This is a genomic window from Streptomyces sp. NPDC048275, from assembly GCF_040652275.1.
In the GTDB taxonomy this organism is placed as follows: domain Bacteria; phylum Actinomycetota; class Actinomycetes; order Streptomycetales; family Streptomycetaceae; genus Streptomyces.
Genome location: NZ_JBEZLR010000066.1, coordinates 1 through 55,490, shown reverse-complemented (window position 1 = coordinate 55,490; position 55,490 = coordinate 1). Strand labels below are relative to the sequence as shown.

Sequence of the window (55,490 nt, the reverse complement as noted above, 5' to 3'; positions counted from 1 at the left end):
GGTACGGGGCCTGTACCAGTCCGCGTACTCCGAGCGGAACGACGCCCTGTGGGTCACCGCCGCCGTGGGCCGCCCGCCGGTCACCACCTCCAGGCGGCTGAAGGTCGACCCGGACACCCTCGCCGTGGAGGCGGCCTACACCCCGCCGGTCACCGACGCGGCCACCGGCGCGGTCGAGGCGGTGTAGGGGATCGCCGTCGACGACGAGCACAACACCGTCTGGACGACGAACACCCGCAACAACACCGTCGCCGATTACAGCCAGAAGACCGGCGAGCACCTCGCCACGCTGCCGGACGTGGCCCACGCCCGCGAGATCGTCGTGGACGAGAAGCACAACACGGTGTGGGCGAGCGCCTTCGGCTCGAGCACCCTCGTCGCGCACGACTCCAAGACCCTCACGGAGAAGAAGCGCGTCACCGTCGAGGGCAGCAGCCCGACGGGCCTGGCCGTGAACGAGCGGACCGGCACGGTCTACGCCGCCGACCTGGGCGGCGACCAGATCATCGAGGTCACCCGCACGTCCAAGACCCCGCGGCTCATCCCGGCCGGCGACGGCCCGATCTCGATCGCGCTGTCCAAGAACGGCCGCACCGCCTACACCGCCGACCAGACCTCCGGCACCCTCTCCGTCGTCGACCTGGGCAAGGGAGTCGTCACCAAGTCCGTGGCGACCGGCGCGGGCGCCCTGTCCGTCGCCGCCGACAAGCGTTCGGGCAACGTCCTGGTCGCCAATCGCACAGCCGCCGACGTCACGGTCGTCGACCCGCGCGCGGGCACCGTCACGGAGACCCTCGCCACCGGCACCAACCCCAACCACATCGAGGTGGCCGACGGCACCGCGTACGTGGTCGACAAGTCCGGCTCCGGCCCCGCGGCCGAGGACCAGGTGACCCGCATCCGCATCGCCCGCTGAGGCAGCGAGTCCCTCGCCCCTTCGGATCGTTCCGCCCCGCCTCGTCCGCGTGGTGGGGCGGAATCCGTTTGACGCCCGGCGACGCGTCCGGGTTTGCTGCTCCGGTGTCCACCCTTGATTTCAAGATGCCGGACGACGAGGCCGGTCTCGAGGACTGGCGGTACGTCCACAACGTGATCGTCCCTCCCGCCGCCCTGTCTCTCGACGAGGTCCGAGAACGCGCCGGGCGCTACCTTCTCGAGGTCGCCCACCTCGGCGACGTCCTGGTCGGCTGTACGACCGTGCGACCGCCCGAGGAGGGCACCTCCACAGCCACGGTGATCGCCCGAGTGCTGCCCGAGCACCGTGGTCAGGGGTTCGGCGGGGAACTCTACGAGCGCGGGCTGAAGCAGGCACGAGCGCTGGGCGCCGATGTGATCGAGACGGTCGTCCTGGCGTCCAACGAGGACGGGCTCCGATTCGCCCTGCGACGCGGTTTCGTCGAAACGGAGCGCTACCTGCTGCCGGGCGACAGCGTCCACTGGATCGACCTGCGGCTGGCCTGATCCCGACGCGACCGCATCACCGCTCGCGGTCGAGGAACGCCATCACCGTTTCCGTGAACCGTCGGGGGTCGTCGAGCCACGGAAAGTGACCGGCCTCCGGCTGAACGCTCAGCTCGGCCCGGGGGAACAACTCCGCGACGGCGGCAGCGACACGCGGCAGCGGACCGCTGTCCACCGCGCCGGCTAGCAGCAGGACCCGCGCCTCCAGCGTGGCGACGACGGCACGGGCCACGGCGGGTTCGAAGGCGCCGAAGGACGCGTACAGGTCCGCGGCCCGCTCATTGGTCTGTTCGACCTCTGTCGCGGCATGCGCCTGCGCGGCCGTGTCCCAACGGCCGTAGAAGAACGCCGCGAAGCCATCCCAGTCGGCGTCGGCCACCGAGCCCGCCCAGACCCGTTCATAGGCGCCGAACGCGGCCTCGAACCACGGCTCGGCCGTGCGCGAGGCGGCCGCCTCCCGGCGGTGCTCCTCGGTGAAGTCGATCCCGAGGGCCCGCGCACGCGCCGTGACCAGCGTGAGGGTACGGATGCGCCGTGGGTGCCGGGCAGCGTAGAGCAGGGCGAGATCGCCGCCGGCCGAGTGGGCGAGGAGATCGACGCGTTCCAGCCCGAGGTGCGCGCGGAGGGCCTCGACATCGTCGACCTGCCGGTCGCAGCGGTACGTCGCCGGGTCGGCCGGGACGGCAGAGTCGCCGGTTCCCCGCAGATCGAGTTGGAGCAGTCGGCGGTGCCGCGACAGTCCGCCGAGATCTCCGAGGTAGGCGGAGGCACGCATGGGGCCACCGGGCAGACAGACCAACGGTTCGCCCTCTCCCACGACGTGATAGGCGAGCTCGGTCCCGTCGAGAGCGGTGAAGCCAGGCATGGCGTCATCCTGGCGACCGCGTGACGCTCTCGACAAGCGGTTTTGCGCACGCGGGGGCGGCCGGGCCGTTGCCTCCGGTTCGCCCGGCGTACGCCTCCGATTGCTTCCATCAGCGGATGGACCACATCAGGCGACTGACCGAGCGGCGCTGGGGCACAGCGGGCCGGCTGGTGATCGCGTGGCTGGTCACGCTGCCCGCCGCCACACTCGGCGAGGTCGCCGCGGTGAGTGCCGGAGTTACTGTCGAAGTAATCGCATGTATCTGATCGTGCCCCAGTTCCACTGACACGAGTGTCACGGGAGAAGGCGGAAGAAGGGGTGGGCCGGATGACGGAACTGCTGACAGGTATGCGGGTCGACTACAGCGACCAGGACGAGCCCGTGCTGCTCCGGCCGGACGGCAGCCCGGTGGAGACCTGGCGGGAGAACTACCCGTATGCGCAGCGCATGGAGCGCAAGGAATACGAGTGGCACAAGCGGCTCCAGCAGATCGAACTGCTGAAGCTGCAGAGCTGGATCAAGGAGAGCGGGCGGCGCCTGGTCATCGTCTTCGAAGGGCGGGACGCGGCCGGCAAGGGCGGCACGATCAAACGGTTCACCGAGCACCTCAATCCGCGCGGCGCGCGGGTGGTGGCCCTGGAGAAGCCGACCGAGCGCGAGCGCGGGCAGTGGTACTTCCAGCGGTATGTCGAGCATCTGCCGACCGCCGGCGAGATCGTGATGTTCGACCGTTCCTGGTACAACCGCGCGGGCGTCGAGCGAGTGATGGGCTTCTGCTCGGACGACGAGTACCTGCGCTTCATTCGGCAGGCACCCGCCTTCGAGCGGATGCTCGTCGACGACGGAGTGGACCTGATCAAGTTCTGGTTCTCGGTGTCGCAGGGCGAGCAGCGCACCCGTTTCACCATCCGCCAGGTCGATCCCGTACGACAGTGGAAGCTGAGCCCCATGGACCTGGCCTCGCTGGACCGCTGGGACGACTACACCGCCGCCAAGGTCGCCATGTTCCGCGAGACGGACACCACGCAGGCGCCTTGGACCGTGGTGAAGAGCAACGACAAGAAGCGGGCCCGCGTCGAGGCCATGCGCAGCGTCCTGGCCCGCTTCGACTACGCCGACAAGGACGACGAGGTCGTCGGGAGCCCCGACCCGAGCATCGTGGGCGCGGCGGCGACCCTGCTGGAGGCGGGCGAGGACGACACGGCCCCCTGAGCGTCAGTCGTGCGCGGGCCGGTCCGTGAGGCGGTGGTCCGCCAGGCTGAGCGCCTCGTCCACGACCCGGCGCAGATGGCCGTCGCCGAGGGAGTAGATCACGCGGCGGCCCTCCTTGCGGGTCGTCACCAGGCCGGCCAGCCGGAGCCTCGCCAGATGCTGGCTGACGGCGGGCCGGGCCGCGCCGCACTCCTCGGTGAGCGTCGAGACATCGGCCTCTCCCCCGCTCAGGGTGTGCAGCAGGGCGAGGCGCGTGCGGTCACCGAGCAGGGCGAGGAGTTCGGCGGCGAGCGCGAACTGCTCCTCGCGGGGGGTACGCGGGTGCGCATCGCGCGCAGGTGACAGGTGCATGCGTGCGCTCATACGCACATAATGGCGTCATGGACGCCGACGCGTCCACTCCCGCACCCGGAAGGGGACTGATGTGAGCGAGCACCAGCACCGTCACGAGCACTCTCACGGGCACGCCCATCACCCCCCTCACCGCCACCCGCGCCCCCTCGTGAGTCGCCTGCGCCACCTCCCCGCCCCCCACTCCCACGAAACCGCCGACCAGCTCGACTCCGCGCTGGAGTCGTCGGCCCGCGGTATGCGCGCCCTGTGGATCTCCCTCGTCGTGCTCGGCGCGACGGCCCTGGCACAGGCGGTCGTCGTCGTGCTCTCCGGGTCGGTCGCGCTGCTCGGCGACACGGTGCACAACGCGGCCGACGCCCTCACCGCCGTACCGCTCGCCATCGCCTTCGTACTGGGTCGCCGCGCGGCGACCCGGCGCTTCACCTACGGCTACGGCCGGGCGGAGGACCTCGCCGGCATCGTGATCGTGCTGACGATCGCCGCGTCCGGGGCCTTCGCGGCCTGGACGGCGGTGGAGCGGCTGATCGACCCGCGTCCGATGCGACACATCCCGGTCGTCGCCGCGGCGGCGCTCATCGGATTCCTCGGCAACGAGTGGGTCGCCCGTCACCGCATCCGGGTCGGCCGCGAGATCGGCTCCGCCGCGCTCGTCGCGGACGGCCTGCACGCGCGCACCGACGGATTCACCTCACTGGCCGTGCTGGTGAGCGCGGGCGGAGCCGCGCTCGGGTGGCAACTCGCTGACCCACTCGTGGGGTTGGCGATCACGACCGCGATCCTGCTGGTGCTGCGCGACGCCGCCCGCGAGGTGTTCCGGCGCGTGATGGACGCCGTCGACCCGGAGTTGGTGGACCTGGCCGAGCGGGCGCTGCGGGCGGTGCCGGGCGTGCGCGGGGTGGGTGAGCTGCGGCTGCGCTGGATCGGGCACCGGCTGCGCGCCGAGGTGGCGGTCGTGGTCGACGGCGAGGCGAGCGTGCGGCAGGCCCACCACATCGCCGTCGAGGCCGAACATGCCCTGCTGCACGCCGTACCGAAGCTCACCGCGGCCCTGGTGCACGCCGACCCGGCCCCGGCGCCGGGCGAGACGGACCCGCACCTGGCACTGGCCCATCACGCACTGCCGTGAGCCGTCAGGCGACGCCCAGGCCCTCCAGCACCACCGCGTTCGGCAGCTCAGCGAAGGCCTTCCCCGGCACCAGCAGCTTCCCGCGCCGCCGACCGCTGCCCACCAGCACATACGGCAGGTCGACGACAGCCGAGTCCACCAACACCGGCCAGTCGCCGGGCAGTCCGATGGGCGTGATGCCGCCGTACTCCATGCCGGTCTCGCCGGTCGCCGTGTCCATCGCCGCGAACGAGGCCTTGCGGGCGCCGAGTTGGCGGCGCACGACGCCGTTGACGTCGACCCGGGTGGTGGACAGGACGACGCATGCGGCGAGCGTGGTCTCACCGCCGCGCTTGCCCGCGACGACCACGCAGTTGGCGGACCGCTCGAGCAGTTCCTGGCCGTAGTGCTCGACGAAGACCGCGGTGTCGGCCCACTCGGGCTCCGTGTCGACGTGGACGATCTGGTCGGCGGGGACGGTGCCGTGCCAGTGACGTACGGCGTCCGCGACCGGACGGACGAGCTCGTCCAGGCAGTCGGGGGCGGGCGTGGCGTGGTCGAAGTGTCCGATGGGTGCGCGCATGACTGCACGCTAGGGCCTGTCCGGCGGATCAGGTCGCAGGGAAGCAACGGCGCCTGATAATCGCCGGTGCGCGGGGCCTGGTGCGTGCAGTTGCAAGGCGGAGGAGGGCGTCGACGCGATGGGGGTCCCCCCGCTCGAGCGAAGCCGAGAGTGGGGGAGTCGGCAACCGACGACAACGCCGCAGGTGGGCGTGCCAGGCCCCGCGTCTGCGGCATGATCCGCCGGACAGGCCCTAACAGCCGTGCCGCCGCGCCCGGCCCGGGGTCTCAGTGCACGGGCGGGACGGACACCGTCATGATCATTTCCACCGGTACGTCGCCGTCATTGCCGTACGTGTGGGCGGTGTTGGCCTCGAAGGAGGCGCTCGCGCCCGCCGGTACGCGGTACTCCACGCCGTCGACGGTGAGGGTCAGTTCGCCCGCCGCGACATGGACGAGTTCGACCGTGCCGACGGGGTGCGGGTCCGAGGCGCTGCCCTCGCCGGGCATGAGCCGCCAGTCCCACATCTCCAGCGGCCCCGGCGCCTCGGTGCCCGCCAGCAGCCGGTTGTAGCTGCCCGCGTCCGTGTGCCACAGCCGCACCGCCTGCTCGGCCGGGACGATGCGGACCTTGGGGCCCTGCTCGTAGTCGAGGAGGGTCGTGATGCTGACGCCGAGCGCGTCGCCGATCTTGACGACGGTGCCGAGGCTGGGGTTGGTCCTGGCCTGCTCGATCTGGATGAGCATGCCGCGACTGACGGCGGCGCGGGCCGCGAGCGCGTCCAGGGTGAAGCCGCGCTCGGTGCGCCAGCGCTTGACGTTGCGAGCCAAGGACTGGGTCAGCAGGTCGAGATCCGACACGTTCCGTCCAATATTCTGAATGACAGAGTTCAATAAAGTGAACTATGGTGTGGTGCACCCGATTGTTCACCGAACTGTACTGCGAGGCGCGTCATGACAGCACTCTTCGCCCTGGCCACGAGCCTCCTGTGGGGCCTGGCCGACTTCGGCGGAGGGCTGCTGGCCCGACGGACCCCCGCTCTCACGGTGGTCGTCGCCTCGCAGACGATCGCGGCGACCGTCCTCGGCCTGATCGTGGTCGCCACCGGCGGCTGGAGCGAGGCCGGTCCGCAGCTGTGGTTCGCGGTGGCCGCGGGCCTGGTCGGCCCGGTCGCGATGCTCGCCTTCTACAAGGCGCTGGCCCTCGGCCCGATGGGTGTCGTCTCGCCGCTCGGCTCCATGGGCGTGGCCGTCCCGGTCGCGGTGGGACTCGTCCTGGGCGAGCGTCCGGGGCTGTTGCAGTTCGCGGGCATCGCGGTCGCCGTCGTCGGCGTCCTGCTCGCAGCGGGTCCGCAGTTCAAGGGCGCCCCCGTGCAGCGCCAGGCCGTCCTGCTCACCCTGGTCGCCGCGTTCGGCTTCGGTGCGGTGATGTCGCTGATCGCGGAGGCCTCGACGAACCTCACCGGCCTGTTCCTCGCACTCTTCGTGCAGCGCGTGACCAATGTGGCGGCGGGCGGAGCGGCCCTCTACGTCTCGGTGAAGCGCGGCGCGCCGGCCCTTCCCCCGGAGGGCTTCCCGTGGAATTCCCTCCCCGCGCTCGCCTTCGTCGGCCTCGCCGATGTCGGGGCCAACGGCACGTACTCCATCGCCGCCCAGCACGGCCCGGTCACCGTGGCCGCCGTCCTCGCCTCGCTCTACCCCGTGGTCACGGCCGCGGCCGCGCGCGGGATCCTCGGCGAACGGCTGCGCGGAGTCCAGGCGGCGGGCGCGGGCCTGGCGCTCCTCGGCACGGTACTGCTGGCCACGGGCTGAGCGCCCGGTCCTGCGGCCGGCTCAGGACTCGGTGCGTACGTCCCCGGGTTTCGCCCGTACATCGCCGGAGGCGACCTCGGCGTCAAGGTCCAGCTCCGCGAGCCGGGCCGCGGACTCCTCGTCCAGCTCCGACAGCGCCAGCAACTGCTCCGATGTCACCCCGTCCGGAATCGGTACCGGTGCCGGCGTCCGCAGCGGCGGCTGCCAGCCGTCCACCGCGTCCCAGCGCCGCACGACCCGCGCCGGAGCGCCCGCCACCACCGAGTGGTCCGGCACCACACCACGTACCGCCGCACCCGCCGCCACCACGACGTTCCGCCCGATCCGCGCCCCCGGCAGGATCACCGCCCCGGTCCCGATCCAGCAGCCCGGCCCGATCTCCACCGGCTCCATCCGCGGCCACTGCTTCCCGATGGGCACGTGCGGATCGTCGTACGAGTGGTTGGTGGAGGTCACGTACACATACGGGCCGAAGTAGCAGTCGCTGCCGATGGTGACCGTCGTGTCGGCGATGACATGGCTGCCGCGGCCGAGCACGACACCGTCGCCTATGCGCAGGATCGGATCGGAGCCGAGATCGAGGTCGGGCATCAAACCGGCCGTCAGGGTGACCTGTTCGCCGACGATGCAGTGGGCGCCGAGGTGGATCCAGGGTTCGCCGAAGACGGTGCCGAGCGGGAAGGCGAGTCGGGTACCTGTTCCCATCGCGCCGAAGCGGAGCCGCCCCGGCCGCTCCGCGGTGACGGAACCCGTGCGCTGCACCCAGGCCCAGCCCGCGTGGACGGCGCGCTGCGCGAGGCGGCGACGCCATGACGAGAACACGTTCCTGCTCCTGGGCACCCGCTCACGGTACTCAGGGTGACGGGGGCCCAGCAGAGATCCCGGCTGTGATCTTCACCCCACCGGGGCCGGAGGCGATGACATACGGTGCCGCTGTAGCGACGACGACGAGGAGACGGCGATGACGCAGCAGGCGCTGATCAAGGGGATCGGCGGCAAGGATCCGCAGCTGGACGCGGACGCGTTCACGGCACCCACGTCCGTGGTCATCGGGGACGTCACCCTGCACGCGGGCGCCAGCGTCTGGTACGGCGCGGTACTGCGGGCCGACGGCGGCCCGATCGTCATCGGCGCGAACAGCAACATCCAGGACAACTGCACCCTCCACGTCGACCCCGGCTTCCCCGTCACCGTCGGCGAGCGCGTCTCGGTCGGGCACAACGCCGTCGTGCACGGCGCGACCGTCGAGGACGACTGCCTGATCGGGATGGGCGCCACAGTCCTCAACGGGGCCGTGATCGGCGCCGGTTCGCTGGTGGCGGCCCAGGCACTGGTACCGCAGGGGATGCGGGTGCCCCCGGGCTCGCTCGTCGCGGGCGTCCCCGCCAAGATCAAGCGGCAGCTGACGGACGAGGAACGCGAGGGCATCTCACTGAACGGCGTCCATTACGTGAACCTGGCGAAAGCACACAGCGCGCTGTAACGGGCGGGGGGAAACGCGCCCCTTCAGGGGCGCGGGGCCCTGACAAGTGCGGCTCCGACGCGTGGGCGCGACCAGCCAGCCACGGCCCGCAGTCACCGACCGGCCGAAACCTACTCCGCGACCGCCACAGGCTCCGGCTCCGGCTCCTCCGCCAACTGCCTCGCCTTACGCCGGACGACCAGCATCGACGCCAGCCCGATGAGGACCGCGACAACCAGACCCAGCCACGAGAACCGCTTGAGCCAGGACTCGGCGACGACACCGACGTAGTAGATGACCGCGGTGGTGCCGCCGGCCCAGACGATGCCACCGAGGACGTTGGCGATCAGGAACTTCCAGTACGGCATCTTCAGCACACCCGCGAGCGGGCCCGCGAAGATCCGCAGCAGGGCGACGAAGCGGCCGAAGAACACGGCCCACATGCCCCACTTGTGGAAGGACCGCTCGGCCGTCGCGATATGGCCCTCGCTGAAGTGCTTGGGGAACTTCTCGCCGAGCCAGGCGAGCAGCGGCCGTCCGCCCTTGCGGCCGATGGCGTACCCGATGGAGTCACCGACGATCGCGCCGACGCTGGCACACGTCCCGAGGATGACCGGGTTGATGCCTTCGTGCTGGGAGGACAGCAGCGCCGCCGAGACAAGGATGATCTCGCCGGGCAGCGGGATGCCCAGACTCTCCAGGCCGATGACCAGGCCCACCAGCGCGTAGATGCTGACCGCGGGCACCGTCTCGAGCCACTCCTGGACGTGCAACGGCGGTTCCTCCCGAATCACGTACTTCCCGGCGTGCGCCCGGAGCGGCGCACGCCGGGGAAGCCTACCGGTCAGCGCGGCACGGCCGAGTCCCACAGATCACATCGGTGCTCCTGGTGCACGGTGGTGCTGAGCGTGTTCCCGCCCTGGGACGCGGTCCGCAGCGAGAGCACCGGACCGGTGCGGTCGGGCATCCCGGGCTGCCCGGCCGCCCGCGGCACCCCACCCCGGATGAAGGATCCCCAGTACTGGATCATCTGCCGCGACAGCGTCCGCTGCTCCGCGTTCAGCGGGGTCGTGAGACCGAAGTGCTTGAAGAGGTACTGCACCTCGTTCACGTGCGTCGCCCCGAAGTCGAAGCTCGTGCCCAGGTTGCGCAGGGAGGCGAAGGGCGGCGAGGTGCGGTCGGCGAACTCGTACGAGTAGACCGGACCGCGGGACGCGAGCACCCCGCCGAGCCGGAGCGCCGGGCACGCCATCAGATAGTCGCCGAAGGCGGTGCCGTACGCGAGGGTCGGCGAGGGGTAGTCCGCCGACGGGTAGCGCTGGAGCACCCGCTCCCCCAGGTCGGCACCCCAGACGGCCTTCACGACCGACGGATACCGCTCGGCCGTGAGCGGTGTGCCGGTGCTGTCGAACTGGGCGAAGGCGAACATCCGCCCCTCGTCCTGATTCGCCCCGTTCAGCACGGGAACGCGGGCAGCGGCCCCCTTCGCGTACGCCTCGAAGGGCTGCACCGGCAGGAAGGCGCCGCCGACGACCGGCCCCCAGTCGAAGCCTGCCTGCGCCGCGAGGATCTCCTCGGCGGACTTGCCCCGCAGACACGCCGTCGACAGTTCGGCGCAGCCCACCTTCTTCGCGAAGGCCGCGCCGGCCGCTACGGCTGTCGGGCGGGTGCGTGCCGCACAGTTCCCGTACGCACCGCTCTCGACAATTCCCGCCCGGTAGAGGCCCTTTGCGGTCGGTGAGGCCATCTGGGTGCAGACCGAACGGCCGCCCGCCGACTCGCCCGCGATGGTGACCCGGCCAGGATCGCCGCCGAAGCGGGCGATGTTGGCGCGCACCCAGCGCAGCGCGGCCTGCTGGTCGAGCATCCCGAAGTTGCCCGAGACGCCGTCGCGCGCCTCACCGTCGAGTCCGGCCGTGGCGAGGAACCCCATGGCGCCGAGGCGGTAGTTGACGGTTACGACGACCGCGCCGGTCTGCCGGGCGAAGGTGTCGGGCACGACGTCCTCGCCCGCGCCCGCGGTGAGCCCGCCACCGTGCAGCCAGACCATCACCGGTCGACGTCCGACGCCTTCGGGGACGTACACATTGAGGTCGAGGCAGTCCTCGGTGTGGCTGGGCCGGTCGTAGCCGGGGTCCCAACTGGCCGTCTGTACACAACGGTTACCGAAGTCCTGTGCGGTGCGCACGCCTTGCCAGGGCCGCACGGGCTGCGGGCTCTTCCAGCGGAGGCCACCTACGGGGGGCTGCGCGTACGGGATGCCGAGGAACTGCCATCCCTCGGTGGTGGTTTCGCCGCGGACCCAGCCCGTGTCCGTGCGTACGAGTGCGGAGTGCTGCGCGGTGGCGGACTCGGCCGGTGCGGGGGCGGGGGCGACGAGGACGGCGGCGAGGGCGGTGATCCCGATGATCACGCGGCGTATCACGCGCTCACCTCCGCCGTCGTCCGCAGGCGCAGATCCCGCACCGACGCCCCGACCCAGACCGCGCGGCGGCCGGTGCCGAGCACCCAGCCGTGCCGCTTCACGTCCCAGGAGGAGAGGGTGCGCTTCGTGACGAGCACGGTGACCCGGCACCGCTCCCCCGCCCGCAGCGCGAGCCGCCGGTATCCGGCCAGCACGCGTACGGCCTGGTCGAGCCGGAGATCCGGCGACGGCCCCACATACACCTGCGCCACTTCGATGCCTGCGCGCCGCCCGGTGTTGTGCACGGTGAAGCTGACCTCCCGCCCCCGGACGCTCAGATCCTCGTACGCGAACGACGTGTACGAGAGCCCGTGTCCGAAGGGGAACAGCGGGCGCACGCCTTCCGCGTCGTACCAGCGGTACCCGGCGTGGATCCCCTCCGAGTACTCCTCGGTGCCGTCCACGCCCGGGTAGCGGCGTGGATCGCCGGCGACCGGATGGTGGGCGTCGTCTACGGGGAAGGACTGGGTGAGCCGGCCGCCGGGATCGCAGTCGCCGAACAGGACGGCGGCGGTGGCGGCCGCGCCCTGCTGGCCCGGGTAGTACATCTGGAGCACGGCGGCCGTGCTGTCCAGCCAGGGCATCGACGTCGACGACGAGGTGTTGAGGACGACGGTCGTACGGGGGTTGGCCGCGGTCACGGCTTCGATCAGCTGCTCTTGGTGGCCGGGCAGCGCGAGGGTGCCGCGGTCCAGGCCCTCAGTCGCGTCCTCGTAGGCGAACAGGACGACGCTGTGTGCGGCGCGTGCCACCTCGACCGCCTCGGCGACGTCCTGCGCCCGGGTCGCGCCGGTGATACGCCGCAGCCGGAACAGCTGTCCCGCGGTGCCGCCCCGCGCGGTGATGGAGACCTGGTGCTCGCCCTTGGTGAGGTTCAGCTCCTTGCGGCGTACGGCGAGTCCGTCGGGCGCGGCCGAGACCAGGCCGCCGCTGAAGTACTCGCCGTATCCGGGCAGCGCCGGGAAGAGGTCGACGCCGTCGAGGAGCACCTTGGGCCGGGTGCCGGAGTAGTGGATGACGAGGGTCCAGGTGTCGGCGTCGGCGACCGTGAGCGTCCCCTCGTACGTCCACGTCTGGCCGGCGGCGACGTTCTGGGCCTCGGTGTCGATGCCCGTGGTCAGGGCCCCGCCGGGAATGGCCTTTCCGAAGAGGTCCTCGCCGAGCGCGTACGACACCTGGGCGCCGCGTCCCGCACGGGACCTGATGGCGTCGAGCGGGCTGTCGGCGGCGTCGGGGACGACGTGGGCGCTGCCACCGCCGCTGACGAACGGCAGGGAGCCGGTGGGGCCGACGACGGCGATACGGCGGGCGGCGGCGCCGGTCAGAGGCAGCGCGCGGCGCTCGTTGCGCAGCAGGGTCGCGCCGGCCTTGGCCACCTCCAGCGCGACGGCCGCGCCCGCCTTCGCGTCGCGGTCGGGGCGCGCCGGGACGCTGCCGTCGAGCAGCCCGAAGCGGTCCATCACCGCGAGGATGCGGCGCACGGCACGGTCGACGTAGGTCTCGGCGACGCTGCCGCTCTGCACCGCCTTCTTCAGGGCGGCGCCGAAGTACGTGCCGTCGGGCATCTCCATGTCGAGGCCCGCGGTGAGCGCGGCCTTGGTGCTGTGGGCGGCGAACCAGTCGGTCATCACCAAGCCGCCGAAGCCCCATCGGTCGCGCAGGATGTCGGTCAAAAGCGGCTTGTTCTCGCAGGCGAAGGTGCCGTTGACCTTGTTGTACGCGCCCATGACCGCGCCGGTGCCGGCGGCGACGGCCGCCTCGAAGCCGCGCAGTTCGACCTCGTGCATGGTCTGCTCGTCGGCCCGCACGTCGACGGACATGCGGTCCTGCTCCTGGTTGTTCAGCGCGAAGTGCTTGACGGTCGCGATGAGGCCCTCGCCCTGGATGCCGCGGATCTCGGCCGCGACGAGGTCAGCGGCGAGCAACGGGTCCTCGCTGAAGGTCTCGAAGTTGCGGCCCGCGTACGGGGTGCGGATGAGGTTGACCATCGGGGAGAGCAGCACGTCCTGGCCGAGGGCGCGGCCCTCGCGGCCGATGACCTGGCCGTAGCGGCGGGCGAGTGAGGGGTCGAAGGCGAACGCGAGCAGGACGGGGGCGGGCAGGGCCGTGGCGTGCCGGGTGACACGGACGCCGGCCGGGCCGTCGGCGAGGCGGAGCGGGGGGATGCCGAGGCGCGGGACTCCGGGCACGTATCCGGCCTGGCCGAGCGACGCGGGGTCGGTGGCACCGTGCAGCAGGGAGATCTTCTCGTCGAGGGTGAGTTTCCTGATCAAACCCTCTACGCGAGGGCCGGCGCCGGATCTGGACTCCGCCTGGGCGAGCGGCGCGGAACCGCCGGTGACCGCCGCGGCGACCGCGATGGCGCCACCCAGCAGACGCAGGGCCGATCGCCGGGACAAGCTGTGGGACATGAGCCGTCACTCCTTCGGTGCGCGGGCACATCGTTGTGAACCGCAGGCACTCGTGCCGACGACAGCCGTGTTCGCCCCTTGAACGCACGGTGTGCGGACCAGGCGTGACAAACCGTCAGAGAGCACGGGTACGGCGGGAAAGCTATGACCGCTGGTGACTCGTGTCAATGAATTGAACAGAAACGGCTGACGCCCCGACAACAACCGAAGGGAAACTCAGAAACGCGAGGGCGGGAGCGGGGGGCGGAGACGGGAGCGGGGGACGGGGGCGGAGGCGGAGGAAACCGTCACGCCGCCGCGGGACCGGCCGCCACCACGAGTTCCGCGTTGCGGTCCCTCGCGGCGCCCGCCCAGCCCTCCTGAACACCGGCGGCCATGCCCTCGGCCAGACCGGGAGCGTTGTACGCCAGTTCCCGGTACAGCGAGGCGAGACCCACCGCCGAAAGGTCGCCGAAATCCGGGGCGGTGCGGTGCGGTGCGGCGGATTCGACGAGGGTGGTGAACAGGGACAGCGTCCCGTCCTCGTTGTCGGTCAGTTCGATCAGGCGGGCGTGGTGCGGATAGTCCACGTGGGACGCGGTGTTGACCTCCCAGAAGGAGCGGCTGGGCGTCGCGTGCGGGTGCGGTGTGATCCGGTTGACGTGGCTGTGGCCATTGATCCAGGCGACCACGTTCGGGAACCGGCTGAGCAGGGCGATGACCTCCGCGCCGTCGTGCCGTGGTTCGTCGGTGCGGGCGGCGTCGGGGCGGCGGGTCATGCTCGGGCTGTGATGGTGGCTGAAAACCACGATGTGGGCGTCGTCGGCGCCGGGATTGCGGACGAGACGGCCGTTCGCGTCGTAGGACCGGGAACTGTGCGCGGCCAGGGTCCGTTCCAGCCAGCGGAGTTGGTCGGTGCCGAGGGAACCCTCGTAGTGGCCGCTGCGATAGGTGGTGTCGATGCTGATGCCGAGGACGCCTTCGGCCACCCGGAAGGTGTAGTACATCCGCTCGCCGTCCAGATTGTCCTGCGTATACCCGTGGCCGACCGGACCGGCACCCCTATGGGCAGGGTCGAGGTGCGCGGCCAGATAGTCGCGCGGGGTGATGAGCCGGCGCCGCTCGTCGGCGGTCACCGTCCGCGTCGATGCCCGGTGCCGGCGCAGGATCGCCTCGAGCACCTCGCTCTTGGGGTCGTCGCCCGTGTCCAGCGCCTTGGCGTAGGCGGCCGCGTCCGCGTCGGGGACGGACAGCAGCTTGCGGGAGCCGACGGCGAACTCGTTCAGCGCGGGAGACAGACAGCCCCCGGGCAGATCGTCGTGGTTGCCGACCGTGGAGTACCAGGGGATGCGCAGCCCCGGGCTGGTCACCGGCCGTATGGCGGCGTCGAGGAAGCCGGGGATCAGGGGCAGCCCGCGCCGCTTGTCCAGGTCGCGCAGAGCCGCGTCGCCCGGGTGCCAGTAGAGCGGAAGGCCGGAGTTCTGTACGCCTTCGTACGCCGTCGGGTCCCCGGTGTCGGGCGTGATCCGGCCACCGCTCATCACCGTCAGGAACCACTCCAGTTCGATCGCGGAGTTGTTGTCGACGTTGTCGCCCGTCGTCATCACGAACGCGGGGCGCAGGCCCGTGTACGGACCGCCGCCGAGCGCGTTCACCTGCTCCACGAGTGCGACCGCACCCGCCACCGTCAGCGCCTCCTGCGGCCGCCACGCGGTGGCACGGCGCGACCGCAGGAACTCCGTGCGCAGCGGGTTCTGCACGTCGGCGAGATGAAGATCGGTGAACTGCACGAAGCACGCGAGCGCGGTACGCCGGTCCTGTCGCCCGGCACCGGGAGCGGCGAGCTCTCCCCGTACGGCCAGGGGCCAGCCGGGACCTGAGACCAGCCGCCGGTAGCCGCCGACGCGTATGTCACCGCCGAGGCGGGCCGTGGTCTCCAGGGTGGTCGTCGCATACGGCGCGGACCGCCGGGCGGCGCGGGCTGGCTGCGGGGCGACGCCCGGTGCGGCGGAGGCGGCGGAGGGGTGGCTGCGCTGCCTGGGGATGAGCGCTGCCTCGGGTCCGGCCGCCCTCGACACCGCACCCGCCGCCGCTCCCGTTCCCGCGACGGCGGCGCCGGAGGCGAGCAGAAAGCGACGACGGTTGATGGCGGACGCGGGTTCGATTCCGGCCATGGGGCGACCTCCGGTGCCTTCGAGCGACTCACTGAGCGGAATCACTCATTCAGGCCACGGGGGCGGAGGTGTGACCTCTCCATGAACGCCGCCGGAACAGGGCGGACAGCGAGAATCGGCCCGACATCGGCCGCGCGGCGAGGCTCAGCCAGTACGTCTCCGGCGGCGCCGCCAGTACCAGAGTGTACCGACCGCCGCGGACGACGTGGCCAGCGTGATGGCGAGTACCGGCCAACCGCTGCCGGCGATACGCAGGTCGACCAGGACGACCACGGCGGCCAGGAGGAGCGAGGCAAGGGCGCGCAGCACGGCCCCCAGCATCTCCGGATCGACGTGCGCCCTCCGACGGCGCTTGGGGGTGCCGGCGTCGGCGAAGTAGTGGGTCAGGGCACGGTCCGACAGACGGGCATCGGCGCGCCGGTAGGACGCCGCCATGTACGGGAGCCAGACGAGGGGTGCGATCAGCCCCACCAGAAAGACCGCCGCGAGGAGCAGCCAGCGCCAGGCCTGGACCGCAAGACGCCGCACGGGCCCCGAGCGCTGCCCCGCATCGGCGGGGACGATCAGACCGAGCAGGCGAGCCATGCGCAGGGTGACGTCCCAAAGGGCCGCCCATCGCCTCCGGCGCGGAGCGGGTCCGGCACGGCTGACCCGGGACAGCGCCTCCTGTGCCTGTCGCGTGTCCTCGTACACACCCTGGAGGACGAGGAGTTCGCCGGCGCGGGCTCTTGCCGTGGGGTCACGGCCGTCGAGGGCGGCCAGTTCCAGGACGGTACGCGCCTGGCGGAGCAGTGCGGCACAGAACGCGAGGGGAACGAGCACGAGGAACGGGCCGCCCACGACGGCGCCCTTCGACACGACCGCCCGGCGACCGCGGACGATCACGTCGGCCCGGAGTTCCGCGTCGGCGGCATCAGGGTGGTCGCGCCGAAGCCGGTCCACGGATTCGGGTACGGCCGGGCCGATCCGGCGGACGGCGAAGGCGGCCAGGATCTCCGGCAGGTGCCCGGGATCCTCGAGGATCAAGGCCAGCAGGAAACGTTCCGGCGAGGATTCGGCGGACCCGTCGGAGGGGGAGCCGGTCACCGGTGACCACACCGCCGTCGCCGGAGCGGCAGCCGTCGCGAGACATGCGCTCGCCCCGCGCGACTCGGCCGCCACCGGCCGCGGTGTCCTGCCGTGATCAGACTGCCCGAGTACGACATAGGTCGTATCTAGCACGAATCATCATCAATCAGGTGTCGGACGACCCCGGCACCGGGCCGGATCAGCATCCCGCAGCGTCCCGAAGGCAATTGCCGCACAGTTGAAGACCCTCCGCACCGCCCCGCCCGCTCGCGCGCTCAGCGGCGAGGACATCCCCCAAGGCTCCCAAGCCATCGTCCGAATGGACCACGCCGCGCGCGGAGTGCGCGATCAACAGGTCTGCTGGCAACCAACCGCCCACCACCGAGGTGCACGGGAGGAGCAGGTCGTGCCCGAGGACGAGACCAGCGACGCCAAGGGGCCGGACCGCGCCCAGGACGAGTTGGAGCGGCTGCGCGCACGCGTCGCCGCGCTCGAGACGGACCAGGCCGCTCGCGCCCCCCGGCACCGGGCGAGATCCGTCCTCGCCGTCGTGCTCATCGTCCTCGGCTGCTTGCTCGCCCCGCTCGGCGCGCTCGCCTCCTGGACCGCCGGCGAGGTCGGTGACACCGACCGCTACGTGGCCACCGTCGCACCACTCGCCTCCGACCCGGACGTCCAGGACGCCGTCGCCCGTCGCGCCACCGACGCCCTGATGGAGCACCTCGACCTGCCCGCCCTGCTGTCGGACGTGGTCCCCGCGGATCGGCCGCGCCTGGAGAAAGCGCTCGGCGCGCTGGGCGGCTCGCTCGAGAACGCAGTCCGCAGCTTCGTCCAGGACAAGGCACGCGAGGTCGCCGCGTCCGACGCCTTCGAAACCATCTGGACCGATGTCAACCGCGGCGTCCACGCCGCCGTGGACAAGGCCCTCACCGGCAGCGGCGGCGGCGCGGTGAAACTCAACAAGAACACCGTGACCGTGGACCTCGGCCCGGTCATCGACCGCGTCAAACAGCGCCTGGTCGACGACGGGATGACGGTGGCCGGGAAGATCCCGGAGATCCACACCGACTTCACCGTCCTCAAGGCCGACGACATCGGCAGGCTCAAGACCGGTTTCCGGATCCTGCAACTCGCCGGCAACTGGCTGCCGGTGCTCGCCGTTCTCCTGGTCGCCGTCGGCGTCCTGCTCTGCGCCCACCGTCGTCGCGCCCTGGTGGCGGCCGCGCTGGGCGTCGCCTTCGCCACGGGCCTGCTCGGCATCGGTCTGACCGTCTTCCGGACCGTCTACCTGGACGCACTGCCTGCCGACGTGTCCCAGCCCGCGGCCGCGTCCGTGTACGACACGCTCACCCGGTTCCTGCGCACCACGGTCCGGACGGTGGTGGCGCTGGGCGTGGTGATCGCGATCGCCGCGTGGGTGACCGGTCCGGGCCGCCACGCCACGGCCGTACGACAGTTGTGGACAGCGGGCATCGGAGCGGTCCGCTCCACCGCCGACCACCTGGGCCTGCGCACCGGACCCGTGGGTCCGTTCGTTCGTCGTCACCGCCGCTGGATCGCCTGGATCCTGGTCGCCGCGGCCATCCTGACGTACGCCCTGTGGAGCTACCCCACGGGCTGGGTCGTCGTCGGTCTCGCACTCGCGCTCCTCTTCGCGCTGGCGGTGGTCGACTTCCTGGCCGGGGAGAGCGCGACTCCCAACGGCTGAATCAGGGGAGCTGGCCGCGTCTCCTCAAAGCCCCTTGACGCACGTGATGTTACCGATAACATCACTGCCCTGGGAACGCTCTTCGACCTTCACCGCCACCCGCACCGGCGCGCGCTGCTCTCGCCGACGCCCCGCCCTGTCTCGCCCCGTCCCGCCTCCCGGACCGGAGAAGTCCTGATGCCGCACCTTCTGCGCGTCCCCGCGCGCCCCGCACCGCCCCTGACCGGCCACCTCCCCTTCGCCGACGCACCGGCCGCACCCGACCCCATCGAGGTGACCAGCCGCTACCTCACGCGCGGCGGCCTCCCCTGGTTCCCGGTCTCCGGGGAGTTCCACTACTCCCGCCACCCGGCCCGCCACTGGGAGGAGGAGCTGCTGAAGATGAAGGCGGGCGGTGTCACGGTCGCGGCCGCCTACGTCATCTGGATCCACCACGAGGAGGTCGAGGGCCGCGTCCGCTTCGACGGCGACCGCGATCTGCGGCGCTTCGCCGAACTGTGCGCCCGGCACGGCCTCGGCTTCATCCCCCGCATCGGCCCCTGGTGCCACGCCGAGGTCCGCAACGGCGGCCTGCCGGACTGGCTGTCGGCCCGCGCCTGCACGCCCCGCACCGACGACCCCGCCTATCTGGAGCCCGTACGCGGCTGGTTCGCGGCGATCGCCGAGCAGCTGCGCGGACTCGACCGGGCCCACGGCGGTCCGATTGTCGCGATCCAGATCGAGAACGAGCTGTACGACCAGCCAGGACACCTGCTGACGTTGAAGCGGATGGCGCAGGACGCCGGGCTGAGCGCGCCGCTGTGGACGTCGACCGCGTGGGGCGGGGTCCAACTGCCTCCGGACGAGCTGCTGCCGCTGTACGGGGGTTACACGGAGGCGTTCTGGACGGAGGCGGACGGCGGCTGGCCGGAAACCTGCCGCAAGCACTTCTTCTTCACCCATCAGCGCGACGACGAGGGCATCGGCGCCGACCTACGACCGACGACCGTACGGGGCGGTGATCCCGCGCCCACGGACCGCTTCCCGTGGGCCACCTGCGAGCTGGGCGGCGGCATGGCCGTCGCCTACCACCGCCGGCCGCGCGTCGAGCCCGACGACGTGGGCGCGCTCGGCCTTACCAAGATCGGCTGCGGTTCGGTCTGGCAGGGCTACTACATGTTCCACGGTGGCACGAACCCGCTCGGCGAACTCAGCACGCTCCAGGAGTCCCACGCCACCGACTACCCCAACGACCTGCCCGTCCTCACGTACGACTTCCAGGCACCTCTCGGCGAGTACGGCCAGGTCCGCCCCTCGTACCACGAACTGCGCCTCCAGCACCTGCTGCTGGCCGACTTCGGCCCGCTGATCGCTCCCATGGAGTCCGTCCTACCCGAGCGGCAGCCCTCGGACCAGTCCGACCGGGAGACGCTGCGGTGGGCCGTGCGCAGTGACGGCACCGCGGGCTTCCTCTTCGTCAACAACCACCAGCCGCACGAACCGCTGCCGGCCCACCCCGGCACGACGTTCACGGTCGACCTCCCCGACGCCCCCGCTCTGACGTTCCCCAGCACCCCCGTCACCGTCCCGACCGGCGCGTACTTCTGCTGGCCGCTGCGCCTCGAGATCGCCGGTCTACGGCTCGACTGGGCCACCGCCCAGCCGGTGTGCACGCTCGACGACAGCGGTCGTACGGTCCTGGTGCTGGCCGCCATCGACGGCATCGCGGTCGAACTCGCCCTGGACGCGGACACGGTGACGTCCCTCGACGCGCCCTCCGGAGACGTCACCCAGGCCGACGACCGCATCCTGATCACCGGTCTGCGCCCGGGCACGGACGCCCTCGTCCAGGTGAAGACCGCGGACGGACACGACGTCGGCCTGCTCGTGCTCGACGCCGCCACCGCGCGCACCGCGTACCGGGGCGTGGCCTGGGGCGCCGAACGGCTGGTCCTCTCCCCCGACAGCGTCGTCTTCGACCACGAAGAACTCCGCGTGCACGGCTCCGCGGCCCGGCCGTCCCTCGCCGTCCTGCCCGGTCCGAGGCGGCCGTTGACGGTGGCCGGAGCCCCCCTGTCGGCGACGGCGGACGGCGTGTTCACCCGCTACACGACCGGGACCGACGAGGGGGCCGGTGGCCAGAACACCGCACGCGCCGCCACCCTGGTTCGCCCGGCGGGCCCGCCGCCCGAGACCGTGACCGGTCCGCTGGGCCGGGCGAGCGCCCCCTCGGACCAGCACTTCGCCACCTCCGCGGCCGAGTACCGCGTCGACATACCGGACGAACTTCCGCGCGAGGGAACGCTCCTGCGCATCCACTGGACCGGTGACGTGGGACGCGCGTACGTCGGGGACGCCCTCGTCGCCGACCAGTTCTTCTCGGGCCGCGTCTGGGACATCGGTCTCGACCGGCTCCCCGCGGACGACCTGCGCGCCCACGGCCTGCGGCTGCGGCTGCTGCCGCAGGCGGCCGACGCGCCGGTGTACGTACCCGAGCACGCGGCCGACGGCACCGCGACGGCCGCCGTGCGGCACATCGAGTGGGTGACCACCCACTCCTGGTCGGTCAGGGCGGACTGAGGAGCGGGAGCCACGTCCGGCGGGCCTATCCTGTGGGCCAGCCGGGCGGGCCCAGACCGCCGCCATGACGTCGGAGGACGCACCACCATGAGCCGAGGTGCCACGGACGGCGCCGCCCCCAAGGGACGCAGCCGACGCAGCTTCGCGGGGGCGCGCCCGGTGATGGACGACGTGGCCCGCCTGGCCGGTGTCTCGAAACAGACCGTCTCCCGCGTGCTCAACGACAGTCCCGCGGTACGCCCCGAGACCCGGGATGCGGTCCTGGCCGCCATGCGCACGCTCGGCTACCACCCGAGCCGCAGCGCGCGTTCCCTGGCCAGCGGCAGGACGCGGATGCTCGGAGTGATCTCCTTCGACGCGGCGCGCTACGGGCCCGCCTCCATCCTGACCGCGATCAACACCGCGGCTCAGGAAGCCGGTTACCTGGTCAGCTCCATCGCGCTCGACACGGCCGACGGGGACACCCTGGTGCGCGCCGTGCACACGCTGTCGGCCGAGGGCGCGGACGGCGTGATCGCCATCGCCCCGCAGCGCTGGGTGGGCCGGGCCCTGGCGGAGGCACAGTTCGACGCCCCCCTGATGGTGCTGGAGAACGACCTCGGGGACGACAACTCCTACGTGACTGCGGACTCCCGCGACGGAGCGCGCCAAGCCACCGAACACCTGCTGGCGCTCGGCCACTCCACCGTGTGGCACCTCGCGGGCCCCACGGGCTGGCTGTCCGCGGAGCGCCGGGCGGAGTCCTGGCGGGCCACACTGGAGGCGGCGGGTGCCGCGGTCCCCGAGCCGCTCATCGGCGACTGGAGCGCGGACTCCGGGTACGAACTGGGCCGCCGGCTGGCCGGGCGCCCGGACGTCACGGCGGTGTTCGCCTCCAACGACCAGATGGCGCTCGGCGTGCTGCGCGCCCTGCACGAAGCCGGGCGGCACGTCCCGGGCAACGTCAGCGTCGTCGGGTACGACGACATCCCCGAGGCCGCCCATCTGCTGCCCCCGCTGACCACCGTGCGGACGGACTTCGCCGCGATAGGCCGACGCTCGCTGCGGCTCCTGCTGGCCCGCATCGACGGAGCGGCCGAACCCCGGACCGATCACGTCGAGCCGGTTCGGCTCGTGGTCCGCCGGAGCACGGGCCCCGCACCGCGGAAGCGTTGACTCGTCGACATCGAAAGAGGCAGGCGGCCGCACCGACCCCCGTCCGGTACGGCCGCCCGCCGTCTTGAGGTGCTTGCCTCAGCCGTTCGGCCGCAAGGTCCACACAACGGTCATCTCGCCGGTCACGGCTCCGTCCGCGCGCTGGATGGCGATGGCGACGGGGAACTCGGGGCGCCGGCCCGCGTCGAGTTCGGCGACGACCTCGGCGGCCGGGCGGCCGAGGGTCGCGGTGGCCGTGACCTGCCCCATCGCGAGTTTCTTGTACGCGATCTCGGCACTGACCGCGAGCGGCACGGCGCGCGACAGTTGCTCGCCGAACGCGGCGAGGACGATCGCCCCGCTCGCCGACTCGCCCAGCGTGAACATCGCTCCGGCGTGCGGCCCGCCGACGTGGTTGTGGTAGTCGCCCTGATCGGGCAGCGCCACCACGGCCCGCTCCGGCGTGGTCTCCACGAATTCGAGGTTCAGGGTCCGGGCCATCGGCACCGTGGCGGCGAGCATCTCGCCGATCGTCATCTGGTCTGCGCTCATGGCAGCATGTTACCCGTGAGTAGTAATCTTTGACCAGCACCGGATGATGATCGTCGTTTCGTTACGCCGCATGCGGCCGGGAGAGCAGCCGCCCGGTGGCTAGCAGAACCCGCAGAACCAGAACCCGTACCAGCAGCCGGGATACCAGCAGCCGAACCCTTGTCAGCAGCCCGGTTACCAGCAGCCGAATCCCCACCGGCATCAGCCCGCACCGAGGGGCGGCGGCAATCGGACCAAGGTCGTCGCGATCGGCACGGCGGCGGCATCCACGGTGGGCGCCTGAGCCCGTGTCCGGTCCTCGCTCAAAGGGTTTGGCAAGCCGAGTGCGCTGCGGCGATAGTCGGCTTGTGACCTCTGCCGCCAACTCCCCACGACACCCGCGCCATCCCCATCGCCCGTCCTGGGCGGGCCGCAACTACACCCTGCTGACCGCCGCGGCGGTCGTCACCAACCTGGGCAGCCAGGGCGCGCTGATCGCCTCGGCGTTCGCGGTGCTCGACGCGGGGGGCGACGGGGGTGCCGTCGGTCTGGTGGCGGCGGCGCGGACGCTGCCACTGGTGCTGTTCCTGCTGATCGGCGGCGCGGTCGCGGACCGGCTGCCGCGCCATCACGTGATGGTCGCAGCCAATGCCCTGAACTGCGTCTCGCAGGCGGCGTTCGCGATGCTGGTCCTCTCCGGTGAGGCGCGGCTGTGGCAGATGATGCTGCTGTCCGCGCTCGGCGGCACCGGGCAGGCGTTCTTCAGCCCGGCGGCCGAGGGCATGCTGATGTCCACGGTGAGCGGGGAGCAGGCGAGCCGCGCCTTCGCGATGTTCCGGCTGGCGATGCACGGCGCCGGGCTGGGCGGCGCGGCCCTCGGCGGGGCGATGGTGGCCGTGATCGGGCCCGGCTGGGTGCTCGCCGTGGACGCGGTGGCCTTCGCGGTCGCCGCGGCACTGCGTTCGCTCCTCGACGTGCGCCACATTCCGCCGCGCGAGCCCGGCGGCGGGCTGCTCTCCGATCTCCGCGAGGGCTGGCGGGAGTTCGTCGGACGCCCCTGGCTGTGGACGATCGTCGCGCAGTTCTCCGTGGTGGTCGCGGTCGTCGGCGCCGCCGACGCGGTCTACGGTCCGCTGGTCGCCCGGGACAGCCTCGGTGGAGCCGGGCCCTGGGGACTGGCCCTCGGCGCGTTCGGCGCCGGAACCGTCGGTGGCGCGCTGCTCATGATGCGATGGAAGCCGCGCCGCCTCCTGCTCGCGGGCACCCTCAGCGTCTTCCCGCTCGCCACCCCCGCCGCCGCACTCGCCGTGCCGGTGCCGCTGGGTCCGCTGTGCGCCGTGATGTTCGTCAGCGGTGCGGCGATAGAGGTGTTCGGCGTCTCATGGATGACCGCGCTGCATCAGGAGATCCCCGAGGACAAGCTCTCGCGCGTCTCGGCGTACGACTGGTTCGGTTCGATCGCCATGGTCCCGCTGGCCACGGCCCTCGCGGGCCCGGCGGAGGATGCCTTCGGCCGTACGCCCGCCTTGTGGGGCTGCGCGACGCTGGTCGTCGTGGTCACGGCGGCGGTGCTGTGCGTGCCGGACGTACGGAATCTGACACGGCGGACCAAGGCGGTGACGCAGGGCGTGCCGGCCCCGGACGTCGAGCCGGCGTCAGCCGATGCTGAAGGCTCCGCCTGGCGGCTCGGGTGAGGGGACCGCGTTCTCGTCGCGGACGGGTTCGGCGGCGCCGATGAACTCCCGTAGCGCGGGGCCGCGTTCGACGCGTGCGGGGAAGGCGTCGGAGGCGGTGCGGCGGGCGAGGGGGGCGGTGTCGAGCGGGCGGTGGGAGGCCACGAGCACCGCGTTGCCGAAGCGTCGGCCGCGCAGCACGCCGGGTTCGGCGATCAGCGCCAGCTCCTCGAACACCGTGGCGAACGTGGCGAGTTGGGAGCGCAGGAAGGCGAAGGGCGCGGCGTCGGCGAGGTTGGCCAGGTAGACACCGTCGTCGCGCAGTACGCGCTCGGCGGCGCGCGCGTACGCCGTGGACGTCAGGTGCGCCGGGACGCGGGAGCCCCCGAAGACGTCCGCGACCACGATGTCGGCGGAACCCGGCGCGGCGTATTCGAGCCAGCCGCGAGCGTCCGCGCCGTGCAGCGTGACGCCGGCGTCGTCGGGCAGCGGCAGGTGCTCGACGATCAGGGCCAGCAGACCCTGATCGAACTCCACCACGTCCTGCCGGGAACCGGGCCGGGTCGCCGCCACATAGCGGGGCATCGTCAGCGCGCCCCCGCCGAGGTGCAGCACGTCCAGCGTCCGCCCCGGTTCCACCACCGTGTCCAGCACATGCCCGAGCCGTCGGGCGTACTCGAACTCCAGATGGGTCGGATCGTCCAGATCGACGTACGACTGCGGCGCCCCGTCGACCGTCAGCAGCCACGCCCGCTTCCGGTCGACGTCCGGCATCAGCTTGGCGGTCCCGTGATCCACGGCCCGTGTCACGGGTATCGGCTCGTCCACCGTTCCATTGTGCGGCCGGTTCTCCACCCGTCCGGCGTTCGAGGACGAGCCCTTCGGGCGAATGGGGTGAAAAGCTAATAGTCCGGCGCCGACCCCGGTACGGGAGAGCGGGTGCCCGCCCTCCCAGGCAGGCACCCGAACCCCCCGACGCCGGTCAGCCGACCGACGTCACCGTCCCCGCACCCACGGTCCGACCCCCCTCACGGATCGCGAACCCCAGACCGGGCTCCAGCGGAACGTCACGCCCGAGCTCCACCGCCATGGTCACGGTGTCACCGGGCCGGGCAACGGCCGTCTCACCGAGGTCGACATCGCCGACCACGTCCGCGGTGCGGATGTAGAACTGCGGCCGGTACCCGGTGGAGACGGGTGTCGTACGACCGCCCTCGCGCGTCGACAGGACGTACACCCGGGCCGAGAAACGGCGACTCGGGACGACGCTGCCGGGCGCGGCGACGATGTGCCCGCGCCGTACGGCGTCCCGCGGGACCCCGCGCAGCAGCAGCGCCACGTTGTCCCCGGCCTGTGCCTCCTCCATGGGCTTGCCGAAGGTCTCCAGGCCGGTGACCACCGTGTCGACGGCCGCGCCGAGCACTTCGACGCGGTCGCCGACCCGGATCGTGCCGCGCTCGACCGCCCCGGTGACGACCGTGCCGCGCCCGGTGATCGTGAGCACGTTCTCGACCGGCAACAGGAACGGCGCGTCGAGGTACCGCTCGGGCATGGGCACGTACGTGTCCACCGCGTCGAGCAGCGCGTCGACCGCCCCGGTCCAACGGGGGTCCCCCTCAAGGGCCTTGAGACCGGACACCCGTACGACGGGTACGGACTCGCCCCCGTAGCCGTGCGCGGAGAGCAGTTCGCGGACCTCCAGCTCGACGAGGTCGGCCAGCTCCTCGTCGGCCATGTCCGCCTTGTTCAGGGCCACGACGATATGGTCCACGCCCACCTGGCGGGCGAGCAGCACGTGTTCGGCGGTCTGCGGCATGACCCCTTCGAGCGCGGAGACGACGAGGATCGCCCCGTCGAGCTGGGCCGCGCCGGTGACCATGTTCTTGACGTAGTCGGCGTGACCCGGCATGTCCACATGCGCGTAGTGCCGGGTGTCGGTCTCGTACTCGACATGCGCGATGTTGATGGTAATGCCGCGCGCGGCCTCCTCCGGAGCCCGGTCGATCCGGTCGAACGGGACGAAGGTGCCGGAGCCGCGCTCGGCCAGGACCTTGGTGATGGCGGCGGTCAGGGTGGTCTTGCCGTGGTCCACGTGACCCATGGTGCCGATGTTCAGGTGCGGTTTGGTGCGCACGTAAGCCGTCTTGGGCATGGCTGTACCTCGAAGCCTCTTCGGTGTCAGCGGAGCTGAGTGATGGCCCGGCGCGTAACGGCCGGGACGGGGACCCCGAGGGACTTGCCGACCCTCCCCCTGCGGGGTCCGCCGGACGATCCGGGAAGGGTCAGCTTCGGGCGCCGTCGACTGCGGCCACGATGATCGGGACGGCAGCCTTCGGCGCATCCGCGACTGCGGATGCTGCGAGAAGGAAGGCGTGCCGGAACATGAGGCGATCATTGCGGACGTATCCGGCCACGTCGAATGGTTTTTCGCGGGTGCTGACGACACGACGTGTCACCGGCCGCACACCGGAGGAGAGTTGCCTCACATGGCGGCACGGACAGTCGACGGCGAAGTGGCGGTACGCGCACTTCGGGAGGGTGTCCGCGGGCGATCCGTTCGGAATGTCGAACCGTGCACCCGGCGTTCCCGAAGCTGTGACGCCCATGAGACGAACCATACGGCGATCACACACGCTGGTCGGTTAGTGTCGCCGGATGCTCGATGCCACCACCCTCTCTGGGGGCACCGCCACGGCCGTTCCCGCGGCCCCCGCCACGGAGCTCTCCCTCGCGTCGGAGCTCGCCGTCGCCACCCCCGTGGGCCTCACCGCCCGCTGCACGAGAGTCCTGCTCTCGCCGTGGTCCCGGCTCTCCCTGCTCCTGGTGCTGCTCGCGACGGCCGCGGCGAGCGTGCTGCTCTTCGAACCGCAGCGGCTGCTCTCCAACGGCTGGCCGCCGCAGCTCAGCGGTGCCGCGGCGGCCGCGGTGTTCGCGGTGGCGTACGGATTGTGCACGGTCGCGTTCGTGCCCCGGCCACTGCTCAATCTCGCGGCGGGCGCGCTCTTCGGCTCCCAGCTGGGCCTCGGCACCGCGCTCGCGGGCACCGTCCTCGGGGCCGGTGCCGCGTTCGGGCTCGGACGGATCCTCGGGCAGGACGCGTTGCGCCCACTGCTGCGCGCCCGCTGGCTGAAGGCGGCCGACGGGCAGCTCAGCCGGCACGGCTTCCGCACGATGCTGATGGCCCGGCTGTTCCCCGGAGTCCCCTTCTGGGCGGCGAACTACTGTGCGGCCGTCTCCCGCATGGGCTGGATGCCGTTTCTCCTCGCCACCGCCCTGGGCTCGATCCCGAACACCGCCGCGTACGCCGTCGCCGGCGCCCGCGCCTCGGCGCCGACCTCCCCCGCCTTCCTGATCGCGATGGGCTTCATCACACTGCCGGCCCTGGCCGGCGCGGTGGTGGCCTGGCGCAAGCGGCACCACCTGCGCCGACGCTGAACAGGACGAAGGCACGGGACCCGGGCCGTGCGCGTTACACGGCCTCCAGCACCATCGCGTTGGCGAGGCCGCCCGCCTCGCACATCGTCTGCAGCGCGTAGCGGGCTCCGCGGGCGCGCATCGCGTGGACGAGGGTGGCCGTCAGGCGGGTACCGCTCGCGCCGAGCGGGTGGCCGATGGCGATCGCTCCGCCGTGCACGTTGACCTTGGACAGATCGGCGCCCGTCTCCTGCTGCCAGGCGAGGACGACGCTCGCGAAGGCCTCGTTCACCTCGAAGAGGTCGATGTCGCCCAGGGCCAGCCCTGCCTTGCGGAGCACCTTCTCGGTGGCGGGGATGACGCCCGTGAGCATCAGCAGCGGGTCGGAACCGGTGACGGCGAAGCTGTGCAGGCGTGCGAGCGGGCGCAGGCCGAGGCGGGCCGCGGTCTCGCTCGACGTGATGAGCACGGCCGACGCGCCGTCGTTGACGGGGCTCGCGTTGCCCGCCGTGACGGACCAGTCGATCTGCGGGAAGCGCTCGGCGAGGCTCGGATCGTAGTAGGCGGGCTTGAGCCCGGCGAGTATCTCCACCGTGCTCGCGGGCCGCACGCTCTCATCACGGGCCAACCCCTCCAGGGGCGCGACCTCCGCGTCGAAAAGGCCGTTGCTCCAGGCCGCGGCCGCCTTCTGGTGTGAGCTCACCGCGAAGGCGTCCAACTGCTCCCGCGACATGCCCCACTTGGCGGTGATGAGCTCGGCGCTGATGCCCTGCGGCACCAGACCCTCCGGGTAACGCTCGACGACCCCCGGTCCGAAGGGGCCCGTCCCGCCGAGCACGTTCGACCCCATCGGTACGCGGCTCATCGACTCCACACCGCAGGCCACGGCGATGTCGTACGCCCCGGACAGGACACCCTGCGCCGCGAAGTGCACGGCCTGCTGGGACGAGCCGCACTGGCGGTCGACCGTGGTCGCGGGCACCGCTTCGGGGAACCCCGCAGACAGCACCGCGTACCGGGTGATGTTCGCGGCCTGCTCGCCGACCTGGCTGACGGTGCCGCCGACGACGTCGTCGATCAGCGCCGGGTCGACTCCGGAGCGCTCGATGAGGGTGCGCAGCGTGTGGGCGAGGAGTTCCACGGGGTGGACGTGGGCGAGGGAGCCGCTCGGCTTGCCCTTGCCGACGGGGGTGCGTACGGCTTCGACGATCACGGCGTCACGCATGTTTGATCTCCAAACTCATAGAGTTTGCTTTCCAAACTCGCTTGTGACTCCACGGTAGCTCAGCGGGTTGGACAAACCAACCCACCCCCTAGACTGGTGGCATGAAAACCGGTGGCACGAAAGACGCCCGCCCCTGCTCGATCGCCGCGACACTCGCCCTCGTCGGCGAGAAGTACTCCCTGCTCGTGCTGCGCGAGGTGTCCCTGGGCGCCACCCGCTTCGACCAGCTCGTCCGCAACATCGGCGCCCCGCGCGATGTCCTGACCTCGCGCCTCAAACGGCTCGTCGAGGCCGGCGTGCTCGAGAAGGTCGAGTACAGCGACCGCCCGAAGCGCTACGAGTACCGGCCCACCCGGGCCGGTCTGGAGCTGGAACCGGTGCTGCTCACGCTGATGGAGTGGGGCGACCGCCATCTCCAGGAGGGCGGCTTCCGCCCGATGGTGATGGAACACATCTGCGGCAACGAACTGGTCCCGCAGATCGTCTGCCGGGAGTGCGGCCAGAAAGTCGAACACGACGACCTGACGGCACACCCGCAGGCCCCGGGCTGGACAGCGACGGGGCCTGCGGTGGCGTAAGGCCTACTGGGCCTGCTTAGCGGGCCTGGTCGGTCCCCTTGTAGACATCGAGCCGACCACACATGCCGAACCGGCCGTGCGCGGACGGCTGTTCGGCTCGTACGAGGGCATCGCCGAGGTGGGACGTGTCGCCCCGCTCCAGACGGTCGAGCTGATGCCCCGTGGCCGCGGCGGCGGCCTCGGCGCCGCGCCGCCACCGCTCGCGCCACTCGGCGAGCCGTGGCCGCACCAGCGCGGCCGCGGCCCGATGGAAGGCGGCGAGCGGCTCGGGCCCGTCCGCTTCGCGCAGCGCCCGGTAGCCCTCAAGGGCGAGGTCACGCCGGGCCCGGGCGACCCGCTCCTGCTCCTCCTCGGGCGCGTCGGCCGGGATGAGCGTCGCGGCCGCGTATGTCTCCGGGTCGGTCAGATACTGCGGAGGCAGCGTGAGCACGGCGTCGCCCGCCTCGGGGAGCCCGTTGTTCTGCATGAGGACGGTGATGCGCAGATCGTCCTCGTTGACGAGCCGGTGGATGGTGCCGGGCGTGAACCAGGCGACCGTGCCGGACTCGAGCGGCGTGACCTCGTACCCGGACGTTGTCAGCGTCTGTACCGCGCCGCGCCCGCCGGTGACGACGTACGCCTCCGAACAGGTCAGGTGCAGATGGGGAGTTCCGCCGGACACGCCGTCCGCGGCGGGCCAGTCGTAGACGCAGAGGTGCGAGACGGCGACGGCGCCGGGGAGCCCGGTGAACTCCGGGGTCCGGTGGAGGCCGCTCACCACGGGTGCTCCTCCAGGTACTTGGCGACCTCCTCGCGCTCCCAGGCTCCGTCGGCCACGACGACCCGGTAGCGGCGGGTGAGGGTGTCGCCGGGGGCGAGTTCCAGTTCGTCGAAGAAGGCGAGCGAGGGGGCGACGGCGGCGAACGGATCGTTGCGTACGAACCAGTGGGCCGGGTGGGCGCCCGCCGCTCCGGTGTGGTCGTTCTCGGGGGCGTGCGCGAAGACGAGCGTCGCGTGGCCGTCGGAGCCGTCGTGCTCACCCGAGTAAGCGAGCCAGGGCGCCTGCTGTCCCATCAGCCCGGGCCCTTCGGAATCGGGGCCGATGACCCGTCCGTCCCGGAAGGCGCGCGGTCCGCGCCAGAACAGGCCCGTATAGCCCGCCATCTCCCGCCCCGCGGTGGTCGGACTGCCGAAGCGCAGCGGTTCGTCCCGCCGGTTGGTGACCGCGGTGGTCCAGGTCAGCGCCCAGGAGCCCGACGCGGGATCGACGTCGTGCACCTCGAAGCGGCGCTCCTCGTCGGCCCACAGTTCACCGTCGTACGGATGCCAGGTGAGGCGCTCCGCGACGACCGCGCGGGCACCGTCCGAGGCGACCTCGTCGAACGTCACGTGCGCCATCGATCCGACGCGCTCCGGAAGTTCGAGATATCCCTCACCGTGGACATATGTGTTGCCGCCCCACAGGTTCTGGCCGGAGAGGTGCGAGGCCGTCATCTGCAGGCCCTTGTGCCAGCGGTGGTCGTTGGGCCGGTAGTCCGTGACGACGTCGCCCGCCAGCGTCCGAAGGGGATGCAGATACGGCTTCGGGGCCTCCCAGGGCGCCTCGGGACGGTAGACGTAGCTCAGCAGCTCGACGCCGGTGGTGTCGTCACTGATCGTGATGCGATCACCGTGGGCGTGCACGATTCGCAGACCGCCCTGCGCGGACGTGGTCATGCGGACACCTCCTGATGCGCGGCGGACTCGGACGGGGAAGCGGACTCGCTCCCGGCCGAGGAGGACGAGGCAGGCGCCCAGCCCGGCGCACCTCCGTGCAGAGCCGTGTAATACGGATCCCCCGGCCCGATCTCCCCGGCGCGGACGGTCGTGTCCGTGAACGCCGACTTGTAGAGCGCGCTGATCAGTTCCAGGCTGGTACGCCCGTCATTTCCGCTGCTGCGCGGCCGTTCACCCGCACGCATGCTCGCGACCAGATCCCGCAGCTGGGCGAGATGCGAACTCGGCACGTCCGTGCCGAAGTCCCGCCAGGTCGCCACGTCGTCCTCCGGCACGTCCGGTGCCGGGGTGATCCGCCAGTCGGCATTGCTGTGGCCGTACAGATGCGTGAGTTCGACGGTGGCGCGCTCGCAGTCGATGCGGATGCGGCTCACCTCGTCCGGGCTCAGGACGCTGTTGACGACGGTCGCCAGCGCGCCGCTCTCGAAGCGGACGAGGGCGGTCGAGACGTCCTCCGTCTCCACATCGTGCACCAGGCGTCCGGCCATCGCCCGTACCTCGCTCCACGGCCCCATCAGGTCGAGCAGCAGGTCCATCTGATGGATGCCGTGTCCCATCGCGGGCCCGCCGCCCTCGGTCTCCCAGCGCCCGCGCCAGGGCACGGCGTAGTAGTCGGCGTTGCGGTACCACGTGGTCTGGCAGTGCGCGACGAGCGGACGGCCCATGGCCTCCTCGGCGATGAGGCGCTTCACATGCCGGGCGCCCGAGCCGAAGCGGTGCTGGAAGACGATGGCCGCGTACGGCCCTCCGTCCTTCCCTTCCTCCGCCTCGACGGCGTCGAAGTCGGCGATCGTCAGCACCGGCGGCTTCTCGCACCACACCCAGGCTCCGGCGCGCAGCGCGGCGACGGTCTGGTCGCGGTGCAGGGTCGGCGGGGTGCAGATGGCGACCAGATCGGGCCGCTGCTCCTCGAGCATGCGGTCCAGATCGGTGTACGCGTGCGGGATGCCCGTCTGCGCGCAGAACTCCTGGACGGCGTCCTCGACGATGTCGACCGCGGCGACGATCTCCGTCTCGCCCTCCTCGGCGAGCTGGGCGAGCGCGGGGACATGACTCCCGCGCGCGATGGCACCCGTACCGATGACGGCGGCCTTGATGCGGCGGCCGTCGAGCGGGGCCGCGGGACGGCTCGCGTTCACGTTCGCGTTCGGGTTCAGGTTCGGGTTCGGGGAGGTGGGGGGGTTGGTTGCGTTGTGGGATGTGCTCATGTACGTGATCAGCGCTCCATCGGACGTGACGTCAGACGTTGGCCCACGCATGGTGTCACCGAGGCGCAACCGGTGACAGCAAGCGCTTTCTCTTCCGCTGCAACGTATGCGGCGCCCAAGCAGCAGGTCAACACCACCGACAACGTTGCCTCTCGCCCCGGCCCGCGGCAGTCCCCGTCCTTCTGCGAAACCCCTGTGGCGGGGCTGTCATCGGGGGACGCTACGCTGCCTTCAACACCCGTGATCACCGCGCACAGCGGCACGGTGCGCCCATCGCCCCTCCCACGATCAGCACTGGACCACATAACTCCATGTCTTGGTTTGAATCCCTCATCCTCGGACTCGTCCAGGGGCTGACCGAGTTCCTTCCCGTTTCCTCCAGTGCGCATCTGCGGCTGACCGCCGCGTTCTCCGGCTGGGAGGACCCCGGGGCGGCGTTCACCGCGATCACCCAGCTCGGGACGGAGGCCGCCGTACTGATCTACTTCCGCAAGGATGTCGCGCGGATCCTCTCGGCGTGGTTCCGCTCGCTGACCAACAAGGCGATGCGGAGCGATCACGACGCCCAGATGGGCTGGCTGGTGATCGTCGGCTCGATTCCGATCGGCGTGCTCGGGGTGACGCTCAAGGACCAGATCGAGGGTCCGTTCCGCGATCTGCGGGTCACCGCGACCATGTTGATCGTGATGGGCGTGGTCATCGGTATCGCCGACCGGCTCGCGGCACGCGACGAGACGGGCGGGAAGCACCGGGCGGCCAAGCAGCGCAAGACACTGCAGGACCTGAACACCAAGGACGGCCTCCTCTACGGCCTCTGCCAGGCGATGGCGCTGATCCCGGGTGTCTCCCGGTCCGGCGCCACGATCAGCGGCGGCCTCTTCATGGGCTACTCCCGCGAGGCGGCGGCCCGTTACTCCTTCCTCCTCGCCATGCCGGCCGTGCTCGCCTCCGGGCTCTTCGAACTCAAGGACGCCAGCGAGGGCGGCCATGTCTCCTGGGGCCCGACGGCCTTCGCCACGGTCATCGCGTTCGCGGTCGGGTACGCCGTCATCGCGTGGTTCATGAAGTTCATCTCACACAAGAGCTTCATGCCGTTCGTGTACTACCGCATCGCGCTCGGCATCGTCATCATCGCGCTGGTGGCGACGGGCGCACTGAGCCCGCACGCCGCCGAGTCGGCGGGCTGACAGCGCCTCCGGGGCCAGGAGGAGCGACAGCGCGCCTGCAACCTGGCCACACTCCCGTTCATGACTTGCTCCGGCAGTCCGTCCTGCCGTCTGCGGAGTACCTGGCACGTGTCGGGAGTCGGCCCCCAGCTGCGCGGTCCGTGCGTCGTCGTATGGGCCGACCGACCCGGGCCACCGCCGGCCGTGACGAACCACATACCGCCTGAGTAGCTGACCGGTAGCGCACTGTCAGTCCTTGCCCCTAGGCTTACGCGCATGTCCCCCGATTTCACTCACTCTGGTTCCGTGCGGTCTGCCGCCGCGTTAAACGAGCAGATCCGCGCCCTGTGGATCCGCGCGGGCGGTTCCCTGTCCGCTCAGGAGCGTGCGGAGTACGAGCTGCTGGTCGTGAAGTGGGCGGAAGCGATACGCGGAGAGGTCATCGAGGCGGCGTGAGGTCCACGGAGTGACGGTCAACCGGGACCGACGACCCGCGAGTTGACGTTCACCGTCCCCCGGAAACCCGCAGCACCGCCCCCGTCGTGTACGACGCGTCGGGCGACATCAACCAGGCGATGGCGGCGGCGACTTCCTCGGCCTGCCCGACGCGGCGCAGAGGAATCGAAGACGCGGCGCGTTCGGGGCGAGCCGGGTCGCCCATGGCCGCGTGCATCTCGGTGTCGATCATGCCGGGCGCGACGGCGTTGACGCGGATGCCGTCCGGGCCGAGTTCCTTGGCAAGGCCCATCGTCAGGGCGTCGACGGCCGCCTTCGTGGCCGCGTAGTGGACGAACTCCCCCGGGCTGCCGAGCGTGGCCGCCGCCGAGGACACATTGACGATGATGCCGCTCCCCCACGCCGCCATGGACCGGGCGGCACGGCGCGAACACAGCAGTGTGCCCAGGAGGTTGACCTCGACCACCCGTCGCAGCTCGGCGGGGTCGGTGTCCGCGAGTCTGCCGAGCGGTCCGGTCACCCCGGCGTTGTTCACCAGTCCGGTGACCGGCCCGAGCCGCTCCGCCGCCGTGTCGAAGAGCCGCTCGACGTCGTCCTCGTCGGAGGTGTCCACCCGCACCGTGACACAGCGCGCCCCCGCCGCGCGCACGGCGGCCGCGGCCCGCTCCGCGGCCGCGCCGTCCCTCACGTACCCCACGACCACGTCGTGTCCGTCCGCCGCGAGCCGCGCACAGGTCGCGGCACCGATCCCCCGGCTGCCACCCGTGACGACCGTGACATGACGTGTCATACGTGCCTCCTCATGACGAACCTGATCCGCACCAAGCCCGCATGCGATCACCCTACGATCACAGCCGCGCCGGCACGCCCTCATCGAGAGCGTAGGGCTGCTCCTCGGGCAACAGCCCAGCCGCGCGGTCGAGTTCCCCCGCGCGTCCGAGGGCGCGTGGACCACTGGAACGACGGCTTGATCCATGTCGAGCCGTGTTCACACCCCTTTTCGCAAAGAGATTCCTGGTCGGTTCGGTGGATCCACTTCAGCAGCAATGCCCATCCTGGTCACGGAGAAGATCGAACTGCACAGGCAGTCGGCCGGGGGCAGAACCGGGCGTGTTCCGGCCTGCCCCGTGATCCGCGGGCGGTTGGTGGTTCTGAGCGGGGTCAGTTCCTCGCCTCATCGGCCAGGAAGGCACTCAGGCTGTCGAGGAGCATGGTGCTGCCCTGCTCGGCCATGTCGCGTTCCTCGGCGGTGTCGCAGGTCTGGTGGAGCACGATCTGCGTGTGGTGGTCGTTCTGCTCGTCGAGTTCCATGGTCATGGCTGCCGGCGCGGGCTTGCCGGGTACGTCCATGCCGACCACCAGGCGGTTCTCGGCGACCTCAAGATAGGAGCCGGTCAGCGGGAACTGTCCGCCGTCGGGCGTGACCATCGTGGCCTTCCACGCTCCGCCCGGCCGTACGTCCATCTCGACGGAGCCTGCAACGGCGTAAGCCCACCGGGCGTACTGCTCGGGAGTGGTCCACGCTCGCCACACCTTCACCGCGGAGGCGTCGAGCGTTCGGGTCAGCTTGTAGGAGAAGCCGTCGGCCGGGGTGGCCTGCTCGTTACTCATGCTTCGTCTCCTCGTTTTCGTGCATCGTCGGGACTGTCGCACCTGTAGACACCCGTGGACGCGGAGACTCATCGGTCTTGCTGGGGCTTCTCTCAATTGGGCGAGGATGCGGGTAGGGAGCTGTTCGAATGAGCCCGGAGGAAGCGTTCAGAATCATCGATCACATCCTTGCTGCGATCTTCCCGCCCTCTGATGGGCCCTGGTCGATCAACCGCTGAGGCTGCGCCGTTCGCACTGCCAACAGATGGCTGGGCGTCCATCTGGACCGAGGAGACCGGCCGCGCCCGGCTGTCCTACCGACGGGCGGAAGAGATCTTCGAGACCTCCACCCGGCTGCTGGCCAACCCGCTCGCCCGGCCCGAGGACATCGAGGACCTGGAGGGGTGGACACTGCACCGGCTCAGGCACAGTGCACTGACACACGATGCGGAGAACGGCACATCCACACCGATGCTGCCGGCCCGCTCCCGGCACGCCTCCGCACGGTCGCTGGAACGCTACGCTCGCCCCGGAGTCGACACGGTCGCCCGGCATGTCGCCGAGCGCGACCCCGCCGCCCGTCGCAACGCACCCCGCTGACCGCGAACTCGGCGCGGGCATCCTGTCCGACCTCGCGTACCAACTGCTGTGCCGCTGCACGCCTTCCTGTCCATTACTTGGCTCATCCTGGGCTGAAGCCCACCGTCAGCCCAATCCGAAGGACTCCGTAGCTTGGCGGGATGAGCGATCAATGGAATGTAGAGACGGCCTGGCGCCGCCTCACGGACTGGCTGAAGGCGAATGCCCCGGTCTCATACGCCTCCCTGCTGCCGCCCGCCCCGGAGCAGGCCATTGAGGCTGCCGACGCCCAGCTGAGGCAGCACCTCGACTTCGGTCTTCCCGCCGAGCTGGGCGATCTCTGGCAGCTGTGCGGCGGTGTGGAACACCAATACATCGAGGCCAATGAGGAAGAGGGCGAGGTCGGCTCGGGGGCGTTCCTGCCCGGCGGGATCCTGCTCGGCCCGGTGGATGCGCTCAGGGCGCGGCTGCCCGAGATCGGCCGCGGCGACTGGTGGGGCGCCACGGTGGTTCCGTGGCTGACCGGCGACGAAGCAGGCCCCGAGTCCGGGCACTACGTGGGCGCGGACGGCGTCGGCCGCTGGTCGCTGCCGGACAACCTGGCCTGCGACAAGCCGGGCTATCCGTCGATCGCCGCCTATCTCGATGCCGTGCACCGCACGCTCACCGAAGGGCCGGCCGATGCCATGGGCCCGGATGTACCCGGCCTGGTGTGGGGCTGCCTGATCTGGGATGACCCCGAGGCACCTCTGCTGGACGATGCGCTGGAGCACTGGCACCCCGTCCACTGACCCGTGCCCCCGCCCGGGGCCCGCCTGACTGAGAAGCCGTTGTTGAACCGAGTATGAGCTTTGAGTTCCTGCTGGTCAGGCATGGTTTCGGTTGGATTGAGGGATGGTCTCGACGTTCTGTTTCCGCTAGATCGTCGAGGGGTGCGCGGTGGCGTCGATGCTGGGGTTGCTGGAGGCACGGGAAACGGCCGCCCGCGAGCGGGTGGAGGGCCTGCGGGAGGCGGCGGCCCGTGCGGCTGCGGCGCTGGAGGCCGCCGAGATTGAGCTGGACCGGCGAGTGATCGCACGCGAAGAGCTCGTCGATGCCCTGGCCGCGTCTGCCGAAGAGACCACCGTCGCGGTGGAGGCCGAAGGCGAGGAAGCGTCTGCCGCCGTGTCCGCGTCTGTGCCGGGAGCGATCGTGCCGCCGTGGCGGGAGGGGCTGTCGGTGTCGGTGCTCTCGCTCGACAACCAGCGGATTTTGAACGTGCTCCAGGACCGGCCGGACCGTGAGCCGGCGCGGGCCAAGGACATCGCGGCGGCACTGGGCCTTGACAACGCGGTCGCGGCGAAGGTCGAAGGGGTGCGGTCGAAGGCCAGGCGCCTTGGCGAGCGCGGGTGGTTGCTCCAGGAGGCGTCGGGGGCGTTCAGTGCCGGCCGTCGGCTCGTGGCCGGGCCAGGCGGCGGCTCATCCGCGTGATCATCGAGAACAGGATCATCGCCTCGCTGGTCGCGGTGAGCGTCTCGTAGTCCCGGCACAGACGGCGCGAATGCATCAGCCAGCGCGCAGATTCCGCAGCCGCCGCAGCAGGGGCACGGCCGCCTCGCGGTCGCCGACATTCGCGGCGGTCACCGCGACGACCAGGAGCAGGCCGAGGCAGTCGGTCACGATGTGCCGCTTGCGCCCGTTGATCTGCTTGCCGTTATCCCGGTACCGGGATAACGGGAATTATCTGGGGGCGTCGGTTATGGCGGGTTGGGCCGATCCGATCTGCTGGATGGCGGTGCCGTAGGGGCTGGGGCCGGTGATAACTACAGGTTCTCCAGGAAGGTGAGCAGGCTGTCGGTGGGCCGGTAGCGTTTGGTGGCGGTGTCGCGGGGTGCGGTGCGAGCCAGGGCGCGTTCCTTCATCGCCAGGTCGGCGTGGAGGTAGACGTCGGTGGCCTTGGTGCTCGCGTGTCCGAGCCAGAGGGCGATGGTGGAGGTGTCGACGCCGGCGGACAGCAGTGCCATGGCCGCCGTGTGGCGAAGTGTGTGCGGGGTGACGTTCTTGCTGGCCAGGGCCGGGCATCGCTCCGCGGCCGCGGGCAGGTACTTGCGGAGGAGATCGGCAACGGCATCGCGGCTGAGGTGTCCGCCGACGCGGTTGGGGAACAGTGGGTCATCCGGGGCTGCGTTGCGGGCGGTGATCCATCGCTGGAGCAGGCGGGCGGCGGGTTTCGTCAGCGGGGTGCAGCGCTGTTTGCGGCCCTTGCCGGTGCAGCGCAGGTGGGAACCGGTGCCGAGTTCGGCGTCGGCGCAGGTGAGTGCGGTCAGCTCCGAGACGCGCAGTCCGCTTTGCGTCGCGACCAGCAGCAGGAGGTGGTCACGTCGCCCCAGGAGGGTCGACTGGTCCGGGACCGCCAGCAGAGCCTCGGTCTCCTCGTGGCTGAGGAAGCACACGAGTGTGCAGTCGCGGCGCTTTTGCGGGATAGCCAGGACGCACTGAATCAGCAGGGCGTGTTCCGGGCAGCGGTAGGCGGCATAGGAGAACAGCGAGTGGATCGCGGCCAGTCTGGCATTTCGGGTGGTCACGCTGTTGTTCCGGTCGTGTTCGAGATGATCCAGGAAGCCACCGACGAACACGGCGTCGATGTCGGTCAACTCCAGCGCCGACGGCGGGCGGCCGAGCTGCCGCCGGGCGTACTCCAGCAGGAGGCGAAACGTGTCACGGTAAGCCGCGACGGTGTGGGCACTGACCCGGCGCTGGGCCAGCCGCTCGGTGAAGAAGCCCTGCATGACAGGGGCCAGAGTGGTCACGGTGATTCCTTCCATGCCCGGCCGAGGCGTTCGGCAGCGGCTGTCATCAGCTGCGGGCAGGCGTGCAGGTACCAGTAGGTCGTGGCCGGGCTGACGTGTCCGAGGTAGGTGGACAGCGCCGGGAGCCGGTGGGCGACGTCGACGTCGGCGGCGTACCAGTTCACCAAGGTGGTCACGGCGAACGTGTGCCGCAGGTCGTAGAGGCGCGGCCTGCCCGCGCCGGCCGGAGCCGTGAGGTCGACGGCCTTCAGCAGCCGGGTGAAGGTCTTGCTCGCGTTGGTGTGGTTGAGCCGGGTCCCGGCTCCGGACAGGAAGAACGCCTCAGTGGACGGGCACGGACACAGCTCGTCGCGCCGGCGCTGGTAGTCGGCGAGCTGCCCGACGGTGGTGGGGTGCAGCGGGACTTGCCGAACTTGGTCCCCCGCACCAGCAGGACACCGCGGTCCAGGTCCGGGTCGCACCGGTCCAGTCCCATCGCCTCTCCGGTGCGGATCCCGGTCGCGGCCATGAGCCCGATGAAGGACTCGAACGTCGCCGCGCGAAGGGGGTGGGCCAGGTGCCGGGCCGCGTGGATCAGCGCGGTGATCTCCGCCTGCGAGTACAGATACGGCAGCGTCGTCCGCCCGGCGCGGCGGGGCAGCAGGCCCGGCGGCGGGATCTCGGTAAGCTCATCGGAAGTCGCCAGGAAGCGGGCAAACTCGCGGATCACCGTCAGCCTGGCCGCCCACCAGGCCGGATCGGCGCCGTCCGGCAGCACGGCCCACGCCAGTGCGGCCTGGACCGTCAGGCGCGAGTCCCCGCGCTCCTCCAGGAAGTCGACGAACTGGCCGAGCATCCGGCCCTCGACCTCGAGTTTGTAGCCCAGACTCCGGCGGATCGTCAGATAGCGTTCGGCGCCGTCCCGGATGTCGCTCACCGCTCGCTCGCCGTCGGCCAGGGACGCACGACCGGTGCCAGCGCCGCCATGTCGACCTTCGCATAGATCGCCGTGGTGTCCTCGCCGTGGTGACGCAGCAGTTGGGCGACCTCGCCGAGGGTTCCGCCACCGGCCAGCACCTGGCAGGCAGCGCGGTGTCGCAGCTGGTGCGCGGCGACGACTGTCAGCGTACAAGTGGACGTGCACCACCTCGTACGGATGAGAGTGCACGGAAGTTGATGCGGTGACTGTCCGTGTCCGTGAGTCTGCTGTCGTCGGATCGGGGTGGCAGAGGGGCGGCTGACGGTGGTCTTGGACCCGCATCGCTGGCTGGAGCTGAGGCGGTTTCGCAGTCTGTACGAGTCAGGTGCGATGAGCCTGCGGGACATTGCGAAGGAGACCGGGCTGAATCGCCGCACCGTCACCAAGTACCTGACGGGCGAGGCTCCCGTTGCGCCTCCGCAGAGGACGGAAAGCGGACAGCGGCAGCGGCGGGCGGTTGACGAGGTGGCCCCACTGATCGACGCGAAGCTCAGGTCGGAGGTCCTGCTGAAGGCGTCGGTGATCCACGAGCGTCTGGCGTCGGAGTACGGGTTCACCATCAACTATCAGCGGGTCAAGATCTACCTGCAGGAGGCCCGGCCCCGTGTCGCGGAGGAGTCGGGCATCAGCCCGGGGGAACTCGCGGGCCTGCACCGCCGGTTCGAGGTGATTCCCGGTGCTCAGGCCCAGGTGGACTGGGGGGACGAGGGCAGGATCCTCGCTCACGTCGGGATCCCGAAGGTCTACTCGTTCCATATGACGCTGTCGCACTCCCGTGATCCGTTTTGCTGCTTCACCACGGGCCAGGATCTGGGGACGTTCTTCGAATGCCACCGCCGCGCGTTCGCGCACTTCGGCGGGGCGCCCATGAGCATCGTCTACGACCGGACCAAGACCGTCGTGCGGCGGCATGTCGCCCCTGGTGAGGCTGTCCCGCTGCATCCGGAAGCGGTCGCGTTCGCCGGGCACTACGACTTCGACATCGACGTGCTGGCTGCCTACCGGCCGCAGGGCAAGGGCCGGGTCGAGCGCCAGGTGCTGATCGTCCGCGATCATGTGCTGGCCGGGCGGGCGTTCTCCTCTGTCGAGGAGATGGACGCGGCCTTCGCGGCATGGGTGCCGCTGCGGCGGGCGAAGGTGCACGGAACCCACGGCGAGATCATCGGACACCGGGCGGTGCGGGACCATGTGGCCCTGCGGCCGCTGCCCGAAACTCCGTATGTGGTTGCCCAACGGCACCTGCGGCATGTCGGCAAGGACTGCCTGGTCGCCTTCGACGCGAACCTCTACTCGGTGCCCGCCCGCAAGGCCCGCGTATCACTTGACTGATGCGGCCGATCTGGCGGCCTGTTCGATCTTCGCGCAGTAGGCGGTGCGGGCGTCCTCATCGATCTGCATCTCGTGTTCTGGGCGCATCCCGGTTCGGCCGTCGACGCCTTCGCGCAGGATGTCGGCGTGCCCGGCATGCCGGTTGGTCTCGCCGAGGACGTGGACCAGGATGGCGAACAGGTTCGTGTTGGGATAAGGCTCCGGCCACCACGGCACGTGGCCGGGGGCATCGAGGGCAAGCTCGTCGATCGTCGCGTCTGAGTGTTCCCACGTGCGCCGGTAGGACTCGATGATCTGATCGCGCGCCTCGTCCTCAGCCGCCCACAGATCGCTGCCGTCGTGGTCCTGCCACCGGGACAGCGGTTCCGGGGAGGGCCGGTCGAAGACCTCGCCGAAGTACCTGGCCTCGACCCTGGCCACGTGTTTGACCAGGCCGAGGAGGTTGGTCCCGGTCACTGTCAAAGGTCGGCGGGCGTCGTATTCGGACAGGCCGTCGAGTTTCCAGAGCAGCGCCTTGCGGTCCCGCCGCAGTCTCCCGTGCAGGTTGTCCTTCGCGAATTCATCGATCATGCGGCATGAGCCTGCCATGGGCTACTGATGGCCTCAAGATCCCGTACGTGGACCGCAATGACCGACAGAGCCGAAGCCTGGCCATGGCCACCGCCCCGAGCTACTCAAGAAGCTCGGGGCGGTGGCCACGTGAGACAACCTCTTAGGGTGGGAGCAAGGTCGCTGGTGAAGGTTCCGGCCGCTATTGCTTCCTGGCGAAGTTGCCGGTGTCGGCCTCGGTGAGGATCCCGAGTTTGACCAGGCGTTTCAGCTTGGCGCGGGTGCCTTCGACGTTCTTCGGCAGCAGTTCGTGCCCGAGGGCTTCGCAGACATCCTTGGCCCGTAACGGCCCGGTCGCCTGGTTGAAGACGGCGAGGATGCGGGGATAGTCCGGGTGCTCGGGCAGGTCCGGTGTGTGGGCCGGGAGCCGGTCGGCGAGGCGGGTGACGGTCTTGCGGGTGATCGCGAGGTGCTCCAGGTGGGTCTCGGCCTCCCGCAGCCGGTTCTGCAGGTCCTCGATCTGTGCGCGGAGGTCGTCGGCCAGGGCCCGGGCGGCGTCTTCCTGGATGTCCAGGGCGTCGAGCAGGGGCTGGATGTTCACGTTGCCGCCGCCTGCGTCTCGCGCCAGGTGGGGGCGTTCGCGCCGGTGAGGCGTCGGGTCATGACGTGGGTCATCGCCCAGCAGACGCGGGAGGCGGAGGAGGAGGGGCGGTGCTCGTAGTCACGGACCAGGCGCCGGTGCAGTATCAGGATCCCGTAGGTCTGCTCGACCCTCCACCGCTTCGGCTGCGGCACGAACCCCTTGACCTGCGGGTTGCGGGCGACGATCTCGACGTCGATGCCCAGGCCGGCGCCGTGTGCGGCGACCTGGTTCTTGAAGTCCTGGTCGACCAGGGCTTTGCGGACGGTTCCGCCGGCGTGCTCGGCGACCTGGTCCAGCAGGACGATGCCCGCGGCGTTGTCGTGGGTGTTCGCGGCGAGAACGACGACCGCGATGACCAGGCCGAGGACGTCCACGGCCAGGCCCCGCTTGCGGCCCGGCACCCAGCCCGCTTGGCCGGATCGTGGCCGGTCGTGGTGGCGGGGACCCCGGCGGCCACGTGGACACTCTGGATGTCCAGGACCACCAGGGTCGGGTCCTCTAAGCGGCGGGCGCGTTCACGGACCTGGCAGCGCAGGAGTTCATGGATGACCTGGTCGGTTCCGTCGTCCCGCCAGGCGGCGAAGTAGTAGTAGGTCGCGCTCTTCTGCGGCAGGTCATGCGGGAGATAGGCCCACTGGCAACCGATCCGCCCCTGGTAGAGGATCGCGTTCACGATCTCCCGCATGTCGTAGGCGCCCTGATGGCCGCTGACCGAGCGGTGCCGGTCCTTCCACGCGATGATCACGGGCTCGATCAACGACCACTGCTCGTCCGATAAGTCACTCGGGTAGGACTTGCGTTCACTCACCCGGTCACATCACCAGATCACCAACCGCGGACCGGTAGATTCCGCCCCGCCGCCACACCATCAGGCGACAGCAGATCCACTCAAAGACTCACGAACCGCCCACTGAGGGATCCCCACCGAGTCAGACACACTCCCCGGGGACGCTTTGCCGTGCTCTGTGGAACCGTCATTTTCCGGTGAGGCCCCGAGGTGCTGACGGTCCAGCCGGCGTGGTGATGGCATTGGTGATGATCTCGGTGAGATCAGCCACGGTCCGGGCCCCGTAGATATCGGCGTCGTCGAGCTCGATGTCGTACTTGCGCTCAAGGGCACTGATCGTGCGTAGAAGGCGCAGTGAGTCCGCGTTCGGAAGCAGTTGAAGCTCCGTGCCCGGCTTGATTGGGTCCTGATCGCTCATGTCGAGCGTGGTCCGCAAGATCGTGCAGACGGTGTCGAACGGGGAGTCGCTCATGGTTCGGGGGTCCTTCCGGAGTTTTAGGAAATAGTGACCTCGGCATAGCGGGGCTCAGCCGGCTGCGTCCTCTGCCATGTCCGTGTGTCTAAAGATTGATAGGTACAGCTGGTGCGGCGTCGTCCGCGGGAGCCGGTGCGGGCCCTCGGCCCCCCCGCATCGACCGTTGGGGCTGCTACATGGTCTTCTCCCGCCGGAGCGCGGCTGCGGTGGAAGGGCGCTCAGCGGCCGACGTCCGTCAACCCCCATCGGGAGCGGACCGCCGCGAGCGCGTAGTGCTTGGTGGCGTGCCCCCAACCGGTGTTGACCGTCTCCAGATACCGGGTGAGCTCCGCTGACAAGCCGGGCCGCAATTCCTCGATGCGATCCGCGTGATTGGCGATGCCCTCGAGCCAGTCGCGAATGGTTCGCTCGTAATGCAGCGTCAGGTCGGTGGCCCGAAAGAGGCTAAGCTTGGCATCCTCGACGGCTCCGACCAGCTTGGAGAACGGCCGAAGCGTTGCGAACCCGAAGATCGTCTCCTGGACATGACGGCTGGAGTCTCGAGGCGTGAACTCGGTGAACTGCTCGTCGTTGCGGTAGCAGGTCGCTGACATATACAGCCGGCCGCCGCTCTTGAGTGCGCCCGCGGCGGTGGCGACGGCACGCTGGTGGTCCGGCATGTGCTCGATGACGCCCACCATCGCAACCGCGTCGAAGGCGCCGTCGGGCTTGAAGTCGTATACCGAGCATTGCTGCACCTGGACACGGTCGTCGAGGTCTCGGCTGCGTGCGCGTTCCCGAGTGTACGATGCCTGCGTACCCGAAGGTGTGATGCCCAGGACCTGGCAGTCGTAGCGGTCGGCGAGGTAGAGCGCGAGCGCACCCCAGCCCACACCGATATCCAGCACCCGTTCACCACCCTGGATGCCGAGGCAGTTCGCGATGAACTCGAGCTTGGCCTCCTGCGCCTCGTCGAGCGTGCAGTCGTCGGACGCGTAGATCCCGCAGGTGTACTTCATGTGCTCGCCGAGGAAACACTCGAAGATCTCCGGCGTCAGGTCATAGTGGTTGTTGGTCGCGTCGGCAGCGGCCTTGAGCATCAGGCCGGCGTCATCTGCGGCGGGGGCGGTGCGTGTCACCGTGGATTCTCCTTGATCAGACGACTCGGATCAGCCGGCACGCTGAGACAAGTCGCCCTACTGTCGCAAGCACTGCGAATAGACGAAGCAGAAGACCGGGTCAGCGAATCAGAACCCGACGTATGTGCTGCCCTGCTAGGGCATTCTCTGGATGGTGCGGAGAAAGGTTCTGAATTCGTCCACGTCACGCGCATCGAGCGAATGGGCGAAGCGTCGGACCAGTTTCTCCAGGGCGAAGTACGCCTCGGTGTGGTCGTGGCCGACGCGGTCGACCACCTTGAGCGCCGTGCGCCAGTAACCCGGATACATCCCGTCCAAAGGCATCCGGAAGTCGGCGAGCACCTCGCGTGCCCGGTCCAGCGTGTGCGCACCGTCGCGCTCCAACGACTCCTCGACGAGGCGGGAGTAGAAGCCGAAGTGCCGCGCTTCGTCTCGGCTCATCAGATGGAGGAGCTGGCGAAGAACTGGTTCCTTTACCACCTGACGGTAGTTTCTATAGAACAGCTGCGTCGCTTTCTCCTGCAGCAGCAGGTAGAGGAACGCCTCCAAAGGGTCCTCGTACTGTATCGCGAACGGCTTGCGGCCGACCTCGGCCAGATCCTCGTTCAGCGTCTGCTCGTCGGCGATGCTGGCTGCGAGCTGATAGTGGCTCAGGGCCGAGGCGTGCTTCTCCTCGTCGTTGGCCCAGGCGAAGAGGAATCTGGCGTACTCACGGTTGCGATGATAGGTGGAGACGCTGATATCCCCGGTCGTCGGAAATGCCGTGAGGTTGAAGCTCAGAAAGGCCGGGATGTGATCCTCGACGTAGGTGATGAACCGAACGATCGAGTGGTCGTCGTCGGTGAGATCTGCGGCGCGCGTCGCAGACCAGTCGATGTCGGAGAGCGACCACCCGCTCTCGCTGGTGCGCTTGTTCACGACCGCGGTCGAACGGCGGATCGCCGCTATCTGAGAGTCGGCGATCTCGGGCGCCGGAGCTTTCAAGGTCGGCATTTGAACGTCTCCATTCCTCTTCTTGTTGTCTCGAACTTCGATACCGATGGCAGGTGCTTGATCCACAAGCCGCGGTTGTTCAGCGGGCCGGCGTGCTCACGTTCCAGAAGACTCGGACGGGACCATGTGACAACGAAGCTGGGCGGCGATGCCGTCATCGATACTCGCCATCCTGGCGAGATGATCGGGACGCAGTGCGGCGAAAGTCCCGTCGGCCACCAGAACCTCGTCGCCGGAAGGTGCGATGACCTCCGAAGTCACCCGGTAGCCGCCGGGCCAGACTTCAGTGATCCTGGCGTTGATGACGTAGGGTCGGCCGGCCACGACCGGTGCCAGGAACCGGACGCGCAGGCCGGAGGAGAAGACAAGGACGCCGTGTTCGAGCAGGATGGCGTTCGCCATCGTGTCGTCGACCGCGGTGGTGACGATTCCACCGTGTACGACTCCCGGGTAGGAGCACAGGTCGAGGCTGAAGGTCACCGTGTCGGTCACTGCGTCGTCTCCGGTGCGGCGCGGATCGAGCCGCAGCCCGAACGGGTGGCGCGGGGAGCAGCCGAAACAGTGATACCAAGGTTCGTCCCGCAGCGGCAGGTCGACGGCCGCGGTCACCGTGCGGCCCCGGTGAGTCGTGCGGCTTCGGCGCGTTTCCACTTGCCGCTCGTGGTACGGGGCAGCCGACCCGGACGGACGAGGTGTACCTCGATGGCCGAGAGCCCGAGCTCGTCGGCGATTCGCCCTCGGATCCGGTCGGCCATCTCTTCGTCGTTCTGCCTGGTTTCCACCACCACCCTCAGGACTTCGGTCACCTCGGGTACCGCGACGCAGCGCTGTCGGTACACTCCGGGAATATCGCGGACGACGGCCTCGACATCCTGTGCGAAGAAGTTTCGCCCACGGACGATGATCATGTCTTTGACCCGGCCGGCGACATACAGTCGGCCGTCGTGGCGGAAAGCCAAGTCTCCGGTGCACAGCCATCCGCCCGTGAACAGATTCTGCGTCGCTTCGGTGTTTCGAAAATATTCTTCGGTGACCGCGTCGCCGCGGATCTGGACTTCTCCCAACTCGTCGTCGTCAACCGGTTCGCCCTGCCGGCCCGTGAGTCGCAGCTCCATACCCTCGATGGGCCGGCCGACGGCGACAACGGTTTTGGCATCCGGATCGGCCGGGTCGACAAGACGAACCTCGTTCTTGTCCAGCAGCAGGCCGCGGTCGACGTGTACTACCTGCGGTTGTTCGCCGCATACCGGGAAGGTGACTCCCAAGGTGGCCTCGGCCATCCCGTAGACCGGGAACATCACCGAGGGAGAGAGACCCGCCGGGGCCAGGCGCCGGGTGAAGTTCTCCACGGTCGCGGCCGACACCGGTTCCGATCCGTTGAATGCGAATCGCCAGCTCTGCAGGTCCAGCTCCGATATTTCAGCGTCGCTGACAGCGTCGAGCATGAGATCGTAACCGAAGTCAGGGCCGCACGTCACCGTGCCTTGGTGTTCAGCGAAGTAGCGAAGGAATGCCGCCGGGCGGCGGATGAATCCGCCTGGGCTGAAGGTATGGGTGGCAGCACCGTGCAGAAGATAGGCCAACCAGCCGATGAGACCCATATCATGGAAATGGGGGACCCACTGTATGAAGACGTCTTCGTTCGAGACCTGCGCGGAGGCGCCGATAGAGCGGAGCCCCGCCAGCACGGTGCGGTGCCGCAGCACCACTCCCTTGGGATCGGAAGTGCTGCCCGAGGTGTACTGGATCACAGCGATGTCGTCGGGCTGCACCTGTGGCAATTCCGCCCCCGAAGCCGCTGCGGGCCGGTCCGCGGCAACAGCCGCACCGTGTGTCACGCCTGCGGGCAGGGGCAACACGGTGATGCCCGGGCGAACCTTACGAACCTCGTCAGCCAGTGCCGACTGCGAGGGATCCACAAGCAGATACCGCATATCTGCCGCATCGAGGAACCGGATCACCTGACGCGCGGCGGATAACGTGTCCCGAGTCATCGGCGGGGTCGGCAGAAGGCTTGCCGCAGCACCGGTAAGGGTGATGCCGAACAGACCCACCAGCACATGGGGGCCGGCTCCGGATACGACTCCCACCACGCGGCGGCCGCCCACGCCGTAAGAAGCAAGCTGGTGAGCGAAATCGACTGCACATTCGTTGAGCTGGCGGACGGTGATCTGCTCGCCTTGTTCAGGAAAGTACAGGGGCTGATCCGGCCACTGACCAGCGCAGTCACGCAGCGCGTCAGGCAAAGTCGTCGCCGTGAGCAAGGTCAGCCTCTCTGGTTCGAGCACTGGATTACTCGTCTTCCAAACTTGTGCATGACGTACCTCTTTCTCGAAGGGTGTCCGGGACGTTCGCCCTCTAGAGGCAAGAGCAGGTCGCCGAGCACCTGTTGGCCTGATCGTTAAACACTTAATCATACACACGCTTCGACAACGTGTCACACACAACAGTGTGACTTGACGACCACTCAATGTCGATGCAGGCCGGACGAGTTGCGCAACCAGCACGCGCCGCCTGACCTGCTCGCTGTAGGTGGAGTTGCAATCGCTCATTTCCGTGTCAGTGCGCCACGGCACGAATACCGCCCCTTGGCTGCGGAACCCGCCACGATCTCTCACTCCCATGACGGTGCCTCCGCCGCGGCAACCGCTGCTGACCTGTGCCAACACGCAGAAACTCACGGAGCACTTTCCAACCCCTCGCCTCAGAAGCCGTTGTTGAACCGAGTGTGAGCTTTGAGTTCCTGCTGGTCAGGCATGGTTTCGGTTGGATTGAGGGATGGTCTCGAGGTTCTGTTTCCGCTAGATCGTCGAGGGGTGCGCGGTGGCGTCGATGCTGGGGTTGCTGGAGGCACGGGAAACGGCCGCCCGCGAGCGGGTGGAGGGCCTGCGGGAGGCGGCGGCCCGTGCGGCTGCGGCGCTGGAGGCCGCCGAGATTGACCTTGTGCGAGGCGGTACCGGTGGCCATGTGGGAGTCGACCGGGGTGCTGTCGCCGCCGCCCTTCCAGCTGAGGTCGCCGTAGAAGTCGAGGTTCCGCACATCCCTGTTGTCAGTGGCACCTTCGCACGCACCGCTGTAGCCCATCGAGTCGATGTGAGCGATGGGATTGCCGTCGCCGAACAGTACGGATGGCACCAGGAGCCGGTGACGATCGGATCGGGGTAGGACGGGGCCCGCGTCTCGTTCTGCTCGGCCAGTTCCTTCGCGGCCTTACGGGTTCCTTCGAGCGACTGCTCGTCCTGCGGCGTGATGGTGATCGTCTCACCGCCCTTGCTCACGGTGCGCGACGAACTGCCCTGCTTCCAGTCGGCAATAGGCTGCGGGTCGTTGAAGTACGCGGCGACGTCGGAGTTCAGGACGGCAAACTCGGCGCGGTGATCCCGAGCGCCCATGCCAGTGCGCATCTGGACATCAGCCTTCGGTGGAGTGGTTCGGAAGTGGCGTCGAACCCCGGTGATTCCGGGTCTCCTTGAGCGCTGGTCGGTGAGGAAAGCACTGTCACGTTGCCTGACGGGTGGGATGACACGGCCGGGGATCGGGGCGCCGCTCAGCCGGTTGCGCTTCGGCCGGGCCGCCGCGCTGTGGCGCCGTCAGTGCGGCGGCGCCGTCTGGTGATCGTCTGAGCGCCCCTGCCCAGAGTGCCGTCTGAGGAAAGGGCAGCGTTCCGCTGCGGTCGGTGTGTTCTACGTCTCATCCGCGGGTTGTTACAGCGGGCGGGCGGCCGGTGTCTCCATGCCAAGTACCCAACATGGTTACTGCGTTAGGAGTTTGACGGAGCCGGATGGTCTGGCGACGCACAGAGTCCGCCTGCCCCCCAGACGTATCTGGACTCGGAGCATGCAAGGGGTCTGACCGTGACGCGGATGGCGGAACCGTTGATATCTGACACGCCTACTAGTTGCAGATGCCACGTAACTGTCCCTGCGGAAAGAGCAACCGTGTCTGACCCGACGAACACTCAAGCCGAACCCACTCCGTTCGCCGCCGTCATGGGCGACGAACGGCACGCCATGTATGCCGACCTGGTAGCCCAGGGGCCGATCCATCCTTTTACGCATCCCACCGGAATGTCGGCCTGGATGGTGACTGGTTATGCGGAAACACGCGCACTGCTGGCCGATCCGCGACTGATGAGGGGTGGTTGGCGCATCGGTCCCTACGCCGACAAACTTCCCGAGGACGTGGCTCGCGGCCTTCATACGACTGCGCTGTTCAGCGACCCGCCGGAGCACACTCGCCTGCGGAAGCTGGTGGTTCCGGTATTCACCCGGCGCAAAGTCGAGAAACTGGCTGCTCGCATACAGCAGATGACTGACGATCTCCTCGCTGCTGCTGATCAGACGGAACCCATCGACCTGGTCACCACACTGGCGTCCCCGCTGCCGTTCAACGTGATCCGCGAGATGCTCGGCGTCCCGGAAGCAGATCATGTCCAGTTCCGCGAGTGGACGAACGTGGTCGTATCTCCCGGCATGTACAGCTTCGAGGACTTCGAGAAGGGCGCCACCGCCATCCTCGAGTACAGTCGGGAGCTGATCAGCGCGAGGCGGCTTGACCCTCAGGACGACCTGCTGTCGGATCTCGTCGCCGCACGCGACGGCGAGGACAGGCTCACCGAGGACGAACTCACCTCGATGGTCGTCCTCCTGTTGCTCGCCGGCTACGAGACCACGGTTCACCTGCTCAGTAACGGCATGCGTGCCCTGCTCACCCACCGCGATCAGCTCGAACTCCTCCGCGACCGACCCGATCTCATGGAATCCGCGATCGAGGAGGTCCTGCGCTACGACGGCCCCGTGCAGATCACCCTGCCGTACCGCGTCGCGAAACCGATCGAAGTGGGCAACGTGACTCTCTCCGAGGGTGATTTGGTGCACTTTGCGTTGATGGGCGTCAACCGGGAAGACGAGCACTTCCCCTCGGGTGACACGCTGGACATCACCCGCGAGGCGAACAGCCATCTCGCCTTCGGTCACGGCATCCACTACTGCCTGGGCGCACCACTGGCCCGGGTCGAGGCTCGTATCGTGTTCAGCACCCTGCTCGAGCGATACCCGCGACTGCGACTGGCGGTGCCCGCGGAGGAACTGACGCGTATACCCGGATGGCTCATGAACGGCGTGTCCACGCTGCCCGTGCATCTGCACTGAAGCGGTGACTGTTCGTCCTCTGGCGAGTCGGCGCGAGCAACACACAGATGACGACGTGATCGATGTTGGTGGCCAGCGCCTGGCCTTCGGAACGCTTCGACGAGTCGAGCGCACGAAGGCCGGGTGCCGAGGCAGCAAGGTCCGCAACCCCCGCCGCCCCCTCGCACTCCTCGGCGTCGGTTGATCACAAACCGGACGTCATGCGACTACGCCGAAGCCCTGGGGCTGGTCCCAGCTCCTCGAAGGTTCCACGATCGCCAGGCAAGATCCGCGCGTCTTGATCACGGCAGGCCCGACCCGCGCGCCCACCGCCCCTCGGTCTTCGTCGTCGGCAACGCACAAGGGTCTGTCAACGCGGCTTGATGATCCAGGTCAAGCCGTGTTCACAGACCATCTGGCGGTGGTCCTCCGACTTGGGTCCACCCGCCGGGAGTCGTCAGTCGGGTACGGCGAAGGCCTCGGCCCAGTCGTCATATGCCTCGCCGTACCGTCTGGCGGCGATGAGGAACAGGCAACGGTCGGTCAACGCCTGACGCAGCGGCACCTGGTCCTGCCCCATACCGGCGAGACGGCGCGTGAGTGCCACCTGTTCGTCGAAGAGGGGACGGAGCGGTCCGTGGAAGCCGCAGGCGCGACGTTCCCGGTACAGGGTGGCGCGGATGGTCAGTCTGCGGTGCAGGAGGACCAGGTCGGGCAGGTGTCCGCCCAGCTCGGCCGCTGCCGCTCCGCCCAGGTCGGCCACCTGCTTCTCCAGGCACGGCAGGCCGTCGAAGTAGGCACGCTGGACGTCGGGTGACCAGTGGTCGACGTCCGTGCCGAACGCCGGCGCCGGCGCGCCCGAGCACGCAGCGGGCTCCGCCGACCGGCCCGACCAGGCGAACAGGGTGGTCCACCACGAGACGATGTTGCTCCAGGTCTTGCGTTCCCCGATCTCCGCCAGCTCGGCCAGCAGGGCGAGGGCTTCCTTCCGCGCCCGGTCGGCCTCGGAGTGCCGCCCGGCGGCCTCCAGCATCCCGGCCTGGTGGGCCAGTCGCCATGTCAGTTCCGCCAACGGGATGCGGTCCACCTCCAACCTGGCGCGGCCGTCGTTCACGCCGGCCGTGAACACGTCCAGGGCTTCGTCGTGGTGCCCGGCGGCCTGCAGTTCCGCAGCCCACTGCGTCAGGTACCAGAAGGAGACGCCGTCCGTGTCTCCGGCGCTCTGCGCTCTCACCACCCGCCCGCAGATCTCCGCAGCCTCCCCGTGCAGGCCCTCCTCGGCGAGTGCCACGATCAGGGGCAGTTGTCCATACGCTGGGCTCGCCACCTGACCGTGCTCGAAACCCCACCGCCCCGCCTCGGCCATCTCCTCGCACACGGCGAAGCCTTCGGCCCGTCGGCCGACGTCGTACAGCTCGCGCCGGTAGCCGCCCAGTGTGTCGAGCAGCAGCTCGGTCCTTTTCGGGTGACCGGCGTCGATCTGCCGTGCCGTGGCCACCGCCTCGGCGCGCAGGGCGAGCCGCGCCTCCGGCCGGTCCCGGAGCCCGGAGGCGTACCCCTGTTGGTGCAGTGCCCGGGACAGCTTCGGGAGGTAGGTCGCCGGACTCACGGCGGACAGCACCCGGTACGCCTCGATCTGCTGGTGGAGTGGCAGCCGCCCCGATCCGAGCAGCATCGTCCGTGCCCTCAGCAGCGCGTCCTGATCGACTTCAGTCGGTTCGTCCATCCGGCGATTCTGAGGGCGCCAAAAGCCCCGGACAAGGCAGTTGGGCTGTACCGTCCGTCCTAGGAGAACCGGCCTCCCAGCTGTCATGATGGGGATGGTCGAGCCCCCCGCCACCCACCTCTGCCACTGTGCAAGACGCGGGGATCGGCATCGCCCGGTTTCTCCGGTGGCCACGGGATGGACCAGTCCATTCCGGCCCCCTTCCACATGGCGAACACCAGTCGGTCGCCCAGCGGTCCGGAAGCACGCCGGGGCTGTTTCAGTACCGGGTCGTGGAATCTGTGGAGTGCCGGGCGAAGGCGGGCCAGGCGGTGGAAGGCTGCCAGCGCCTCTGGCAGGTTGCTCACTTCGCCCGCCGCGCTCCGGTCCTCGGCCGGCTCCGTCTCCTCGGCGGGAAACCAGCCGAGGACGAACGACTCCAGAGCCCGGATGGGATCCGTTTGCACGTGGTCGACCCAGTCCACCCCTGGCACCGGCCCGGGTGTCGGGACCGGTCGTACAGCCTCCAGCATCTCGCGGCTCAACGGCCGGTCGAGCTCCAATTCGGCGTGGTCGAAGCTGGCAGGTGCATACGACGTTCCTCTGCAGAGCGGGGTGCCGAGGGGAAGGCAGCCCTGGTCCAGGCGGGTGAAGAGGTGGAGGGGCAGCGGCCCCCGGAATTCGAACCGTGAGTGGAGCTCCGGAATCCTGTCCCCGCGCAGTAGCACCTTGGTGGAGTCCTGGACGCCGCTGCCCCCGGGGTGTCCCCGGGCGCGACGATGACGACGGTTGCGTCCTCCCCTGCCCCGATGAGAGCCGGGCCCATCTCGTACCGGTGGAGCCGGGCTCCAGCGACGGACAGTGCTGCCGCCTCGGTGATCAGTGGCGGAAGCGTCTGCGGCATGTGGTCACCCTATCCAGGAAGAGGACAGGGCGATTAATGATGACTCGATACGCGCCCTAGACGGCTGATCTGTAGATGGCCCGGACCGGATCGATCTTCACCAATGCGCCCTTCGACGCAAGCAGGCGGAGAATTCGCCGCGCTTCCTTCTCTGCGGCCCGCTGGTCGGCTGGCTCATGCCCGGAGTCGCGCAATGTGGTCACGGCTCGCTGCGTATCCCAGATCCCGCCCAGAGCCTCGACCGCCTTGGCGACGACGCCCTCGTGTGTCTGTGGTACATCGGTCATCGATACCCCTCCTATGGAGTCGTCAGCCTGACAACTCGGAACGTCTCAGCCGCGCAAGGAGTCTTTGGACGCGACTTGATGATCCACGTCAGGCCGCGTCAACAGCCCTCTCCCTTCAGCGGTGTTCAGGCTGGCCGACCGTGGTCGTAGGCCTGACGGTGCTGTGCGGCATCAGCTGTGTCGCTGCCACCATCGCCGCTTCGGTTCGTCTGTCCGAGGACCGGCTCCGGCCCCATCAGGGGCTGACGTGCTGTTCGGCGGGAAGGCGCCCAAGGCGGCGCGGATGCGGTCGAAGGGGGCAATGGTGTGATGGTCGTCGGCGGGGAGCGTCACTCCGACGCAGATCAGCTTGAAACTGTTCTCGCCGAGGGGTGCGCCGATGAACACCGGTGCGCCCACGCACCCTTGTGGCAGGTCTCCGATCCACCGGATGCCACCGTCGCCTGCGCGTGTGATCCGGCCGATCACGACAGCCTGCTCTCGGGAACCGTCCCCGTCGTTGACGTGGCCCAGCAGATAGGCCGGGACCGGCGACTCACCGAGGCCGGCGATGTCCTGTTCCGTGGCTGCGATGCCGTCGGTGATCTCGTCGGTCGTCCAGTGCCAGCCCTTGCGGGAGCCGTGCGCGTGCAGCCCGGTGGAGGGCATGATCGCCACCCCCAGATCGCCGAGATGAGTCCACCCCTCCGCGAAGTCGAGCATCATCAGCTTCTGAGCGCTCATCATGGGTGCGCACAGTTCAGGGCGCAGCGTGAACTCCGCCAGCTCGACACTCGCCGGCTCACTGGCGGTCACGAGGTACTGCCGGATGACCTCGCCTTCGGAGGTCGTCTCCACGAGTTCGTTGAACCAGAAGGCCGTTGCGTGTTGTTCCTCCCGGTGGGCTCGCTGGAAGGGAAGCGTCGAGCGGCCGACGTGATCGACTATCGCGTCGATGATCGCACTGGAATAGTCGGGCAGGTCAGGCATGGATCGAGAGGCTAACGCACGGTCGGAGACAGCAACCGGGCAGCATGGCAAGGCCCGCCCGCGAGCCCTCCGGTCCTCAGTCTTCGACGTCGGTGACAGGCAAGGGTCTGCCAACGCGGCTTGATGACCCATGTCAAGCCGCGTTCACAGACCTTTCGGCCAGACCGGCTGTGTGTGACGCCCGTCGGCACCAGATGCGATTTCGCTGCACGCGGACGTGGCAACGAAGAGGATCGCAGCAAGGACCCCGCGCGACCGGGCCGTGTCCCGCGACGTGGTGTAGGGGATCAAGAGCTACGCGTTCCGGTTCGAGACCCGTGGCGATCTCTGCGGAGACTGCAGCCCACGAAG

The 55,490-nt window shown here is 69.7% G+C and carries 52 protein-coding genes and 5 pseudogenes (1 of these 57 running past the window's edge); 21 read left to right on the top strand and 36 right to left on the bottom strand.

Annotated features, from left to right (window positions below; all coding sequences use genetic code 11):
* Window positions 1-916: pseudogene (locus tag AB0D57_RS31535) on the top strand (YncE family protein); its annotated part reaches 29 nt to the left of the window's first position; the annotation flags it as partial.
* A 104-nt stretch (window positions 917-1,020) separates the two neighbouring features.
* Entirely contained in the window at window positions 1,021-1,461 is a 441-nt protein-coding gene (locus AB0D57_RS31530; protein WP_362080626.1) for a GNAT family N-acetyltransferase, read from the top strand.
* A 16-nt stretch (window positions 1,462-1,477) separates the two neighbouring features.
* Here AB0D57_RS31530 and AB0D57_RS31525 read toward each other — a convergent pair whose 3' ends face one another.
* The gene (locus AB0D57_RS31525; RefSeq protein ID WP_362080623.1) at window positions 1,478-2,326 is read right to left on the bottom strand and encodes an alpha/beta hydrolase; all 849 of its coding nucleotides are present in this window, start codon (window positions 2,324-2,326) and stop codon (window positions 1,478-1,480) included.
* A 116-nt stretch (window positions 2,327-2,442) separates the two neighbouring features.
* On the opposite strand from AB0D57_RS31525, the gene AB0D57_RS31520 reads away from it, so the two are divergent.
* Entirely contained in the window at window positions 2,443-2,592 is a 150-nt protein-coding gene (locus AB0D57_RS31520; RefSeq protein WP_362080634.1) for a hypothetical protein, read from the top strand.
* A 61-nt stretch (window positions 2,593-2,653) separates the two neighbouring features.
* Window positions 2,654-3,538: a polyphosphate kinase 2 gene (ppk2, locus tag AB0D57_RS31515; protein ID WP_362080620.1), complete on the top strand. Its 885-nt coding sequence runs from the start codon at window positions 2,654-2,656 to the stop codon at window positions 3,536-3,538.
* A gap of 3 nt (window positions 3,539-3,541) precedes the next feature.
* Here the strand turns inward: ppk2 and AB0D57_RS31510 are convergent, their stop codons facing one another.
* Window positions 3,542-3,901 (bottom strand): metalloregulator ArsR/SmtB family transcription factor, encoded by a 360-nt coding sequence (locus AB0D57_RS31510; protein WP_362080617.1) that lies wholly within the window; start codon window positions 3,899-3,901, stop codon window positions 3,542-3,544.
* A 61-nt stretch (window positions 3,902-3,962) separates the two neighbouring features.
* Between AB0D57_RS31510 and AB0D57_RS31505 the strand changes: the two genes are divergently transcribed.
* Window positions 3,963-5,018, top strand: coding sequence for a cation diffusion facilitator family transporter (locus AB0D57_RS31505; protein WP_362080613.1), 1,056 nt, complete (start codon window positions 3,963-3,965; stop codon window positions 5,016-5,018).
* Window positions 5,019-5,022: 4 nt separating this feature from the next.
* On the opposite strand, the gene AB0D57_RS31500 is transcribed toward AB0D57_RS31505, so the two are convergent.
* Both AB0D57_RS31500 and AB0D57_RS31495 read right to left on the bottom strand, forming a co-directional pair.
* Window positions 5,023-5,580 carry a YbaK/EbsC family protein gene (locus tag AB0D57_RS31500; RefSeq protein ID WP_362080610.1) on the bottom strand — a complete coding sequence of 186 codons (558 nt, stop codon included), beginning with the start codon at window positions 5,578-5,580 and terminating at the stop codon, window positions 5,023-5,025.
* A 266-nt stretch (window positions 5,581-5,846) separates the two neighbouring features.
* Window positions 5,847-6,419: an XRE family transcriptional regulator gene (locus AB0D57_RS31495; RefSeq protein ID WP_362080607.1), complete on the bottom strand. Its 573-nt coding sequence runs from the start codon at window positions 6,417-6,419 to the stop codon at window positions 5,847-5,849.
* A gap of 93 nt (window positions 6,420-6,512) precedes the next feature.
* Between AB0D57_RS31495 and AB0D57_RS31490 the strand changes: the two genes are divergently transcribed.
* Entirely contained in the window at window positions 6,513-7,370 is an 858-nt protein-coding gene (locus tag AB0D57_RS31490; RefSeq protein ID WP_362080604.1) for a DMT family transporter, read from the top strand.
* Between the two features lie 21 nt (window positions 7,371-7,391).
* On the opposite strand, the gene AB0D57_RS31485 is transcribed toward AB0D57_RS31490, so the two are convergent.
* Window positions 7,392-8,210 carry an acyltransferase gene (locus AB0D57_RS31485; protein WP_362080601.1) on the bottom strand — a complete coding sequence of 273 codons (819 nt, stop codon included), beginning with the start codon at window positions 8,208-8,210 and terminating at the stop codon, window positions 7,392-7,394.
* A 121-nt stretch (window positions 8,211-8,331) separates the two neighbouring features.
* Between AB0D57_RS31485 and AB0D57_RS31480 the strand changes: the two genes are divergently transcribed.
* Entirely contained in the window at window positions 8,332-8,853 is a 522-nt protein-coding gene (locus AB0D57_RS31480) for a gamma carbonic anhydrase family protein (protein WP_362080598.1), read from the top strand.
* A gap of 110 nt (window positions 8,854-8,963) precedes the next feature.
* Here the strand turns inward: AB0D57_RS31480 and AB0D57_RS31475 are convergent, their stop codons facing one another.
* From AB0D57_RS31475 to AB0D57_RS31455, 5 genes are all read right to left on the bottom strand, one after another.
* Window positions 8,964-9,605 carry a DedA family protein gene (locus AB0D57_RS31475; protein WP_362080595.1) on the bottom strand — a complete coding sequence of 214 codons (642 nt, stop codon included), beginning with the start codon at window positions 9,603-9,605 and terminating at the stop codon, window positions 8,964-8,966.
* A 71-nt stretch (window positions 9,606-9,676) separates the two neighbouring features.
* The gene (locus AB0D57_RS31470; protein WP_362080592.1) at window positions 9,677-11,257 is read right to left on the bottom strand and encodes a carboxylesterase family protein; all 1,581 of its coding nucleotides are present in this window, start codon (window positions 11,255-11,257) and stop codon (window positions 9,677-9,679) included.
* Window positions 11,254-13,707 carry a glycoside hydrolase family 3 N-terminal domain-containing protein gene (locus AB0D57_RS31465; RefSeq protein ID WP_362080589.1) on the bottom strand — a complete coding sequence of 818 codons (2,454 nt, stop codon included), beginning with the start codon at window positions 13,705-13,707 and terminating at the stop codon, window positions 11,254-11,256. Before AB0D57_RS31465 ends, AB0D57_RS31470 begins: the two co-directional genes overlap by 4 nt.
* 287 nt (window positions 13,708-13,994) lie before the next feature.
* A complete protein-coding gene (locus AB0D57_RS31460; RefSeq protein ID WP_362080586.1) occupies window positions 13,995-15,860 on the bottom strand; it encodes a TIGR03767 family metallophosphoesterase in 1,866 nt (621 codons plus the stop codon).
* Between the two features lie 144 nt (window positions 15,861-16,004).
* Window positions 16,005-16,946, bottom strand: coding sequence for a hypothetical protein (locus tag AB0D57_RS31455; RefSeq protein ID WP_362080583.1), 942 nt, complete (start codon window positions 16,944-16,946; stop codon window positions 16,005-16,007).
* A 388-nt stretch (window positions 16,947-17,334) separates the two neighbouring features.
* On the opposite strand from AB0D57_RS31455, the gene AB0D57_RS31450 reads away from it, so the two are divergent.
* The 3 genes from AB0D57_RS31450 (at window position 17,335) to AB0D57_RS31440 (ending at window position 22,350) form a co-directional block, all read left to right on the top strand.
* The gene (locus AB0D57_RS31450) at window positions 17,335-18,636 is read left to right on the top strand and encodes a hypothetical protein (protein WP_362080580.1); all 1,302 of its coding nucleotides are present in this window, start codon (window positions 17,335-17,337) and stop codon (window positions 18,634-18,636) included.
* 177 nt (window positions 18,637-18,813) lie between these two features.
* Window positions 18,814-21,195, top strand: coding sequence for a beta-galactosidase (locus AB0D57_RS31445; protein ID WP_362080577.1), 2,382 nt, complete (start codon window positions 18,814-18,816; stop codon window positions 21,193-21,195).
* Window positions 21,196-21,282: 87 nt separating this feature from the next.
* A complete protein-coding gene (locus tag AB0D57_RS31440) occupies window positions 21,283-22,350 on the top strand; it encodes a LacI family DNA-binding transcriptional regulator (RefSeq protein ID WP_362080574.1) in 1,068 nt (355 codons plus the stop codon).
* 78 nt (window positions 22,351-22,428) lie between these two features.
* On the opposite strand, the gene AB0D57_RS31435 is transcribed toward AB0D57_RS31440, so the two are convergent.
* Entirely contained in the window at window positions 22,429-22,881 is a 453-nt protein-coding gene (locus tag AB0D57_RS31435) for a DUF4442 domain-containing protein (protein WP_362080571.1), read from the bottom strand.
* 347 nt (window positions 22,882-23,228) lie between these two features.
* Here AB0D57_RS31435 and AB0D57_RS31430 point away from each other — a divergent pair, with 347 nt between their 5' ends.
* On the top strand, window positions 23,229-24,554 hold the full coding sequence (locus tag AB0D57_RS31430; RefSeq protein ID WP_362080568.1) for an MFS transporter: 1,326 nt from the start codon (window positions 23,229-23,231) through the stop codon (window positions 24,552-24,554).
* On the opposite strand, the gene AB0D57_RS31425 is transcribed toward AB0D57_RS31430, so the two are convergent.
* From AB0D57_RS31425 to AB0D57_RS31415, 3 genes are all read right to left on the bottom strand, one after another.
* Window positions 24,516-25,361 (bottom strand): fused MFS/spermidine synthase, encoded by an 846-nt coding sequence (locus tag AB0D57_RS31425; protein WP_362080565.1) that lies wholly within the window; start codon window positions 25,359-25,361, stop codon window positions 24,516-24,518. The two genes, AB0D57_RS31430 and AB0D57_RS31425, sit on opposite strands and share 39 nt — an antisense overlap.
* Before the next feature lie 154 nt (window positions 25,362-25,515).
* Window positions 25,516-26,685, bottom strand: coding sequence for an elongation factor Tu (gene tuf, locus AB0D57_RS31420; RefSeq protein ID WP_362080562.1), 1,170 nt, complete (start codon window positions 26,683-26,685; stop codon window positions 25,516-25,518).
* 130 nt (window positions 26,686-26,815) lie between these two features.
* The gene (locus AB0D57_RS31415; protein WP_362080632.1) at window positions 26,816-27,139 is read right to left on the bottom strand and encodes a hypothetical protein; all 324 of its coding nucleotides are present in this window, start codon (window positions 27,137-27,139) and stop codon (window positions 26,816-26,818) included.
* Between the two features lie 49 nt (window positions 27,140-27,188).
* Between AB0D57_RS31415 and AB0D57_RS31410 the strand changes: the two genes are divergently transcribed.
* The gene (locus AB0D57_RS31410; RefSeq protein ID WP_362080559.1) at window positions 27,189-27,968 is read left to right on the top strand and encodes a VTT domain-containing protein; all 780 of its coding nucleotides are present in this window, start codon (window positions 27,189-27,191) and stop codon (window positions 27,966-27,968) included.
* Between the two features lie 34 nt (window positions 27,969-28,002).
* On the opposite strand, the gene AB0D57_RS31405 is transcribed toward AB0D57_RS31410, so the two are convergent.
* Window positions 28,003-29,172 carry a thiolase family protein gene (locus AB0D57_RS31405; protein ID WP_362080556.1) on the bottom strand — a complete coding sequence of 390 codons (1,170 nt, stop codon included), beginning with the start codon at window positions 29,170-29,172 and terminating at the stop codon, window positions 28,003-28,005.
* Window positions 29,173-29,273: 101 nt separating this feature from the next.
* Between AB0D57_RS31405 and AB0D57_RS31400 the strand changes: the two genes are divergently transcribed.
* Window positions 29,274-29,750, top strand: a complete 477-nt coding sequence (locus tag AB0D57_RS31400) for a helix-turn-helix domain-containing protein (RefSeq protein ID WP_362080553.1) — start codon at window positions 29,274-29,276, stop codon at window positions 29,748-29,750.
* A gap of 16 nt (window positions 29,751-29,766) precedes the next feature.
* On the opposite strand, the gene AB0D57_RS31395 is transcribed toward AB0D57_RS31400, so the two are convergent.
* The 3 genes from AB0D57_RS31395 to AB0D57_RS31385 are packed head-to-tail and all read right to left on the bottom strand — an operon-like array spanning window position 29,767 to window position 32,713.
* Window positions 29,767-30,507, bottom strand: a complete 741-nt coding sequence (locus AB0D57_RS31395; RefSeq protein WP_362080550.1) for a cupin — start codon at window positions 30,505-30,507, stop codon at window positions 29,767-29,769.
* Complete coding sequence (locus AB0D57_RS31390; protein ID WP_362080547.1) at window positions 30,504-31,445, bottom strand: PmoA family protein; 942 nt, start codon at window positions 31,443-31,445, stop codon at window positions 30,504-30,506. The genes AB0D57_RS31395 and AB0D57_RS31390 overlap by 4 nt, the downstream gene beginning before the upstream one ends.
* Window positions 31,442-32,713, bottom strand: coding sequence for a Gfo/Idh/MocA family oxidoreductase (locus AB0D57_RS31385; protein ID WP_362080544.1), 1,272 nt, complete (start codon window positions 32,711-32,713; stop codon window positions 31,442-31,444). The genes AB0D57_RS31390 and AB0D57_RS31385 overlap by 4 nt, the downstream gene beginning before the upstream one ends.
* 311 nt (window positions 32,714-33,024) lie before the next feature.
* Between AB0D57_RS31385 and AB0D57_RS31380 the strand changes: the two genes are divergently transcribed.
* Both AB0D57_RS31380 and AB0D57_RS31375 read left to right on the top strand, forming a co-directional pair.
* Entirely contained in the window at window positions 33,025-33,900 is an 876-nt protein-coding gene (locus tag AB0D57_RS31380; RefSeq protein WP_362080541.1) for an undecaprenyl-diphosphate phosphatase, read from the top strand.
* Window positions 33,901-34,155: 255 nt separating this feature from the next.
* A complete protein-coding gene (locus tag AB0D57_RS31375; RefSeq protein WP_362080538.1) occupies window positions 34,156-34,335 on the top strand; it encodes a hypothetical protein in 180 nt (59 codons plus the stop codon).
* A gap of 49 nt (window positions 34,336-34,384) precedes the next feature.
* On the opposite strand, the gene AB0D57_RS31370 is transcribed toward AB0D57_RS31375, so the two are convergent.
* Window positions 34,385-35,125 carry a glucose 1-dehydrogenase gene (locus tag AB0D57_RS31370; RefSeq protein WP_362080535.1) on the bottom strand — a complete coding sequence of 247 codons (741 nt, stop codon included), beginning with the start codon at window positions 35,123-35,125 and terminating at the stop codon, window positions 34,385-34,387.
* A 371-nt stretch (window positions 35,126-35,496) separates the two neighbouring features.
* Window positions 35,497-35,946 carry an SRPBCC domain-containing protein gene (locus tag AB0D57_RS31365; RefSeq protein WP_362080532.1) on the bottom strand — a complete coding sequence of 150 codons (450 nt, stop codon included), beginning with the start codon at window positions 35,944-35,946 and terminating at the stop codon, window positions 35,497-35,499.
* A gap of 192 nt (window positions 35,947-36,138) precedes the next feature.
* On the opposite strand from AB0D57_RS31365, the gene AB0D57_RS31360 reads away from it, so the two are divergent.
* The 3 genes from AB0D57_RS31360 to AB0D57_RS31350 all read left to right on the top strand — a co-directional run bounded on the left by AB0D57_RS31360 (window position 36,139) and on the right by AB0D57_RS31350 (window position 37,974).
* Window positions 36,139-36,525, top strand: coding sequence for a site-specific integrase (locus tag AB0D57_RS31360; protein WP_362080529.1), 387 nt, complete (start codon window positions 36,139-36,141; stop codon window positions 36,523-36,525).
* A gap of 140 nt (window positions 36,526-36,665) precedes the next feature.
* The gene (locus AB0D57_RS31355; RefSeq protein ID WP_362080525.1) at window positions 36,666-37,295 is read left to right on the top strand and encodes a hypothetical protein; all 630 of its coding nucleotides are present in this window, start codon (window positions 36,666-36,668) and stop codon (window positions 37,293-37,295) included.
* 157 nt (window positions 37,296-37,452) lie between these two features.
* Complete coding sequence (locus AB0D57_RS31350) at window positions 37,453-37,974, top strand: hypothetical protein (RefSeq protein ID WP_362080629.1); 522 nt, start codon at window positions 37,453-37,455, stop codon at window positions 37,972-37,974.
* Here AB0D57_RS31350 and AB0D57_RS31345 read toward each other — a convergent pair.
* The 4 genes and pseudogenes from AB0D57_RS31345 to AB0D57_RS31330 all read right to left on the bottom strand — a co-directional run.
* Window positions 37,922-38,202: pseudogene (locus AB0D57_RS31345) on the bottom strand (transposase); the annotation flags it as partial. The gene AB0D57_RS31350 and the pseudogene AB0D57_RS31345 overlap by 53 nt on opposite strands.
* A 104-nt stretch (window positions 38,203-38,306) precedes the next feature.
* Window positions 38,307-39,293, bottom strand: a complete 987-nt coding sequence (locus AB0D57_RS31340) for a tyrosine-type recombinase/integrase (protein ID WP_362080522.1) — start codon at window positions 39,291-39,293, stop codon at window positions 38,307-38,309.
* Window positions 39,290-39,754: a tyrosine-type recombinase/integrase gene (locus AB0D57_RS31335; RefSeq protein ID WP_362080519.1), complete on the bottom strand. Its 465-nt coding sequence runs from the start codon at window positions 39,752-39,754 to the stop codon at window positions 39,290-39,292. Before AB0D57_RS31335 ends, AB0D57_RS31340 begins: the two co-directional genes overlap by 4 nt.
* A gap of 451 nt (window positions 39,755-40,205) precedes the next feature.
* Complete coding sequence (locus AB0D57_RS31330) at window positions 40,206-40,349, bottom strand: hypothetical protein (RefSeq protein ID WP_362080516.1); 144 nt, start codon at window positions 40,347-40,349, stop codon at window positions 40,206-40,208.
* Window positions 40,350-40,515: 166 nt separating this feature from the next.
* Between AB0D57_RS31330 and istA the strand changes: the two are divergent.
* A pseudogene (istA, locus tag AB0D57_RS31325) lies at window positions 40,516-41,559 on the top strand (IS21 family transposase); the annotation flags it as partial.
* Between the two features lie 9 nt (window positions 41,560-41,568).
* Here istA and AB0D57_RS31320 read toward each other — a convergent pair.
* From AB0D57_RS31320 to AB0D57_RS31285, 8 genes and pseudogenes are all read right to left on the bottom strand, one after another.
* Window positions 41,569-42,150, bottom strand: coding sequence for a DinB family protein (locus tag AB0D57_RS31320; RefSeq protein WP_362080513.1), 582 nt, complete (start codon window positions 42,148-42,150; stop codon window positions 41,569-41,571).
* Window positions 42,151-42,331: 181 nt separating this feature from the next.
* A complete protein-coding gene (locus tag AB0D57_RS31315; protein ID WP_362080510.1) occupies window positions 42,332-42,730 on the bottom strand; it encodes a hypothetical protein in 399 nt (132 codons plus the stop codon).
* Window positions 42,727-43,580, bottom strand: a pseudogene (locus AB0D57_RS31310) (IS5 family transposase). Before AB0D57_RS31310 ends, AB0D57_RS31315 begins: the two are co-directional and overlap by 4 nt.
* A gap of 166 nt (window positions 43,581-43,746) precedes the next feature.
* Window positions 43,747-44,031, bottom strand: a complete 285-nt coding sequence (locus AB0D57_RS31305) for an acyl carrier protein (protein ID WP_362080507.1) — start codon at window positions 44,029-44,031, stop codon at window positions 43,747-43,749.
* A 221-nt stretch (window positions 44,032-44,252) separates the two neighbouring features.
* Window positions 44,253-45,152 (bottom strand): class I SAM-dependent methyltransferase, encoded by a 900-nt coding sequence (locus tag AB0D57_RS31300; protein WP_362080504.1) that lies wholly within the window; start codon window positions 45,150-45,152, stop codon window positions 44,253-44,255.
* A gap of 135 nt (window positions 45,153-45,287) precedes the next feature.
* Entirely contained in the window at window positions 45,288-46,145 is an 858-nt protein-coding gene (locus tag AB0D57_RS31295) for an acyl-ACP desaturase (RefSeq protein ID WP_362080501.1), read from the bottom strand.
* Between the two features lie 96 nt (window positions 46,146-46,241).
* Window positions 46,242-46,754 (bottom strand): PaaI family thioesterase, encoded by a 513-nt coding sequence (locus AB0D57_RS31290; protein ID WP_362080498.1) that lies wholly within the window; start codon window positions 46,752-46,754, stop codon window positions 46,242-46,244.
* Complete coding sequence (locus tag AB0D57_RS31285; protein ID WP_362080495.1) at window positions 46,751-48,433, bottom strand: AMP-binding protein; 1,683 nt, start codon at window positions 48,431-48,433, stop codon at window positions 46,751-46,753. Before AB0D57_RS31285 ends, AB0D57_RS31290 begins: the two co-directional genes overlap by 4 nt.
* A 535-nt stretch (window positions 48,434-48,968) precedes the next feature.
* Between AB0D57_RS31285 and AB0D57_RS31280 the strand changes: the two genes are divergently transcribed.
* Both AB0D57_RS31280 and AB0D57_RS31275 read left to right on the top strand, forming a co-directional pair.
* On the top strand, window positions 48,969-49,310 hold the full coding sequence (locus AB0D57_RS31280) for a hypothetical protein (protein ID WP_362080492.1): 342 nt from the start codon (window positions 48,969-48,971) through the stop codon (window positions 49,308-49,310).
* Window positions 49,311-50,134: 824 nt separating this feature from the next.
* Window positions 50,135-51,295, top strand: coding sequence for a cytochrome P450 (locus AB0D57_RS31275; RefSeq protein ID WP_362080489.1), 1,161 nt, complete (start codon window positions 50,135-50,137; stop codon window positions 51,293-51,295).
* 31 nt (window positions 51,296-51,326) lie between these two features.
* Here AB0D57_RS31275 and AB0D57_RS31270 read toward each other — a convergent pair.
* From AB0D57_RS31270 to AB0D57_RS31255, 4 genes and pseudogenes are all read right to left on the bottom strand, one after another.
* Window positions 51,327-51,448, bottom strand: a pseudogene (locus tag AB0D57_RS31270) (GTPase RsgA); the annotation flags it as partial.
* A gap of 283 nt (window positions 51,449-51,731) precedes the next feature.
* Complete coding sequence (locus AB0D57_RS31265; protein ID WP_362080486.1) at window positions 51,732-53,000, bottom strand: hypothetical protein; 1,269 nt, start codon at window positions 52,998-53,000, stop codon at window positions 51,732-51,734.
* A gap of 939 nt (window positions 53,001-53,939) precedes the next feature.
* Window positions 53,940-54,170, bottom strand: a complete 231-nt coding sequence (locus tag AB0D57_RS31260) for a hypothetical protein (protein ID WP_362080483.1) — start codon at window positions 54,168-54,170, stop codon at window positions 53,940-53,942.
* Window positions 54,171-54,341: 171 nt separating this feature from the next.
* On the bottom strand, window positions 54,342-55,139 hold the full coding sequence (locus AB0D57_RS31255; protein WP_362080479.1) for a hypothetical protein: 798 nt from the start codon (window positions 55,137-55,139) through the stop codon (window positions 54,342-54,344).
* Window positions 55,140-55,490 lie beyond the last annotated feature (351 nt).

Bases quoted from the DNA above. Each gene is read 5' to 3' on its own strand.
- AB0D57_RS31410 (WP_362080559.1), top strand. From the start codon at position 27,189: ATGCTCGATGCCACCACCCTCTCTGGGGGCACCGCCACGGCCGTTCCC.
- AB0D57_RS31265 (WP_362080486.1), bottom strand. From the start codon at position 53,000: ATGGACGAACCGACTGAAGTCGATCAGGACGCGCTGCTGAGGGCACGG.
- AB0D57_RS31365 (WP_362080532.1), bottom strand. From the start codon at position 35,946: ATGAGTAACGAGCAGGCCACCCCGGCCGACGGCTTCTCCTACAAGCTG.
- AB0D57_RS31295 (WP_362080501.1), bottom strand. From the start codon at position 46,145: ATGCCGACCTTGAAAGCTCCGGCGCCCGAGATCGCCGACTCTCAGATA.
- AB0D57_RS31490 (WP_362080604.1), top strand. From the start codon at position 6,513: ATGACAGCACTCTTCGCCCTGGCCACGAGCCTCCTGTGGGGCCTGGCC.
- AB0D57_RS31415 (WP_362080632.1), bottom strand. From the start codon at position 27,139: ATGGGCGTCACAGCTTCGGGAACGCCGGGTGCACGGTTCGACATTCCG.
- AB0D57_RS31385 (WP_362080544.1), bottom strand. From the start codon at position 32,713: ATGAGCACATCCCACAACGCAACCAACCCCCCCACCTCCCCGAACCCG.
- AB0D57_RS31405 (WP_362080556.1), bottom strand. From the start codon at position 29,172: ATGCGTGACGCCGTGATCGTCGAAGCCGTACGCACCCCCGTCGGCAAG.
- AB0D57_RS31320 (WP_362080513.1), bottom strand. From the start codon at position 42,150: ATGATCGATGAATTCGCGAAGGACAACCTGCACGGGAGACTGCGGCGG.
- ppk2 (WP_362080620.1), top strand. From the start codon at position 2,654: ATGACGGAACTGCTGACAGGTATGCGGGTCGACTACAGCGACCAGGAC.
- AB0D57_RS31305 (WP_362080507.1), bottom strand. From the start codon at position 44,031: ATGAGCGACTCCCCGTTCGACACCGTCTGCACGATCTTGCGGACCACG.
- AB0D57_RS31350 (WP_362080629.1), top strand. From the start codon at position 37,453: ATGCTGGGGTTGCTGGAGGCACGGGAAACGGCCGCCCGCGAGCGGGTG.
- AB0D57_RS31380 (WP_362080541.1), top strand. From the start codon at position 33,025: ATGTCTTGGTTTGAATCCCTCATCCTCGGACTCGTCCAGGGGCTGACC.
- AB0D57_RS31480 (WP_362080598.1), top strand. From the start codon at position 8,332: ATGACGCAGCAGGCGCTGATCAAGGGGATCGGCGGCAAGGATCCGCAG.
- AB0D57_RS31445 (WP_362080577.1), top strand. From the start codon at position 18,814: ATGCCGCACCTTCTGCGCGTCCCCGCGCGCCCCGCACCGCCCCTGACC.
- AB0D57_RS31500 (WP_362080610.1), bottom strand. From the start codon at position 5,580: ATGCGCGCACCCATCGGACACTTCGACCACGCCACGCCCGCCCCCGAC.
- AB0D57_RS31435 (WP_362080571.1), bottom strand. From the start codon at position 22,881: ATGAGCGCAGACCAGATGACGATCGGCGAGATGCTCGCCGCCACGGTG.
- AB0D57_RS31460 (WP_362080586.1), bottom strand. From the start codon at position 15,860: ATGGCCGGAATCGAACCCGCGTCCGCCATCAACCGTCGTCGCTTTCTG.
- AB0D57_RS31260 (WP_362080483.1), bottom strand. From the start codon at position 54,170: ATGACCGATGTACCACAGACACACGAGGGCGTCGTCGCCAAGGCGGTC.
- AB0D57_RS31355 (WP_362080525.1), top strand. From the start codon at position 36,666: ATGAGCGATCAATGGAATGTAGAGACGGCCTGGCGCCGCCTCACGGAC.
- AB0D57_RS31400 (WP_362080553.1), top strand. From the start codon at position 29,274: ATGAAAACCGGTGGCACGAAAGACGCCCGCCCCTGCTCGATCGCCGCG.
- AB0D57_RS31370 (WP_362080535.1), bottom strand. From the start codon at position 35,125: ATGACACGTCATGTCACGGTCGTCACGGGTGGCAGCCGGGGGATCGGT.
- tuf (WP_362080562.1), bottom strand. From the start codon at position 26,685: ATGCCCAAGACGGCTTACGTGCGCACCAAACCGCACCTGAACATCGGC.
- AB0D57_RS31525 (WP_362080623.1), bottom strand. From the start codon at position 2,326: ATGCCTGGCTTCACCGCTCTCGACGGGACCGAGCTCGCCTATCACGTC.
- AB0D57_RS31520 (WP_362080634.1), top strand. From the start codon at position 2,443: ATGGACCACATCAGGCGACTGACCGAGCGGCGCTGGGGCACAGCGGGC.
- AB0D57_RS31510 (WP_362080617.1), bottom strand. From the start codon at position 3,901: ATGAGCGCACGCATGCACCTGTCACCTGCGCGCGATGCGCACCCGCGT.
- AB0D57_RS31390 (WP_362080547.1), bottom strand. From the start codon at position 31,445: ATGACCACGTCCGCGCAGGGCGGTCTGCGAATCGTGCACGCCCACGGT.
- AB0D57_RS31255 (WP_362080479.1), bottom strand. From the start codon at position 55,139: ATGCCTGACCTGCCCGACTATTCCAGTGCGATCATCGACGCGATAGTC.
- AB0D57_RS31360 (WP_362080529.1), top strand. From the start codon at position 36,139: ATGGGCCCTGGTCGATCAACCGCTGAGGCTGCGCCGTTCGCACTGCCA.
- AB0D57_RS31275 (WP_362080489.1), top strand. From the start codon at position 50,135: ATGGGCGACGAACGGCACGCCATGTATGCCGACCTGGTAGCCCAGGGG.
- AB0D57_RS31465 (WP_362080589.1), bottom strand. From the start codon at position 13,707: ATGTCCCACAGCTTGTCCCGGCGATCGGCCCTGCGTCTGCTGGGTGGC.
- AB0D57_RS31375 (WP_362080538.1), top strand. From the start codon at position 34,156: ATGTCCCCCGATTTCACTCACTCTGGTTCCGTGCGGTCTGCCGCCGCG.
- AB0D57_RS31440 (WP_362080574.1), top strand. From the start codon at position 21,283: ATGAGCCGAGGTGCCACGGACGGCGCCGCCCCCAAGGGACGCAGCCGA.